At 46.8% G+C, this 57,671-nt stretch carries 54 protein-coding genes (2 of these 54 cut by a window edge); 36 read left to right on the top strand and 18 right to left on the bottom strand.

Annotated elements, in window-relative coordinates; translation table 11 throughout:
- The 3 genes in view from EJV45_RS03690 to EJV45_RS03680 are tightly spaced (at most 21 nt apart) and all read left to right on the top strand, a layout consistent with a single transcriptional unit that may run on beyond the window.
- Positions 1 to 173: the 3' portion of a glycosyltransferase family 2 protein gene (locus EJV45_RS03690; protein ID WP_129714302.1), read on the top strand. The gene continues 589 nt to the left of window position 1, outside the view; only the last 173 of its 762 coding nucleotides appear in the window; its start codon lies beyond the left edge, outside the window; it ends in the stop codon at positions 171 to 173.
- A 21-nt stretch (positions 174 to 194) separates the two neighbouring features.
- Complete coding sequence (locus EJV45_RS03685) at positions 195 to 1,316, top strand: glycosyltransferase (RefSeq protein WP_129714301.1); 1,122 nt, start codon at positions 195 to 197, stop codon at positions 1,314 to 1,316.
- Complete coding sequence (locus EJV45_RS03680; RefSeq protein ID WP_129714300.1) at positions 1,313 to 2,194, top strand: glycosyltransferase; 882 nt, start codon at positions 1,313 to 1,315, stop codon at positions 2,192 to 2,194. Before EJV45_RS03685 ends, EJV45_RS03680 begins: the two co-directional genes overlap by 4 nt.
- Here EJV45_RS03680 and EJV45_RS03675 read toward each other — a convergent pair.
- The 5 genes from EJV45_RS03675 to EJV45_RS03655 all read right to left on the bottom strand — a co-directional run bounded on the left by EJV45_RS03675 (position 2,191) and on the right by EJV45_RS03655 (position 7,852).
- Complete coding sequence (locus EJV45_RS03675; RefSeq protein WP_129714299.1) at positions 2,191 to 3,171, bottom strand: glycosyltransferase family 2 protein; 981 nt, start codon at positions 3,169 to 3,171, stop codon at positions 2,191 to 2,193. The two genes, EJV45_RS03680 and EJV45_RS03675, sit on opposite strands and share 4 nt — an antisense overlap.
- Before the next feature lie 5 nt (positions 3,172 to 3,176).
- Entirely contained in the window at positions 3,177 to 4,076 is a 900-nt protein-coding gene (locus EJV45_RS03670) for a glycosyltransferase family 2 protein (RefSeq protein WP_165304971.1), read from the bottom strand.
- Positions 4,069 to 5,904, bottom strand: coding sequence for an ABC transporter ATP-binding protein (locus EJV45_RS03665; protein ID WP_129714297.1), 1,836 nt, complete (start codon positions 5,902 to 5,904; stop codon positions 4,069 to 4,071). The genes EJV45_RS03670 and EJV45_RS03665 overlap by 8 nt, the downstream gene beginning before the upstream one ends.
- Before the next feature lie 89 nt (positions 5,905 to 5,993).
- Positions 5,994 to 6,974 carry a glycosyltransferase family 2 protein gene (locus EJV45_RS03660; protein ID WP_129714296.1) on the bottom strand — a complete coding sequence of 327 codons (981 nt, stop codon included), beginning with the start codon at positions 6,972 to 6,974 and terminating at the stop codon, positions 5,994 to 5,996.
- Entirely contained in the window at positions 6,971 to 7,852 is an 882-nt protein-coding gene (locus EJV45_RS03655; protein WP_129714295.1) for a glycosyltransferase family 2 protein, read from the bottom strand. The genes EJV45_RS03660 and EJV45_RS03655 overlap by 4 nt, the downstream gene beginning before the upstream one ends.
- A gap of 86 nt (positions 7,853 to 7,938) precedes the next feature.
- Here EJV45_RS03655 and meaB point away from each other — a divergent pair, with 86 nt between their 5' ends.
- Entirely contained in the window at positions 7,939 to 8,823 is an 885-nt protein-coding gene (meaB, locus tag EJV45_RS03650) for a methylmalonyl Co-A mutase-associated GTPase MeaB (RefSeq protein ID WP_129714294.1), read from the top strand.
- 70 nt (positions 8,824 to 8,893) lie between these two features.
- Here meaB and EJV45_RS03645 read toward each other — a convergent pair whose 3' ends face one another.
- Complete coding sequence (locus EJV45_RS03645; RefSeq protein WP_129714293.1) at positions 8,894 to 10,183, bottom strand: aminopeptidase P family protein; 1,290 nt, start codon at positions 10,181 to 10,183, stop codon at positions 8,894 to 8,896.
- Positions 10,184 to 10,354: 171 nt separating this feature from the next.
- Here EJV45_RS03645 and EJV45_RS03640 point away from each other — a divergent pair, with 171 nt between their 5' ends.
- The 5 genes from EJV45_RS03640 (at position 10,355) to recG (ending at position 15,333) form a co-directional block, all read left to right on the top strand.
- A complete protein-coding gene (locus EJV45_RS03640; RefSeq protein ID WP_129714292.1) occupies positions 10,355 to 11,695 on the top strand; it encodes an OmpA family protein in 1,341 nt (446 codons plus the stop codon).
- A gap of 72 nt (positions 11,696 to 11,767) precedes the next feature.
- Entirely contained in the window at positions 11,768 to 11,908 is a 141-nt protein-coding gene (locus tag EJV45_RS19410) for a DUF6728 family protein (RefSeq protein WP_165304970.1), read from the top strand.
- 27 nt (positions 11,909 to 11,935) lie between these two features.
- Positions 11,936 to 12,316, top strand: coding sequence for a RidA family protein (locus tag EJV45_RS03635; RefSeq protein WP_129714291.1), 381 nt, complete (start codon positions 11,936 to 11,938; stop codon positions 12,314 to 12,316).
- 2 nt (positions 12,317 to 12,318) lie between these two features.
- Entirely contained in the window at positions 12,319 to 13,224 is a 906-nt protein-coding gene (locus EJV45_RS03630) for an EamA family transporter (protein WP_129714290.1), read from the top strand.
- A 3-nt stretch (positions 13,225 to 13,227) separates the two neighbouring features.
- The gene (recG, locus tag EJV45_RS03625; protein WP_129714289.1) at positions 13,228 to 15,333 is read left to right on the top strand and encodes an ATP-dependent DNA helicase RecG; all 2,106 of its coding nucleotides are present in this window, start codon (positions 13,228 to 13,230) and stop codon (positions 15,331 to 15,333) included.
- A 1-nt stretch (position 15,334) separates the two neighbouring features.
- Here the strand turns inward: recG and cphA are convergent, their stop codons facing one another.
- On the bottom strand, positions 15,335 to 17,950 hold the full coding sequence (gene cphA / locus EJV45_RS03620) for a cyanophycin synthetase (RefSeq protein WP_129714288.1): 2,616 nt from the start codon (positions 17,948 to 17,950) through the stop codon (positions 15,335 to 15,337).
- A 324-nt stretch (positions 17,951 to 18,274) separates the two neighbouring features.
- Between cphA and EJV45_RS03615 the strand changes: the two genes are divergently transcribed.
- The 4 genes from EJV45_RS03615 (at position 18,275) to EJV45_RS03600 (ending at position 23,074) form a co-directional block, all read left to right on the top strand.
- Positions 18,275 to 19,150, top strand: coding sequence for a cyanophycinase (locus tag EJV45_RS03615; RefSeq protein ID WP_129714287.1), 876 nt, complete (start codon positions 18,275 to 18,277; stop codon positions 19,148 to 19,150).
- Positions 19,151 to 19,158: 8 nt separating this feature from the next.
- A complete protein-coding gene (locus tag EJV45_RS03610; protein ID WP_129714286.1) occupies positions 19,159 to 20,001 on the top strand; it encodes an isoaspartyl peptidase/L-asparaginase in 843 nt (280 codons plus the stop codon).
- Between the two features lie 28 nt (positions 20,002 to 20,029).
- Positions 20,030 to 20,707 (top strand): hypothetical protein, encoded by a 678-nt coding sequence (locus EJV45_RS03605; protein ID WP_129714285.1) that lies wholly within the window; start codon positions 20,030 to 20,032, stop codon positions 20,705 to 20,707.
- 219 nt (positions 20,708 to 20,926) lie between these two features.
- Positions 20,927 to 23,074, top strand: coding sequence for a carboxy terminal-processing peptidase (locus EJV45_RS03600; protein ID WP_240755184.1), 2,148 nt, complete (start codon positions 20,927 to 20,929; stop codon positions 23,072 to 23,074).
- A 51-nt stretch (positions 23,075 to 23,125) separates the two neighbouring features.
- Here the strand turns inward: EJV45_RS03600 and EJV45_RS03595 are convergent, their stop codons facing one another.
- Positions 23,126 to 24,061, bottom strand: a complete 936-nt coding sequence (locus EJV45_RS03595; RefSeq protein ID WP_129714283.1) for an SPFH domain-containing protein — start codon at positions 24,059 to 24,061, stop codon at positions 23,126 to 23,128.
- A gap of 134 nt (positions 24,062 to 24,195) precedes the next feature.
- On the opposite strand from EJV45_RS03595, the gene EJV45_RS03590 reads away from it, so the two are divergent.
- The gene (locus EJV45_RS03590; RefSeq protein WP_129714282.1) at positions 24,196 to 26,244 is read left to right on the top strand and encodes a M13 family metallopeptidase; all 2,049 of its coding nucleotides are present in this window, start codon (positions 24,196 to 24,198) and stop codon (positions 26,242 to 26,244) included.
- Between the two features lie 95 nt (positions 26,245 to 26,339).
- Positions 26,340 to 26,525 (top strand): hypothetical protein, encoded by a 186-nt coding sequence (locus EJV45_RS03585; RefSeq protein ID WP_129714281.1) that lies wholly within the window; start codon positions 26,340 to 26,342, stop codon positions 26,523 to 26,525.
- 1 nt (position 26,526) lies between these two features.
- Here EJV45_RS03585 and EJV45_RS03580 read toward each other — a convergent pair whose 3' ends face one another.
- Positions 26,527 to 27,633: a CapA family protein gene (locus EJV45_RS03580; RefSeq protein ID WP_129714280.1), complete on the bottom strand. Its 1,107-nt coding sequence runs from the start codon at positions 27,631 to 27,633 to the stop codon at positions 26,527 to 26,529.
- Positions 27,634 to 27,696: 63 nt separating this feature from the next.
- The gene (locus tag EJV45_RS03575; RefSeq protein ID WP_129714279.1) at positions 27,697 to 28,251 is read right to left on the bottom strand and encodes a C40 family peptidase; all 555 of its coding nucleotides are present in this window, start codon (positions 28,249 to 28,251) and stop codon (positions 27,697 to 27,699) included.
- A gap of 231 nt (positions 28,252 to 28,482) precedes the next feature.
- Between EJV45_RS03575 and pdhA the strand changes: the two genes are divergently transcribed.
- The 5 genes from pdhA to hisS all read left to right on the top strand — a co-directional run bounded on the left by pdhA (position 28,483) and on the right by hisS (position 34,224).
- Positions 28,483 to 29,478 (top strand): pyruvate dehydrogenase (acetyl-transferring) E1 component subunit alpha, encoded by a 996-nt coding sequence (pdhA, locus tag EJV45_RS03570; RefSeq protein WP_129714278.1) that lies wholly within the window; start codon positions 28,483 to 28,485, stop codon positions 29,476 to 29,478.
- 30 nt (positions 29,479 to 29,508) lie between these two features.
- Positions 29,509 to 31,185, top strand: coding sequence for a pyruvate dehydrogenase complex dihydrolipoamide acetyltransferase (locus EJV45_RS03565; RefSeq protein WP_129714277.1), 1,677 nt, complete (start codon positions 29,509 to 29,511; stop codon positions 31,183 to 31,185).
- 53 nt (positions 31,186 to 31,238) lie between these two features.
- Positions 31,239 to 32,171 carry a DUF6263 family protein gene (locus tag EJV45_RS03560; RefSeq protein ID WP_129714276.1) on the top strand — a complete coding sequence of 311 codons (933 nt, stop codon included), beginning with the start codon at positions 31,239 to 31,241 and terminating at the stop codon, positions 32,169 to 32,171.
- Between the two features lie 59 nt (positions 32,172 to 32,230).
- A complete protein-coding gene (locus tag EJV45_RS03555) occupies positions 32,231 to 32,764 on the top strand; it encodes a hypothetical protein (protein ID WP_129714275.1) in 534 nt (177 codons plus the stop codon).
- A gap of 68 nt (positions 32,765 to 32,832) precedes the next feature.
- Complete coding sequence (gene hisS / locus EJV45_RS03550; protein WP_129714274.1) at positions 32,833 to 34,224, top strand: histidine--tRNA ligase; 1,392 nt, start codon at positions 32,833 to 32,835, stop codon at positions 34,222 to 34,224.
- Between the two features lie 92 nt (positions 34,225 to 34,316).
- Here the strand turns inward: hisS and EJV45_RS03545 are convergent, their stop codons facing one another.
- Genes EJV45_RS03545 through EJV45_RS03535 form a run of 3 tightly spaced genes read right to left on the bottom strand, consistent with a single transcriptional unit; the run spans position 34,317 to position 36,558 of the window.
- Complete coding sequence (locus EJV45_RS03545) at positions 34,317 to 35,087, bottom strand: dienelactone hydrolase family protein (protein ID WP_129714273.1); 771 nt, start codon at positions 35,085 to 35,087, stop codon at positions 34,317 to 34,319.
- An 11-nt stretch (positions 35,088 to 35,098) separates the two neighbouring features.
- Positions 35,099 to 35,566 carry a nuclear transport factor 2 family protein gene (locus EJV45_RS03540; RefSeq protein ID WP_129714272.1) on the bottom strand — a complete coding sequence of 156 codons (468 nt, stop codon included), beginning with the start codon at positions 35,564 to 35,566 and terminating at the stop codon, positions 35,099 to 35,101.
- Between the two features lie 2 nt (positions 35,567 to 35,568).
- Positions 35,569 to 36,558 (bottom strand): alpha/beta fold hydrolase, encoded by a 990-nt coding sequence (locus EJV45_RS03535; protein WP_129714271.1) that lies wholly within the window; start codon positions 36,556 to 36,558, stop codon positions 35,569 to 35,571.
- 235 nt (positions 36,559 to 36,793) lie between these two features.
- On the opposite strand from EJV45_RS03535, the gene EJV45_RS03530 reads away from it, so the two are divergent.
- Genes EJV45_RS03530 through namA form a run of 3 tightly spaced genes read left to right on the top strand, consistent with a single transcriptional unit; the run spans position 36,794 to position 39,253 of the window.
- The gene (locus EJV45_RS03530) at positions 36,794 to 37,189 is read left to right on the top strand and encodes a DoxX family protein (RefSeq protein ID WP_129714270.1); all 396 of its coding nucleotides are present in this window, start codon (positions 36,794 to 36,796) and stop codon (positions 37,187 to 37,189) included.
- Complete coding sequence (locus EJV45_RS03525) at positions 37,186 to 38,181, top strand: aldo/keto reductase (RefSeq protein WP_129714269.1); 996 nt, start codon at positions 37,186 to 37,188, stop codon at positions 38,179 to 38,181. Before EJV45_RS03530 ends, EJV45_RS03525 begins: the two co-directional genes overlap by 4 nt.
- Positions 38,168 to 39,253 carry an NADPH dehydrogenase NamA gene (gene namA, locus EJV45_RS03520; RefSeq protein ID WP_129714268.1) on the top strand — a complete coding sequence of 362 codons (1,086 nt, stop codon included), beginning with the start codon at positions 38,168 to 38,170 and terminating at the stop codon, positions 39,251 to 39,253. Before EJV45_RS03525 ends, namA begins: the two co-directional genes overlap by 14 nt.
- Here namA and EJV45_RS03515 read toward each other — a convergent pair.
- A complete protein-coding gene (locus EJV45_RS03515; RefSeq protein ID WP_129714267.1) occupies positions 39,243 to 39,851 on the bottom strand; it encodes a thioredoxin family protein in 609 nt (202 codons plus the stop codon). The two genes, namA and EJV45_RS03515, sit on opposite strands and share 11 nt — an antisense overlap.
- Positions 39,852 to 40,101: 250 nt before the next feature.
- On the opposite strand from EJV45_RS03515, the gene EJV45_RS03510 reads away from it, so the two are divergent.
- Genes EJV45_RS03510 through EJV45_RS03490 form a run of 5 tightly spaced genes read left to right on the top strand, consistent with a single transcriptional unit; the run spans position 40,102 to position 47,238 of the window.
- Positions 40,102 to 42,534, top strand: coding sequence for a TonB-dependent receptor domain-containing protein (locus EJV45_RS03510; protein ID WP_240755183.1), 2,433 nt, complete (start codon positions 40,102 to 40,104; stop codon positions 42,532 to 42,534).
- Positions 42,518 to 44,998, top strand: a complete 2,481-nt coding sequence (locus tag EJV45_RS03505) for an outer membrane beta-barrel protein (protein WP_129714265.1) — start codon at positions 42,518 to 42,520, stop codon at positions 44,996 to 44,998. Before EJV45_RS03510 ends, EJV45_RS03505 begins: the two co-directional genes overlap by 17 nt.
- A gap of 23 nt (positions 44,999 to 45,021) precedes the next feature.
- Positions 45,022 to 45,576 (top strand): NUDIX hydrolase, encoded by a 555-nt coding sequence (locus EJV45_RS03500; protein ID WP_129714264.1) that lies wholly within the window; start codon positions 45,022 to 45,024, stop codon positions 45,574 to 45,576.
- A gap of 52 nt (positions 45,577 to 45,628) precedes the next feature.
- Complete coding sequence (locus EJV45_RS03495; RefSeq protein ID WP_129714263.1) at positions 45,629 to 46,369, top strand: 1-acyl-sn-glycerol-3-phosphate acyltransferase; 741 nt, start codon at positions 45,629 to 45,631, stop codon at positions 46,367 to 46,369.
- Positions 46,366 to 47,238 (top strand): TraB/GumN family protein, encoded by an 873-nt coding sequence (locus EJV45_RS03490; protein ID WP_129714262.1) that lies wholly within the window; start codon positions 46,366 to 46,368, stop codon positions 47,236 to 47,238. Before EJV45_RS03495 ends, EJV45_RS03490 begins: the two co-directional genes overlap by 4 nt.
- Position 47,239: 1 nt before the next feature.
- Here the strand turns inward: EJV45_RS03490 and EJV45_RS03485 are convergent, their stop codons facing one another.
- A complete protein-coding gene (locus EJV45_RS03485) occupies positions 47,240 to 47,998 on the bottom strand; it encodes a LytTR family DNA-binding domain-containing protein (RefSeq protein ID WP_129714261.1) in 759 nt (252 codons plus the stop codon).
- A complete protein-coding gene (locus EJV45_RS03480; RefSeq protein ID WP_129714260.1) occupies positions 47,995 to 49,056 on the bottom strand; it encodes a sensor histidine kinase in 1,062 nt (353 codons plus the stop codon). The genes EJV45_RS03485 and EJV45_RS03480 overlap by 4 nt, the downstream gene beginning before the upstream one ends.
- A 54-nt stretch (positions 49,057 to 49,110) precedes the next feature.
- Here EJV45_RS03480 and EJV45_RS03475 point away from each other — a divergent pair, with 54 nt between their 5' ends.
- The 8 genes from EJV45_RS03475 to EJV45_RS03440 all read left to right on the top strand — a co-directional run bounded on the left by EJV45_RS03475 (position 49,111) and on the right by EJV45_RS03440 (position 56,271).
- Positions 49,111 to 49,500 (top strand): hypothetical protein, encoded by a 390-nt coding sequence (locus EJV45_RS03475; protein ID WP_129714259.1) that lies wholly within the window; start codon positions 49,111 to 49,113, stop codon positions 49,498 to 49,500.
- Position 49,501: 1 nt separating this feature from the next.
- Complete coding sequence (locus EJV45_RS03470) at positions 49,502 to 50,404, top strand: ATP-binding cassette domain-containing protein (RefSeq protein WP_129714258.1); 903 nt, start codon at positions 49,502 to 49,504, stop codon at positions 50,402 to 50,404.
- A gap of 1 nt (position 50,405) precedes the next feature.
- Positions 50,406 to 51,200, top strand: a complete 795-nt coding sequence (locus EJV45_RS03465; protein ID WP_129714257.1) for an ABC transporter permease — start codon at positions 50,406 to 50,408, stop codon at positions 51,198 to 51,200.
- Positions 51,201 to 51,361: 161 nt separating this feature from the next.
- Positions 51,362 to 52,915 (top strand): M20/M25/M40 family metallo-hydrolase, encoded by a 1,554-nt coding sequence (locus EJV45_RS03460; protein WP_129714256.1) that lies wholly within the window; start codon positions 51,362 to 51,364, stop codon positions 52,913 to 52,915.
- Between the two features lie 106 nt (positions 52,916 to 53,021).
- A complete protein-coding gene (locus tag EJV45_RS03455) occupies positions 53,022 to 53,459 on the top strand; it encodes an energy transducer TonB (protein ID WP_165304969.1) in 438 nt (145 codons plus the stop codon).
- Positions 53,460 to 53,520: 61 nt separating this feature from the next.
- Positions 53,521 to 53,898 (top strand): BlaI/MecI/CopY family transcriptional regulator, encoded by a 378-nt coding sequence (locus EJV45_RS03450; protein ID WP_129714254.1) that lies wholly within the window; start codon positions 53,521 to 53,523, stop codon positions 53,896 to 53,898.
- A complete protein-coding gene (locus EJV45_RS19405) occupies positions 53,895 to 55,598 on the top strand; it encodes a TonB family protein (protein ID WP_165304968.1) in 1,704 nt (567 codons plus the stop codon). Before EJV45_RS03450 ends, EJV45_RS19405 begins: the two co-directional genes overlap by 4 nt.
- 19 nt (positions 55,599 to 55,617) lie before the next feature.
- Positions 55,618 to 56,271 (top strand): TonB-dependent receptor plug domain-containing protein, encoded by a 654-nt coding sequence (locus tag EJV45_RS03440; RefSeq protein ID WP_129714253.1) that lies wholly within the window; start codon positions 55,618 to 55,620, stop codon positions 56,269 to 56,271.
- A gap of 197 nt (positions 56,272 to 56,468) precedes the next feature.
- Here EJV45_RS03440 and EJV45_RS03435 read toward each other — a convergent pair whose 3' ends face one another.
- Entirely contained in the window at positions 56,469 to 57,098 is a 630-nt protein-coding gene (locus tag EJV45_RS03435) for a response regulator transcription factor (RefSeq protein ID WP_129714252.1), read from the bottom strand.
- 10 nt (positions 57,099 to 57,108) lie between these two features.
- Positions 57,109 to 57,671 carry the final stretch of a sensor histidine kinase gene (locus tag EJV45_RS03430; protein WP_129714251.1) on the bottom strand. It continues 1,369 nt past the right edge of the window, so the window shows 563 of its 1,932 coding nt (coding positions 1,370-1,932); the start codon falls outside the window, past its right edge; its stop codon occupies positions 57,109 to 57,111.

Here is a 57,671-nt window from a genome sequence, read left to right as displayed (position 1 = left end):
GCGTGAGTTCTGATCCTGCGCATGCATCCAGGATTTCATCTGAACGTGATGACGTGATTAAAAAGGAATTTCCTGCTTTCCGCACTGAATACGAGGAATTGCTGCGGTCACGCCTGCAGCTTCGAAAACTGCGGTATACGATCAGGATTAAAAAAATTCTCGGCATCAGATAGTGACCGGGCCTAAAGCAAGACATGAAAAAAATTCTATTCGTTACACAGGATATGGCGCGTACGGGCTCGGAAATGGTTCTCTGGCACCTGATCAGAGGCCTGGATCCTGCGCAGTTTACAAGCTATGTTCTCTGTCTGAGACGCGGGGAGCTTTATGATCTGCTCCCAATAAAAGTTGAAAAAAGTATTGCTTATAAGGATAGCGGTAAGAAATCGCTACGAATAAAACGTAAATTTTTGCAGTTCAGAGGGATCAATCCGCTCGAACATCAGTTGCGGGAGATTATCGAAACATTCAGGCCTGACCTCATGTATGCCAATACAATTGTAATCCCCCGCATAGGGGAGCTCGCAGCCAGGCTGAACATAAAGCTTGTTACACATGTACATGAGCTCAGTTATGCCTTCGGATTCATTAGCAGCAATGCGTTTTCCAGCCTTATCTCAAACAGTGCCGTTTGTATAGGTTGTTCACCAGCTGTTGTAAAAGCGCTCGGTAAACTAAACCACCCAAACATACGATTGCAAAGCAGTTTCATAGACTTGTCAGTGTTGAAACCCGACCACGAAAAAGTCTGGCAGATACGCAAGGGCATGGGAATAGATGATGGCGACTTTATTTGGGCAGTCGCGGGAGCTGCTACTTATATGAAAGGCTTTGACCTTTTGCCGGAACTGCTGGAACAACTGAAAGACCCGCAAGAAAAAATTCTCTGGATAGGAAGGCAACCGGACGATGGACTTTACCATTATGTTAAGCACATAGCCGAGCATCATTATCCGGGAAGATTATTAATGGCGGGGCCGCAGGGGTCGGAGTATGTTAATTATCTTGCGGCGGCTAATGGCTTTCTGGTCCTTTCCAGGGAAGAATCTTTCTCGCTGGTCATGGTTGAAGCTGCGGCACTGGGGCTGCCCGTGGCCGCTTTTCCCGTGGGGATTGCGGAACACTTTTTGACTCCGGCTTTCGGTTGTGTAACAGCGTGTTCTACGCCTGAGGCAATGATCAATGCAATGGGAAAAGTGCGTGGCTTAACTCTTTCAGCCAGGACAGCAGGTCCTGAAGCGGCTTCAGCCTATGATGTTTCTGAACAACTGCCAAAGTTTAAAAAGCTAATGGAAGAAATACTGGAGGATAAATGATTTCGGTAATAGTCTGCTCGGTCGATCCTGACCAGCTCGAAGCCTTGATGAAGAATATCGAGGCAACAATCAGTGTACCTTACGAGCTGATAGCTTATGATAACCGGAATACCGGCAGGGGTATCTGTGCCGTATACAACGAAGGTGTTAAGCGCGCAAAATATGAACTTCTTTGTTTTGTCCATGAAGATGTCCGGTTTCTTAGCGCTGACTGGGGTTCTGTTGTACAAAATATCTTTGCAAATAACTCCAGATGTGGCTTATTGGGAATAGCGGGCAGTCAATATAAGACAGCGGCGCCTTCCGGCTGGCATACCATCGGTCTGGCTTCAGCACGCTATAACCTGGTGCAAGGTTTCAAACGTAACAATCAAGCTGATGAACATCGCCAGCAAAGCGACGAGAACCAGACGGAAAGCGAGGTTGCGGTTATTGATGGCGTTTGGTTCTGTACGACTAAAAAAATCGCTATTCAACTTCCGTTTGATGAACAGCACCTGGTAGGTTTTCATGGATATGATATCGATTTCAGCCTGCAGGTTGGTCAAAGCTATCAGGTTATCGTTACGCAGAACGTATTACTTAAACATTTTTCAGAGGGAAATTTTGATCAGGGCTGGGTTACCGAGATGCTTGCGGTTCACAGAAAGTGGCACGATAAACTTCCGGTCAACCGTGGTTCTTTCAATGCCGCGCAGCTTCGCAGCGCAGAGAAGAAAACGCTGCGGGCTTTTGTAAAAAAAGCTGTGGATACGGGAATAGCCAAAAGGGAGATTCTTGCAGTGCTTAGCAAACAAAAACTGTTGCGTATTCTTGGCTGGCCAACTGTTGTGCTGTTGATGCTGATTTTGCTCGTACGGCCGGTAAAAGGACGTTAGATAAAAAGACGTTTGACCCGGGTCCCGACTGCATTATTGAAAATGCGGAAAAACCTGGAAACAGCTCCTTTCCTGTAGAAAGCGAAAAGCGTTTTTCTGTAGCTGAACAACGTCGTGAACAGCCTGAACGAAAAAAAATTCGAATCGCGTCTGTCGAGCAGTTTAGCGAGTCTGTCATAGAAAGCAGTTTGCTCAGGTGTGTTTTCGGCGTAATGAGACATAGCCTTCAGGCAGGCAATACGCGCGCGGTTGTCCTCCTCGGTCCGCGCAATACGACGAATGCGCTCTGCGCGTGCGGATATCTCTGTCTTATCATTCAACGTATCGGTAATAGACGCCGCATGTTGCCGGTATTGCACAAGCGTTGCTTTGGAATAGCTGATTACACCATTGTTGAGCGCTACAAAGGCCAGCCAGTGATCATGCGGAATCCCCTGAGGCACAGGAAGGGCAAGCTCAAGCAACCGGCGAGGGAAAAACATGGCATGCCCGGCTACGCAATTGTTGTAAGCGACCATTCGTGGGTCAGAACCTTCGATGAAACCCGATATACGTGACATTCTTTTTCCCATCGGGATACCGTCTTCGTCTACCAGTTCGGAGTCGTGATAAAGAAGCAGGGATTCCTGCGTCTTGTGAAGCTGATAAAGCTCTTCGAGTTTTTGAGGCAGCCAGATATCATCCTGATCGCTGGGGGCAATATATTCACCTGTGCAAAGAGATAGTGCTTTCTCAAAATTTCGTACATACCCGATATTACTTTCATTCAGAAATACACGAACATTGGCGTTTTCATCTGCCATCTTCTGAATAATTCTGATCGTACGATCTGTTGAGCAATCGTCTACAATAATAAGTTCAAATACGGGGTAGCGTTGCTCCAGAATACTTTTGATTTGCTCTTCCAGGTACAGCTCGCCATTGTAAGTGCACAGTGCTACAGAGATCAGCGGATATACATTCTGGTTGTTGCACATGCCCTTTAAAGATATTTTAAGCAATAATTTATTTTGCTGACAGTGTGTTTTTTCTTAACGAAGAACAATGTATTCATATTGCCGAGCAGCAGCCCAACTAAGTATAACCGATTAATGACAGACGCAGGCGCACGCAATGCTTCAATCAGGCGATTAACAAGTCCGGGCGACTTATTTCCATTATAGCTACCAAATTGTTGAAGTTTTTCGAGCTGCAACGCCTTATGTCTGGACGTTGCACCCTTTTGCCGTGCATGCTGTCTCAACGGATCAGTACTGTTCTGTTCGTGCCTCCGAAAGAGTACCAGCACTTCGTTCTGTGCCGCCACCGAGCCGTGGTTAGTCGCAACATATGCGAGCCATTGGTCATAGTATATATTTGATGGGAATGATCCTGCAAGGCCGATCAGACTTTTCTTAAATAACATGGCATGCCCCGAAATGCAATTTTCGAGCAGAAAGACATCTGGGTTGTCTCCGGAGTAGAAATGAAAGTAATCGCTCATTTTCTGTCCCGTCAATCTACCGCTTTTGTCTACGAAAGCAGAATCACAATATACAAGAATATGTTGTCCAAGAGCGGCTACCTGTTTAGATAACTTATCGTGCGACCAAATGTCGTCCTGGTCGCAAATAGCAACCAGATCACCCTGGCAGCGCCTAAGCGCCTGTTCAAAGTTCCGTGTATAACCGAGGTTCCTGTCGTTCCTATAGATTTTCAGTTTTTCGCTGCGAAGTGCATAACTTGTCAGGATCGCGAAAGTATCGTCTGTCGAGCAGTCATCTACCGCTATAATTTCAATCAGGGGCCAGTCCTGTGCAAGGAGCGAGTCAAGTTGTTCTTTTAAGAACTGACTTCCGTTATAAGTGCACAATGCAACAGAGACCAGCGGTTTATCATTCATCGAGATCATTGTTGAAGGCCTGCATATCGATAAGCTTTTTGTACAGTCCGCCAGTGGCTATCAGTTCAGCATGCGTACCACTTTCAGATACACAGCCGTGGTCAATCACAACAATTTTATCAGCGTGCTGAATCGTACTGAGGCGGTGTGCGATGACAACTGATGTTCTGTTTTTCATCAGATTGCTTAACGCATCCTGTACGAGTTTTTCTGATTCGGTATCCAGTGCTGAGGTTGCTTCGTCGAGCAGCATGATGGGCGGGTTGGCTACTACTGCACGTGCAATGCATATCCTTTGCCGCTGCCCGCCTGATAACCTGTTGCCTCGGTCGCCAACCGGCGTGTCATAGCCAAGTTCAGACTGTGATATGAACTCGTGGGCATTAGCAATTCGCGCTGCCGCTTCCACCTCTTCACGTGTGGCACCTGGTTTTCCGAAAGCTATGTTGTTATATATTGTATCATTAAAAAGAAAGGAATCCTGGTTTACAATTCCCATGTGGGCGCGAAGACTTTCCATACTGATATCGGTATATGGCTTGCCGTCAATGCTAAGCACGCCCGATCGCGGATCATGAAAACGGGGAATCAGATCCAGGAGTGTGCTTTTTCCGCCACCTGAAGGTCCTACGAGTGCCACGGTTTTTCCCTTTTCAATATCCAGGGTGATGTTGTTGAGGATCGTTTTCTCGCCATACGCAAAACTTACATTTTCCAGTCGAACCCGATCATGGAATCCCTGCAATTGTTTTACTCCCGGCTTATCGGAAAAGGCCGGCTCGGTGTCAATGAGGCCGAGTACCCGCTCGCCTGCTGTTATGCCCGAATGAATACCGCTGAATGAGTCGCTGAGCGCCTTAACGGGCTGCATAACCTGAGAGAAGGTCGCAATATAAACAAGAAATTTAGAGGTAGTCAGATCGCCCTCGCCATTCAGGATCATCGTGCCGCCATAAAGTACGATCAAAGCAACGACAATAACGCCGAGTGTTTGTGAAACCGGCGATGCCAGCTGTTGCCTCCTCACGATCTTCCGGTTCAGGTAAGAGTAAAACTTGTTTTCCTCATGGAATCTATCCTTCACCCGCGTCGTTGCATTAAATGCTTTCACGATCTTAATTCCGCTTAACGACTCATCAAGAAAGCCAATCATTTTTGCAAAAGACTCATGAGACTGGGTAGTCTGCTGTTTCAGGCGTTTCACAATTTTACTGATAATCAATCCCGATACAGGAATAACCAATAACGAGAACAGGGTCAGCTTAACCGAAATAGACAGCAATACAAATACATAAAACAGTAATTGTAATGGCTCTTTGAAGACCACCTGTAAGGTATTTGTAACCGTGAACTGTACAACCTGGACGTCTGATGCAACTTTTGAGATGATGTCTCCTTTACGCTCATTATTAAAAAATCCAACCTGAAGTTCCATAACCCTGTCAAAGACCTTTTTGCGCAGATTAAGCAGGGTATGAACCCGTAAATCTTCCATATAACGCTGGGAAAGGTACCGGAACAGGTTTGACAGCACTACAACGACGATAATCACAGCACAAACAATGCGTAAAGTGGGAATCTTTCCGTCTTCTGCGACCAACTGGGCCATATAGTCGTTCATGTGCCCAATAAAATCTACCGAAGAATCTGTCGGATCAGTTACTTTATCAATTTTAGATGAGCCCGTAAAAAGTGTTTCAAGCAGTGGCCCGATAAGCGTAAAAAGTGCCGTGTTGAAAACAATAGCCAGCAAGGTGGCCAGTATATATGGGATGGCAAATTTCTCAATTGGCCTGGCAAAGGAAAGTAAACGAAAATATGTTTTCATTCAATAAGTACAATAAAAAGACACAACACGTCGGTGCCAATTACAAAGGTACGATATTTCGAAAAGCTAAACCTTATATACTCAGGAACTCAGATCTCGCGTACACCGGGAGCCGATGCGGAAGCACTTATTTGGCCGGCTACCTCTGCAAGGCTTACATGTTTGAGCCTGCGCTGCAGGTTTTCAAGCCGGTTACGGCTTTCCCGGATGCGGGCTGATTCCTGAAGGTAACAGCGGTAGCTTTCCGAAATCCACTTTTTCCCAAGCAGTATCTTCGGGATGACCTCTGTAAGTAAAAGCTGCGCAGGAAGAAAAAATCCACGGAGGCCGCGAAGATGTATCTTTTGCAGAATAAAACGGTTGCGGTAGTAAACCTTTTTTATGAAGTCTGATTTGAGTTGGGTTCGGGTGCTTCCGCTTACCTGGTGGAAACAAACCGATTGGTGTTCATAATAACACTTCCATCCCAGCTGCCAGGCACGAAGACTCAAATCAAAATCTTCTGATGAGAAAGGCGAATATATTTCATCAAATCCGCCGATCAGTTTGAGTTTTTCGGCGTCAATCAGCGCATTCGCACCAGACAGATAAGCGGTCAGCAGGCCTGACGAGGGGTCTTCACTATAGAAAAAGCGGCTGGCTTTGATTCTGCAACCCGAAAATTCCAGGAGGCGGGCGGCATCCTCTATTTTGCTGCCATCGGCAGTCATGATCCGACCCATGACGCCAAAAGTATCCTTCAGATCAAAATAATGCCATTGCGCTTTGAAATAATCAGGGCTTAATTTAACATCTGAGTTTAGTAACAGGATGTGTGAAAATAATGCAGCCTGAATGCCTCTGTTACACGTGTATGAAAACCCCTGATTAATTGGATTTTCCAGCAAGGAAATCTGCGGGTATGCCTTCCTGACGAAATCTTTACTCCCATCGGCAGAAGCATCGTCTACAATGATGATTTCATATGGCAGGCCGGTTTCTTCTGCAGCGACAATCACCGAAGGCAGATAGGCTTCCAAAAGGTGTTTTCCGTTGTAGTTTGGGATGACAATGGAAAGGGATCTTTTCATCGGCAGACAATCTTGTAATTCCGGTATTCAAACGGTCGATAGCCGGTAAGTGCTTCAATCTTTTCAAGCAACTTACGCCTGATGTTCATTTTCTTTTTAAAACCGGATGGGTCCCCGGCAAGTTTCCAGTTTGATGCCTGAATACGCGCGCGCATAACCGCCGGATGAGCGCCCTTAAAAGGCACAAGGCGATCAGCGTTTCTCATGTCAAATTCTTCACCGGCAGGATAATTCACCTCGATCCACGCCTCTTCCTGATAATAACGGTTAAAATTGCGCACTTTTCCCTGCAGGTTTTTCGGGGGCTTTACCCAGCCATAATGATATATGCTGGCTGCGATTTCTTTAACCTTTATTTTTTCTCCGTTTCTCCTGAACCCCTGCGCATCCCGGTAGGAGTGCATACCAGGCAGGTTTTTTAAAATCCGTATTTCACGCCTGTACCAGCGCCTGGATTCTGCGATATAGTCATATGAGCCATAAAAGTGTTTGTACTGAAAAAGCAGGCCTTCAATCCGGCTGTTTGTAAGGGCACTTTGCATAGCGTCTTTAATCAACGGAAGGTCTTTCTCATGCATCACCTCATCAGCCTGGATATAAACAAGCCAGTCAGCATCCTTAGCTGTTTCGGCCAGTGCTTTATTGGTTTCTTCTGCAAAAACGGCCCCGCCCGCTCTTAACGTTTCATCCCATACAGTATGAACAACACGAATTTTGTCTGAATCAATAGACCGGATCAGCGCTTCTGTATTGTCGGTCGAGTTGCCCAGTGCCACGATAAACTCGTCGCACAGCGGAAGGGCAGAAAGAATTGCCTCTTTTACCGGATAGTCGTTTGCTACCGCATTTCGTATAAATGTAAACCCTGAAACCTTCATTCCCTGTCTGATGCAGATTGCCGTATCATCACGTGTGAAATTGACGGCAAATTATACGTTAATTTGTAACAAATATATAGTTATTGATGAAAACACCGCGGCTCCAGACTGATGAAATCGCCGCAGGCGATTACCGGTCGCTTGCCAGAGCGCTCAGTTTCGTCGAAAACAATGCTCATGCGGCACATCTTTTTTTGCAAACGCTCCAGCCGCTCGATGTGCCTGTAATAGGCATTACCGGCCCGCCAGGCGCCGGTAAAAGTACCCTCGTCCATGCGCTGGTGTCAGCATACAGCAGCCAGGGAAAAAAGGTGGCCGTACTGGCTGTCGATCCGACTTCACCATTTAACCTTGGAGCATTGCTCGGCGACAGAATCCGGATGTCTTCGCTTTTCAATGATCCAAACGTCTACATCCGCTCTTTGGCTACACGGGGATCACTCGGCGGCCTTTCAGCAAAGACGCTCGAAATGACAGATGTTCTGCGTGCGTCGGGCTTTGATATTATTCTGGTCGAAACCGTGGGCGTCGGTCAGTCTGAAATTGAGATTGCCGGGCTTGCCGACCGGACTGTTCTTGTACTGGTACCCGAGTCGGGCGATGAAGTGCAAAATATCAAATCGGGGATCATGGAGATTGCCCAGGCGTTTGTGGTCAATAAGGCTGACCGCGATGGGGCTGACCTCTTTTTCAACAATCTGAAAAAGCTGGTACAGCATGGCTCAACGGTTATTCCTGTTTTTAAGACTGTTGCCTCATTGAATCAGGGAATTGACCCCTTAGCCGAATGGCTGTTGAAGCCAATTGACATAAAGGTTCAGCATAAGACGTTATTATTAGCCGAACGCGCCTGGAAGATGATTGCCGAAAAACGCATGCATGACCTGAACAAGCCTGATCTGATACAAAAACTCCGCGAAGCACTTGCGACGGGTAACTTTAACCTGTATAGATTTGTGCAGGAACTATAAACCCGAAAAAACGAGGTGACGGACCAGGATTTTTCGGGTTATCTATGCTTCTATATATATATAATAGGTATTAGCTATTCATAATCTCCTCAATCTCGTCAGCCTCTACCGGAATATCAGCCATCAGATCTGTAACTCCGTTGTCGGTGATGAGCACGTTGTTTTCTATACGGATACCCAGGCCCTCTTCGGGGATATAAATACCGGGTTCGATCGTAAGAATGTTTCCGGCAGCAAATGGCGTATAGCGGCCCGCAAAATCATGAACATCTATACCCAGATGGTGAGAGTTGCCATGCATAAAGTATTTTTTATAGGCAGGCCAGGCAGGATTCTGGTTCTTTACATCGTCTGCAGACAGTAAGCCGAGGCCAATCAGCTGCTCGGTCATGAGTTCTCCTACCTGCTCATGGTAGGTATTCCATAATACGCCCGGTCTGAGCAGTTCTTTCGATTTTTTCAGTACGGTCAGCACGGCATTGTAAACGGCTCTCTGTCTTTCAGTAAAACGACCGTTAACCGGAATGCTGCGGCTAAGGTCGGCGTTGTAGTTGGCGTATTCCGCACCGAAGTCGAACAGAATGACATCACCATCCTTACAAACCTGGTTATTGTCATTGTAATGAAGAATGTTTGCGTTCGGACCCGATGCAATGATCGGCAGATAAGCATGGCCTGTAGCACCCTGCCTGATAAACTCATGAATGATCTCTGCTTCGATCTCGTATTCGGTTACTCCCGGTTTGACAAATTTCAGGACCCTGATAAAGGCATCGCGGGTTATTCCGCAGGCTTTTTGTGTCAGCTGCACCTCGATCTCAGACTTAACCGCGCGCAGATCCCGCATAATGGGCGCTGAACGCTCGTAATGATGGAGGGGAAAACGCTGTCTCAGCTGATCAATGAAACGCAGATCGCGGTAGGGAACGGTATGCGCATACCTGTCATTCTCATTTGTATTAAGATAGATATGGTCGGCGTAATGAACGATGGTCTGTAATATATTGTCGAACTCGTCAAGCCAGTACACAGCCTGGATCCCGGAAGTTTCCCGCGCCTGCTCCTTTGTATACTTATGACCTTCCCAAACTTTTATGAAATCATTGGTTTGTCTTAAAAACAGGACTTGTTTGTATAATGGATTAGGACAGTCAGGGTAAAGGAGGAGTATACTTTGTTCCTGATCGATGCCTGAAAGGTAAAACAAGTCAGGGTTTTGACGGAACATAAATGACTGATCGCCACTGCGTGGAAACTCGTCATTTGATTGAAAGATTGCTATCGAGTTGGATTTCAGGCGTTTTTCAAATTTCACTCTGTTTTCAGAAAATAGCTTCGCGTCGATTGGCTGGTACTTCATGTTTTTTTATGTTTTATACTTTGCGATTGCACCAAATGTAAGAAATATATGCTTGCCCCGAGTTTGGAACAGAGTTTGTACAGGACTTTGGGATTTTAAAAATTTGTTTAATTTTGCTATCACAAAAAATTAATCAATTAATATTTGTTTAACCTTAAAAAAGAAAGAATTATGAATTATTCTACTCTAAAGAAGAGTCTTGCTGTTTCTTTGGTAGCGTTAACAGGAGTAACAACTCTTGCTTCTGCCCAGGATTCAACAATGGTATCTTCTTCTTCAGCCAAAACCTTTGGCGGAAGATCACAGTTTAGAACCTGGTCTATCGGTGTTCACGGTGGTGTTCTTGCACCAGTTGTGGTTATCGGCGGTTCTAATGACTACACAAACTGGGATGTAAATCTTGGTTATGGTATCAACATCCGTAAACAATTTGCTCCTTCATTCGCGTTAGAATTGAACGGTGTGCGTGGTAAAGTATCAGGTTCTAACGAAGCTGGTGTTGCCGGTGCAGGTTCTTCGAACAGAAGCTTCGAAACTGAACTTCAGTACGCTGCTGACTTAAGAGGTGTTGTTAACGTTGGTACAATCGACTTCCTGCGTCGCGAGAATTCAGTTGGTTTCTTCGTTACAGCTGGTTACGGTTTGATGGCTTATGCTCCAAAAGTGGTTAACGCTGCTGGTACTACTATCGACTGGAAAGGCCGTGCTCAGGGTGGTGAAAAAGACTACGTTAAAGAAGCTTATATCCCTGTAGGTGCAGGTATCAAATTCAAAGTTTCTGAGCGTGTAAACTTCAACCTTGGTTACACCATGAACTTCATTGACGGTGATAACTTTGACGGTGTTTACGCTAAAGGAACTACTAAAGACAAAGTATCTTACGGTTATGCAGGTCTTGAGTTCTCACTCGGTTCTTCTTCAAAACCAAGTTTAGAGTGGGCTAACCCAGTTGCAATGATGTACGATGAGTTGAAAGATCCTACCCTGCGTCAGGAAGTTGAAGCTCTTAAAAACCGTGTATCTAACGTAGAAAGAGCTGTTGAAGACCTGAAAAAAGATTCTGACGGTGACGGTGTTGCTGATCAGTTCGACAAATGCCCAGGTACTCCTGCTGGTACTGCTGTTGACGGTTCTGGTTGCCCGCTTCCTAAGTCAGCTCCTGTTGACTCAGCTTCAAGCGACGTAACTGGTTTCGAAAACATCCAGTTCGACTTCAACTCTTCAGTTCTTAAAACTGAATCTTACCCAACTCTTGACAAATTGTCTTCATCGTTGCGTGAAAACGGTGGTAAAGTAACTGTTAAAGGTTACGCTTCTAGCGAAGGTACTGCTGCATACAACATGAAATTGTCTAAAGACAGAGCAAATTCAGTTAAAACTTACCTGGTTAATTCAGGTGTTAACGGTAGCCAGGTTGTTACCAGAGGTTTAGGTGAAGCTAACCCAGTTGCTTCTAACGACACAGAAGAAGGTCGTATCCAAAACCGTCGTGTTGAAACTTCAAGAAACTAAGATTTCTAAGTAAAATACAGAAGAGGGCTTCAAATTTTGAAGCCCTCTTTTTTTATTTCGTAAATTTACGGCATGTATTTCTTCAGAAAGAAAGATCCCGGCCGCCCCGATAATATCAACCTGCGCATCATGCATTTTATTAATGCGCTGGCCATAATCATTTTTTTAGCCGGTCTAATCTGGAAGCTGATAGACTGGCTTGTGCTTAAGTAACGTTGCATAACCCCGCCTCAATTTAATATGAAAAAAATTATTCAGACAAAAAATGCTCCTGCGCCTATTGGCCCTTACAGCCAGGCTGTACAAACCGGAAACCTGCTTTTCGTATCAGGTCAGATTGCAATTAATCCGGAAACCGAACAACTCAACATCACATCAATAGAAGAAGAAACGCATCAGGTTATGCGTAACATCAAGGCCATTCTCCTCGAAGCCGGTTTAGATTTCAGTCATGTGATCAAAGCCTCCATTTTTTTAACAGATATGGGCAATTTTCCCAGAGTTAACGAGACATATGCATCTTATTTTTCAAGCGATTTCCCTGCCCGCGAAACGGTAGAGGTATCTGTTTTACCTAAGAATGTGAATGTTGAAATTTCTGTAATCGCAGCAACAGCATAACCGTGGCAGCTACCGGAAAAGCAAAATATCTTTTCGCAGCCCTCGCATCGACCGTGATCTGGGGGTTTTTTGCTTTGCCGCTCCGGAATCTTCGTGCCTGGCCTTCTGAGCAGATTCTTTGCTACCGGATCTTAACAAGCCTGGTCATCATCTGGGCTGTCATCCTGTTTTTCAGAAGACGGCAGCTTAAGGCCGATGTGCATACCATTCGTCAAATGCAGTCGGGGCAAAGAAGGCAGCTGTTGTTGTTTACCATCGTCTCGGCCTTACTTATTACCGGGAACTGGTTTACATTTATTTATGCTGTCAATAATGTCAGTCTCAAATCTGCGGCTTTTGCCTATATGGTTTGTCCGCTGATAACCGCCCTTGGTGGCTATTTTATTCTCCGGGAAGCAATGAGCCGGGTAAAATTTATTTCGCTGGGGGTGGCCTTTACAAGCATTGTCCTGTTGGCAACGGGTTCACTTATTGAGGTAACCTGGTCCGTGGTCATCGCGACCTTGTATGCTTTTTATCTTATCCTTCAGCGAAAGATAAACCAGGTCGATAAATTTAATTTCCTTGGTGTTCAGATGCTGTTGTCAGTATTGCTGATGATACCCTTGTTTCTCAGTCACCAGGGAGGCATACCGGTCTCACCCGTTTTCTGGGGCAACATTGTAGCCATTGCAGTAGTATTTACGATTATTCCGCTTTTTTTAAGTCTTTACGCACTGTTGGGAATACAATCCTCTACCCTGGGTATCATTATTTACCTCAATCCAATCATTGCATTCGCAGTAGCGATCGTATATTTTGATGAGCATATAACCACGCAGCAGCTGTTCGCTTATAGCCTTTTGTTGCTCGCGGTAATTTTATTCAACCTGGAGCTCATCAAGACTATAGCGGCAAAAAGGAAATAGACTATGGCGGGGCTCGATTTAATTACGCCTGTTGAATACCTGAAGGGTGTTGGACCGCAGAAGGCGGAGCTTCTGAAAAAAGAACTCTCAATTTTTACCTGCGGCGATCTTCTCTTTTATTTCCCGTTTCGCCATATAGACCGGACCCGCTTTTATAAGATCAGTGAGATTAATGCTGAGCTGCCTTTTATCCAGGTAACCGGCAGACTCGTGAGCAAAGAGCTGGTCGGACAAAAACAGGCAAAACGAATTGTTGCACAATTCAAAGACGAAACCGGTACACTTGAATTGGTATGGTTTCAAAGTCTTAAATGGGTAAACGACAATTTGATTACCGGCCAGGCCTATGTTGCATTTGGTAAGCCTAATCACTTTAATGGAACGTTCAGCATCGTGCATCCTGAGATGGAGTTGTTACAGCAGGCACAGCAAAAGAGGGGTAATCAGAGTCTGCAGCCGGTCTACAGCTCGACCGAGAAATTAAAGAAGTTCGGACTTGATACCAAAGGCATCCAGAAATTACAAGCGGTATTGCTTGATTCAATTGCACCCGCTCTGAATGAAAACCTGCCCGCGTTTATATTGGAAAAATACAAACTGACAGACCGGCGTGCAGCACTTCTGAATATTCATTTTCCCGGATCGCCTCAGCAGCTCAGTGCTGCAGAGCGACGGATTAAATTCGAAGAGCTGTTCTTCATACAACTGGAACTGCTTAATATGAAGCAGGCTCGTTCATTAAAATTCAGAGGAAACATATTTGATAAGGCCGGCGAGCAATTAAACACATTTTATAAGGAGCGGCTGCCATTTGATCTAACCGGGGCACAGAAACGGGTACTGCGAGAGATCCGGACCGACACACAGCGTGGCGTGCAGATGAACCGTCTTATTCAGGGTGATGTTGGAAGCGGTAAAACGGTTGTTGCCCTCATGAGCATGTTGCTGGCCAATGGCAATGGGTTCCAGGCTTGTATGATGGCTCCTACCGAAATCCTGGCCCGCCAGCACTATGAATCGCTGAAGGCAATGGCAGGAGCAGACCTTGTGCAGATAGAAATATTGACTGGTATTACCAAAAAGAAAGAGCGTACGCTGCTGCACGAGCGCCTCGAAAACGGCGAAATCGATATCCTTATCGGCACACATGCATTGATAGAGGATAAGGTAAAGTTCAGGAACCTCGGTATGGTTGTGATAGACGAACAACACCGTTTTGGTGTTGAGCAGCGGGCTAAACTGTGGCGTAAAAATGTTATTCCGCCGCATATTCTGGTTATGACAGCAACACCGATTCCGCGCACACTGGCCATGACGTTATACGGTGACCTTGATGTTTCTGTGATCGATGAACTGCCCCCGGGGCGAAAACCAATTACAACCGTTCACCTTTACGAAAGCCAGCGCCTGCGGATGTTCGGGTTGATGAAAACAGAAATTGCCAAAGGAAGACAGGTCTACCTGGTGTATCCGCTGATTAAGGAAAGTGAAAAGTTAGATTTGCTTTTTCTTGAAGCGGGTATCGAACAGCTGCGGTATCATTTCCCGCTGCCTGATTACCAGATGAGCATTGTTCACGGGAAGATGGCTAATGCAGACAAGGATTACGAAATGGAGCGCTTCGTTTCCGGTAAAACGCAAATTATGGTTGCCACTACTGTCATAGAAGTTGGTGTGAATGTGCCAAATGCATCTGTAATGATTATTGAAAATGCGGAGCGCTTTGGTCTTTCACAGCTGCACCAGCTTCGCGGACGGGTTGGCAGGGGCGCGGAGCAATCATTCTGCGTACTGATGAGCGGCAACAAGCTTAGTAAGGAAGCGAAACTGCGTCTCGAGACGATGGTAAGAACCAATAACGGTTTCGAGATCTCTGAAATTGACCTGGAATTGCGTGGTCCGGGAAACTTATCAGGCACGCAGCAAAGCGGAACCCTCAACCTGAAATTAGCGGATCTTACAAAAGATCAGGTTATCTTACAGGAAGCCCGCAATACCGTTATTGCAATTTTTGAAGAAGACCGCCTGCTTCAGAAGCCCGAACACCGTTTGCTCCAAGACTATCTGGACAGCAGGCGGTCCGGAATATCATTCGATAAGATTTCCTGAGCTACATACCCAGTTCCCTGTCCAGATATTCTGTTACCCGCTGAATGGAATTGTCTATCGTATTACTCAGTATGGTCAGGTACGAGCCGGTCTTAGCGGTTTGCATAGCCACTTTCAGGCAGTCTTCGCCGCTGTTGTTTACTACGATCGGAATGCCGGGTTTTACTTCCTGAAGACCCTGCTTTAAGAGCTGCACGAGTTCATCGCGCTGGCGGCCGCGCAAATATTTTTCCTGGCAGATATACACACGGTCAAACATGCTGGCTGCAATACGTGCAATTTCTATGATATCTTCATCGCGGCGGTCGCCGGTGCCGGATATGATACCCACGTGTTCAGTAGCCTCTACGGTTTGCAGGAAACTGCGAACCCCGTTAAACCCGTCAGGATTGTGCGCAAAGTCTACGAGCACCTTAAATTCCTTGAATTTGAAAACGTTCATACGTCCCGGTGTCTGCGCCGCCGAAGGGATAAATGTTTGTAAAGAAAGCCTGATGTCTTCAATTTTGTAGCCCCATAAAAAAGTGGCAAGGGTTGCCGCCAGCACATTCTGGATCATGAAATCTACGCTTCCGCCAAACGTCAGTGGAATATGTGATACCTTGTCTACACGTATTTTCCAGTCACCTTTTTTTACGGTGATGTAGCCGTTCTCGAATACGGCAGCTGTACCACCCCGCTTAAAATGGTCTTTCAGGACCGGATTGTGTTCGTCCATACTGAAGTAAGCGACCTTACAGCGGGCATCGCGGGCAATTTTGACGCAGTAAGGATTGTCAGCATTAAGAACAGCCCAACCTTTCCTGCGCACAGCCCCGATTACAACAGATTTCACCCGCGCCAGGTCCTGCAGGGTATGAATGTCAGATATGCCCAGGTGATCTTCCTGTATGTTGGTTACTACGCCAATATCACATTTATTAAAGCCAAGACCCGACCTCAGTATACCGCCACGGGCTGTCTCAAGCACAGCAAACTCTACCGTCGGATCTTTCAAAATAAATTCTGCGCTTTGAGGGCCGGTTGTATCCCCTTTCATGAGCATGTTGTTCTGAACATAAATGCCGTCTGATGTGGTGAAGCCGACGCGTGTGCCGTTACTTTTTATAATGTGCGAGATCAGCCGCGTTGTGGTGGTTTTGCCATTGGTACCGGTAACGGCGATAATGGGAATCTGCGAAAGTTTGCCTGGGGGGTAAAGCATATCCAGTACGGGAGCAGCCACGTTGCGGGGCAGGCCCTCGCTTGGTGCAAGGTGCATCCTGAAGCCCGGAGCAGCATTTACCTCCAGCACAACGCCGCCATTTTCGGTAAGCGGCTGAGTCAGGTTTTTAGCCATAATATCTATTCCGCAGATATCAAGGCCGATGATGCGGGATATACGTTCGCAAATAAACAGGTTCTGAGGGTGAACCTGATCTGTCACATCGACAGATGTACCGCCTGTACTCAGGTTAGCCGTAGATTTCAGGTAGACCTTTTCTCCCTTGCCGGGGATGGAATCCAGGCTGTAATCTTTTTTTGCCAGGAGATCGAGTGTGTCCCGGTCGACCGTGATTTCGGTCAGCACATTCTCATGGCCGTAGCCCCGGCGCGGATCTTCGTTTTCCCTTTGGATAAGTTCGGCAATGTTGCTGGTGCCATCGCCGGTTATGTGAGCCGGATCACGGAAAGCCGCCGCCACTACGCGGTTGTCGATAACCAGCACCCGGAAGTCATACCCTTCGATAAACCGCTCCACGATAACCCTGCGCGAATGCTGACGGGCATGCTCGAAGGCTGCCATAGCCGCGGCCTCGTCTTTGACATTGATCGTAGCGCCCCGGCCATGATTCCCATCAAGTGGCTTGAACACCAGCGGGAAACCCAGCCTGCTGATTGCCGCTTCAAGTTCTTCGGCTCTTGAAATGGTTACACCTTTTGCAACGGGAATGGCGGCATCTTCCAGCAAACGTTTTGTTTCGTCTTTGTTTCCGGCCAGATCTACGGCGATACTGCTTGTACGTTCGGTCATGGTTGCCCTGAAACGCACCTGGTTTTTCCCATAACCGAGTTGTACGAGCGAGCCTTTGTTCAGCCTGATCCAGGGGATATCGCGTGCAATAGCTTCGTCCACGATTGAGCCTGTACTTGGTCCAAGCCGTTCCTGTTCGCGCAGTTCGCGCAAGCGTCTGATATCTGCATCAAGATCATAAGGTGTCCGCGCAATCAATGCCTCAGCAATGCGTACTGCGGCCTCGGCAGCAAAGGCGCCTGCTTTCTCTTCAACGTAACTGAATACAACGTTATAAACGCCTTCTGTCTTGGTCTGCCGTGTACGGCCAAAGCCGGTGTCCATACCAGCCAGGGTCTGGATTTCCAGGGCAATATGTTCGATAACGTGACCCATCCAGGTCCCTTCATCCACGCGCATAAAAAAGCCGTTCTCGCAACCCTTAGAGCAGCGGTGGCTGTACATGCCTGGCAGCAGCTGCCTGATGCCTTCTGCAAAACCCTCGATCAGATTGGTAGGACGCTGCTCCAACTCTTCCAGATCAAGGCGCATTTGAATAAGTTTCTTTCGGTTAATGGACCAGATATTCGGACCTTTCAGGACCTGTATGCCCAATATTTTCATGCTGATGTTTTTTTAATAAATAATTTTTTGCGGTCCGGGCTGGAAAAGTGCCGGTTTAGAGAGATGGTCCTAAATATAGCAATTGTAATTGCATATGCGCCGCTTTGTGAAGCGAAATATAGCATGGCCAATCAGCATTTCCAATCAATTACAATTTGATAATACAGTATTCATCTACAAAAGCAATTACGGCAATAAATTGTTTAAATAATTTTATCGGTTTCTTAATATTCGCCGGTACATTTTGCCCGAATCGGAAAAAAATTCGTCATTCTTTGTTTCAGGGGCTATCTTTGGGCTTCCTGATAACAAAAGACAAGGCCCATGACACCGAAAGGTAAGCTGATCATAATAGGAGGAGCCATTAATACCGGCAGTTTTGCCGAAACCCAATTCGGATTGCCGGAGAACATGAATTTCTTTGAACGCGGCATCCTGAAAAGAATTACCACTGAATCTGCTAAGAATACGGAATCCCGTTTCGAAATTATCACGACGGCATCCCTGATGCCTGAAAGGGTTGGAGAAGAATATGTCAAAGCTTTTGCTCAGCTGGAAGTATTGAACCTGGGTATACTCAACATAACGAACAGGGAAGATGCAAACGATGCTGAATATGCAGCCCGTATCCGTGCCGCAGACGTGATCATGTTCACCGGTGGAGACCAGCTTCGCCTGTCGTCTATTTTCGGTGGCACTGAAATTCATCGCATCCTTCTCGAAAAATACATGCACGAGCCGGTCGTTATTGCAGGAACATCAGCCGGGGCGGCGGCAAGTTCAAAAAATATGATCTACCAGGGCAGCAGTAAGGATGCTTTGCTTAAAGGCGAAGTAAAGATTACAGGGGGCCTTGGTTTTATTGACGGTGTAATTGTAGATACGCATTTTGTACAACGCGGCCGTATTGGCAGGCTGCTTTATGCTGCGGCCAGTAACCCGGGTATTATGGGGATTGGTCTTGGCGAGGACACCGGTCTGTATATCTCTGAAGGAAACCGGATGGAGGCTATCGGTTCGGGCATGGTGATCCTGGTGGATGGCCGGCACATGGCAGATACAAACCTGACCGATGTGGAAATGGGACAGCCGGTTTCGATAAAAAATATGGTTGTACATGTGATGTGTGACGGTGATGTGTATGATCTTTCAAAACATCAGCTATCCATTTTGCATCCAAAAGTGTTATCACTTGAATAACGATACATATGAAAGTGATCATACACGGTGGATTCTTCAGCGAATCAAATACCAACCAGGAAACAAAACGGGCTAAGCAGGATGCTATGGCACAAATCTGTGAGGCAGCTCACAAGTACCTCCAAACGCATACAGCGACAGAAACAGCCATGTTTGCCGTTGCTTTACTTGAAGACCATGAATTATTTAACGCGGGTTATGGCTCACAGCTACAGAGTGACGGCAAAGTCAGGCTCAGCGCTGCTGTTATGGAAGGCCATACCCAGCGGTTTGCCGGGGTCATTAACCTTGAAGAGGTAAAAAATCCCATTCATGTTGCCGGAAAACTGCTTGCTGTGGATGACCGGGTATTGAGCGGGGAAGGCGCACAGAAGTTTGCCCGAGACCATGGCTTCGATTCTTATAACCCCGTTTCTGAACAACGTTTAAAAGAATACCAGGAAAAACGTAACCAGGCAAACCGCCTTGGTACGGTAGGCTGTGTAGCGCTTGACAGGGATGGCAACCTTGCAGCTGCAACCTCTACCGGAGGTAAGGGCTTCGAGATACCCTGCCGCGTGAGTGATTCTGCAACCGTTGCAGGAAATTATGCAGACCGCCTGTCGGCTGTATCGTGCACCGGTGTTGGCGAAGATATTGTGAGTGCTGCACTGGCATCGCGAATTGTAACCCGTGTTGCCGACGGCCAAACATTGAAGCAGGCGATGGAGCGGTCATTTAGTGAAATGAAGGCCTATGACGGGTTTGCCGGTGCAATCGGTATCACTGCAGCAGGCGAAATTTTTCATATGGATTCGCACCCATATATGGTTTGGGCTTCTTTCGATATTAATTTGCAGGTATTCAGTTAATTTGTAATATTTGTATTACTGTTTATACATGCGTACAAGCCTCTTTTTATCTGTATTAACGCTAAGTTGTTTTGCTGCCATTGCTCAAAACAATACGGTTGCGCCCTACGACATGCCGGGCCATGGCACTGCGATTAATATAGCTGTATCAAAATTGGATGAAGCCGATGGGAACACGTATTTTGAAGAGGGCCTGGATTATGAAAAGCAGGGTGAATATGCAGAAGCCCTGACCTTCTTTGGCAAAGCTGCGTTTGAATATAATGCAATAAAAAAGTTTCAACGCTACGGCGACGCGCTCATGAAGATGAGCAACATGCATTACAACCTTGCCCATTATCTCGAAGCCGAGCAGGTTATGCTGAATGTGGCCATAAAAAATTATTCTAAAATTGGCAGCCGCTCGGGTTTGATGAATGCCTACCAACAGCTTGGAAAAATCTACCTGGCAGGAAACCGGATTACCGAAAGCCTGTGGTTCTATACCCAGCAGGGCATTCTGGCCCAGCAGATGGGTAATAACCATTCTTATATCGAGTCGGTTCTTGGTATAGCGATGGCCAACATCAAACGCAAGGATTATAAGCTGGCCGAACGTGACCTTAAGCGCGCGGAATGGCTTGCAAATTCCATCCGCAGCAAACAATACAGCAACCGCATCCGCGATGCGCGCAGCCAGCTCCCTTCGTTAAAAAAGCGTAGCTAACTCCTTTCACTACACCTGCTTCAGGCGGCAGGAGAAAACAATTGTATGGTTTTTGCGTTGACCTAGTAGAGTCGGCATCCTATTGTTTACACCACATTTTAGTGTTTTTGTCAGATTGCTAAAGGGACGGTAATATTGGTGTCTCTTTTTTGTTTATTTGGTAAATTGATGCCATATTGGCTCATTGTTAAGAAAATGGATTTTAAATTATTTAAGGAGATGTTAGGAAGAACTTTATTTGTAACACTCACGGCCGCAGTCCTTGCCTGTCATGCAGCACCAAGGCAACAGCAGCTGGTAGACGGGGTTACAAACATAAAACCCGAGGAGCAGCAAATGCTGGTGGCCAAGGAGGTGGTGAACCTCATCGAAAATTATAACTACAAGAAGATCCAACTGAACGATTCGATATCATCTGTCATCTTTGATAAATATCTTAAAACGCTCGACGGCTCGAAAAACTACTTTCTGGCTTCGGATGTAAAGGACTTTGAAAGATTTCGCTACTCGCTTGATGATGATTTCAGAAACGGGGATCTGAGTGCACCGTTCTATATGTACAACGTATATATGAAACGGTTCGATCAGTGGTTAAAGTTTTCAATGAGCCAGATCAATACAAAATTTGATTTTACAAGCAACGAAACTTTTAATTATGACCGTGAAAAGCTGCCTTATCTGAATTCGCAGGAGGAATTGAATAAACTCTGGAAACAGCGCTTCAAATATGAGCTGCTTAATCTACGGATTGCAGGTGGTACAGATGCGAAAAACGCGCAGACCTTAACCACGCGTTACAAAAATCTGCAAACACAGTCTGCCAAAACAAACAGCCAGGATGTGTTTCAGGTGCTGATGAATTCGTTTACCGAATCCATCGACCCGCACACCAATTATTTTACGCCGCCGAATGCTACCGCATTTAACGAGGATATGGCCCGCTCTTTTGAAGGGATTGGCGCCAGGCTGCAAATGGAAAACGACGTGATTAAAATTGCTGAGATCATTCCCGGCGGACCGGCGTTCAAAAGTAAGCAGCTTTTCCAGGGCGACCGGATTACGGGTGTAGCTCAGGGACCGGCAGAATTTCTTGACCTTACGGGCTGGAGACTTGATGATGCGGTGTCAAAGATTAAAGGACCAAAAGGAACAAAAGTTCGCCTTAGAATCATTCCTGTAGGAATGGAGCTTTCGGCAAAACCTAGAATTATCGAGCTTACCCGGGACCGCGTAGTTCTTGAAGATCAGTCTGCCAAGAAAAAAGTAAAAACGATAACCGAGAACGGCAAACAGTATAAAATTGGTATCATAGAAGTACCAGCTTTTTACGCAGACTTCAAGGCAGCGAACGCCGGCGATCCGAATTATAAAAGCACAACCAGAGACGTTCGTCTGTTGCTGGATACCCTTAAGAACAAAGATAAGGTAGATGCAATCCTGATGGACCTGCGCAGCAATGGCGGGGGTTCCCTGCTGGAGGCAATCGAACTGACCGGCCTGTTTATTGATAGAGGACCTGTGGTACAGGTAAAAGACCTTCGCGGAAAGATTGACATTCAGAGCGATGAGAAACCGGGCGTGGCATGGGATGGCCCAATGGGTGTGATGATCGACCGGCTCAGTGCATCAGCCTCTGAGATCTTTTCGGGCGCTATTCAGGACTATGGACGCGGAATTATTATGGGAACCCAAACTTATGGTAAAGGAACTGTGCAGTCTGCTATTGACCTGAACCGGGTACTGAATGCTTCAATCCTGCAACGTTTTGCTGCATTGGTGAATAAAAAGAACGTTAAAGGAGCAAATGAAAACCCGCAGCTTGGTCAGATTAACCTCACCATGGCTAAGTTCTATCGTGTAAATGGAAGCAGTACCCAACACAAAGGTGTCATGCCAGATATCAACTTTCCATCTATCTATCCATTAGATAAAATTGGCGAGGATACAGAGCCCTCGGCATTGCCATGGGATGAAGTTTCTCCGTCAGGATTTAAGCCGGTGGCAGATCTTCGTAATGTTAAATCTACGTTGGTGGCGCTGCACAACGAACGCATGGCTAAATCACTCGACTACAAATTCCTGAAGGCTGATATTGCCGAAATGCAAAAGCGTGATGCCGAGCAGTCAATAACGCTGAATCAGGCAGCCCTGAAAAAAGAGCGCGACGAGGCTGAAGCCAAAAACCTGAACCGGTTAAATGAGCTGCGTGCTTCGCGCGGATTGCCGCCGGTTAAGAAGGGTGAGCGTCCAAAAAAAGACGATGATTATGATTTCATCCAGGAAGAGTCGCTTAGGGTAATGGCCGACTTCATGCGTCAGAACGGAAGCTATGTAATGAACCTTCCCGGCGCACGAAAAGACTTTTAAGCAGATGTAAAGGCATAAAAAAAGGCAGGTTCGTTTCGAACCTGCCTTTTTTTATGCCTTGCCCCCGTTCTTAAGCTTGTCAATCTGCATAGCCATCATTTCACGCATGGTTTTGTTCATGCCTTCAGTGCTTCCGTCCAGGAAGATCACATTACCCTCGCTGTTTTCAGCAAACTGTTTGATAGATTCTGTCCACATGGTAAATAGAATAACAGAGATATCAAGTTTGGCGCTTTCCATTTCAAGCGCAGCCTGAGTCATACCTTTTGCCACCTCTTCACGGAAGAGGGCGATGCCCTGACCGCGAAGCTGTGCAGCTTCACGTTCGGCTGTCGCAGCAATTTTGATGGCATTACCATCGGCTTCAGCAGCCTTAGTTTTGGTAATCAGCAACGCTTGTCCTTCATTCTCCGCGGCAGCTTTCAGGTTGTGTGATGCCACCACTTTACTCATTGAACGCATGATTTCTTCATCAAATGTGATATCGTTCAACTGGAGGTCCTGCAGGTGGTAACCCCAGCTTTCGAGAACAGGATCAATCTGGTGTTTTACATGCTCGACGATTTCGTGCCGCTGAGAAAGCACGTTAGCCTGGCGCTGTGTGGCAACATACGCGCGGATTGAACCTTCGATTGTTCGGATCAAAGCCTGCATCAGGTTGGTAGCATCGACAAACTTGAAGGCTACGTTTTTAATCGTTTCTTCCTGCTGGTCCAGCACAGAATACAGCAGCATGGCTTTGAAATACACGTTTGCCTGGTCCTGGGTAACGGCCTGGAAAGACAGTTCGACTGAGCGGTTCTGTATGGAGATACGGGAATGAATAGACTCGATGAGGGGTATTTTCAGACTTAACCCCGGGCGGAGCAGTCGTCTGTATTTACCGAAAATAGTAATGACTGCAATGGTTCCCTGCCGAACCGTTACAAATGAGCTGATCAGAATGACCAGCGCAACAAAAATGCCGATATATAATCCGTAATTCATATTTTTATTTTGAAAGGCAGGCGTCTTCCGCTTAATGACTTGTTCAGAATTCAGAGCGCCTATCCTCAAATATATAGAAATTGCCGGTAATCCTTTCACGGCCGCCGGCATTCCTTCCACACTAACTAAATAACATGAAAAGAAAACTAAAACTTATTGTTCCTGTATTGCTGGCAGCAGCAGCCTGTCAGAACAAAAGCGGTAGCACGTCAGATTCAGATGTACCTGCCAGGACTACCTTTCTCGATGTAGCAGGCATGGACACCACGGTGGCTCCGGGCGACAACTTCTTCCTGTATGCAAGCGGCAAATGGCTCGAGAAAACTGTTATTCCAAAAACAGAAACCGGGTGGGGGTCTTTTTATACACTCTATAATGATAACCTGAAAAATCTTGAAACTATACTGAAAGACGCGGCAGCCGAAAAGGCCAGCCCCGGTTCGGTAAGCCAGAAAGTCGGAGACTTTTATGCGAGTGGTATGGACACGGTTACTATAGAAAAACTTGGATATGACCCTATCAAACTGTTATTGGCTAAGATTGATGGTATCAGGAACCCGCAGGATATCATCAATTTTGTTTCGTCAGGTTACCCTGAGGGCCATACAGGTCTTTTGTCTTTTTATGTTGGACCCGACGATAAGATCAGTACAAAAAATGCGGCTCACTTTGGCCAGGCAGGGCTGGTTTTGCCAGACCGCAGTTATTACCTCGATAATGATGACAAGGCAAAAAAGATCAGGGAAGCTTATAAAAAATACATAACAACCTTATTTACGCTGACGGGCAGTACAGCAGCTGAAGCCGGTACGTATACCAAAAATATCCTTGAGCTTGAGACCAGTCTTGCCAAATCACATTCAACGCCGGTTGAATTACGTGACCCGCAGAAGAATTACAATAAGTTCGCCGTTGACGATCTTCAGAAACGTACCCCGGGTATGAACTGGCGCGATGTGTTGAACAAGCTGCTGATAAAAACAGATACAGTTCTAGTGGGCCAGCCAAAGTATTATGAAACGCTCAATGCGCTGATCAGATCGCAGCCTGTTGAAGTGTGGAAACAAAAACTGCGTTTTGATGCCATCAATTCATCGGCAAACGCCCTGAGCAAAGGCTTCCGCACCGCCAGGTTTGAGTTTTTCGGTCGCACGCTTAGCGGGCAGCAGGCGCAGACGGAGCGGTGGAAAACCATTGTAAACAGCACCGATAATAACCTGGGTGAGCTGCTTGGTCAGCTGTATGCTGAAAAACACTTCAAGCCTGAAGCGAAAAAGCGTATGCTTGAGTTGGTTAACAATCTGCAGAAGGTTTATAAAAGCCGTATTGAAAGGCTGGACTGGATGAGTCCTGAGACAAAGAAACGTGCAATTGACAAGCTTGAGGCTTTTCTCAAAAAAATTGGCTATCCGGATAAATGGAAAAAATATGACGACGTGAAAGTTGCGCGGGATACTTATTATGCAAATCTGCAGTCTGCCAGGAAACATGGTTACAAGGAGATGGCAGATAAAATGGGCAAACCAATTGACCGGACCGAATGGGGTATGACACCGCCAACCGTTAATGCCTATTACAATCCGTCTTATAATGAGATTGTTTTTCCTGCCGGCATCCTGCAGTTCCCGTTTTTCGACTTTAACGCTGACGACGCCATTAATTATGGCGCCATCGGAGCAGTTATCGGGCACGAGATGACGCACGGGTTTGATGACCAGGGCCGGCAGTATGATAAAGACGGAAACCTGAAAGACTGGTGGACAACGGCAGATGCGGCCAAGTTTAAAGAAAAGGCAGACAAGGTTGTAAAACTTTATGACTCGTTCAAGCTTTACGACCAGCATGTAAACGGATCGCTTACACTTGGAGAAAACCTGGCTGATATAGGCGGACTTAATATCGCCTACGAAGCATTCAAGCTGACCAAACAAGGAAAAGAGAACGATAAAAAAATCGATGGTTTCACACCAGACCAGCGCTTCTTTCTGGGCTTTGCACAGGTCTGGAGAATTAAAACCCGCGAAGAGACGATGCGTGTCAGGCTGAAGACTGATCCGCACTCGCCGGAAATGTTCCGGGTAAACGGGCCGGTGTACAATATGGAGGCTTTTTATAAGGCTTTCAATGTTCCGCCAACGGCAAAGATGTATGTTAAGCCTGCCGACCGGGTGGGCGTCTGGTAATCGCAGAAGGGGAACGAAACCGTTCCCCTTTTTTTGTGTTTATGTTCAGGCACAGATGTTGTATCTGATGCTCATACTACTAATTAAGCTTACACATGAACGTAAAACGCACCTTCGGAACTATTTTAACTATTTTAGGTATCATCGGCCTGATCTATGCAGGCTATGGCTTCGTCAATCAGTCAGGACAAACACGGGCCCTGGTTGTATACGGTATCATCGGCCTGATCTTTTTTGTGTCGGGCATCGGCCTGGTTAAAAATACAAAAGACGAATCCTAGACTACCGAACAGTCTTGCGGCGAATCTCACCGGCGACGGAAAAGTCAAGTTCATGTCCAGGAAAATCCAAGTTTGTAAGCGTCTTCAGTTTGCTGAAAGCAGCCTGCTGAGGATCAGTCTGTAGCCTGTTGACCTTGTCCTGCTGTACAGACACGACCTTCGCAGAAAGGAATTCGCCCTTCGAATTGATCTTCAATTGCAATAGGGGCGCAATGCCATTCGGACCTTTCAGGCTGAACATTCCATACGTACAGAAGTTGCCCAGGCTGTAGGCAATAAACCTGTTTTTGTATAGTTCGACGGCGCGTGTTACATGCGGACCGTGGCCAAGCACAACGTCAGCGCCTGCATCGATAACCGCATGGGCAAAGGCGTAAACATTGCCGCGATTCTCATTGTAAAAAATTTCGTTGCGCTTCGGCACCCTTTCGAACCGCGCACCTTCCGCACCGCCATGGAAAGATACAATAACAATATCGGCACGTTTTTTCAGATCGGCCACCAGGTTTTTTGCTGCCTGGATTTTATTGATGGATACGCAATTTTCATTGGGCGCAAAAGCACAGAAGGCATACCGTACGCTATCGATCTCAAAAAGTGAATACGGGTGATTGATCTGACCTGCATAATTGATCTTTAATGAATCCAGAATTTCGGCAGTGCGCCTGCGCCCTTTGGTATCGAAATCGCCTACATGGTTATTGGCAATACTCAATACATTAAAGCCCGAATTCTGAATGATTTCTGCGTAGCGTTCAGGCATACGGAACGCAAAACAGCTGTTGCTGTTAGGGTCTTTACATTTTGAAGATTTCCCTTCATCAAGAAGACATCCTTCTAGATTTCCGAAGACAACGTCGCCTTTCAAAAAACTGTCAACGGCTGAAAAACTTGTTCGGGCATCATCCGGCGGCAAGCCGGATTTTCCCGGATATGCAGAACCGAGCATGATATCGCCAACGGCCGTAATGCGGATGGTATCTTTAAGTATACGTGGAAGGGAATCGGCCTTTGCGCCTTCTGCAACAGCGGGGACCTGCGCCTGGTTTCCGCCGCAGGCGAAAAGAAAAAAGGTAGCGCTTAGAAGGCAAAAAAATGACTTTTTCATATTATATGGACAAAAAAAATCCTCCGGGAGTTACCGGAGGATCGTATATTTTTTCAGCTGTGCTTATTCTATTTCAAACTCTTTTCTGAAAGACTCCATAATTCTTCCGCCTTTATAAAATCCGCGTGAATAATATGGCTCATTCAGATTGCTGATCACAACACCTCGTGATGAAGATGCATGTGCAAACCGGTTGTCTCCGAGGTAAATCCCAACGTGTGAGATACTTCTGCTTTTAAATTTGAAGAAAACAAGATCGCCCTGTTTCAACTCTTCCTTAGAAAGCGGATCGACCATGCTGAAAATATCTCTTGAATTTCTAAGTATCGTCGTGTTGAAAACTTTGTCGTAAATCGCCTTGGTAAAGGCAGAACAATCGATGCCTTTTTTTGTATTGCCGCCGAACCGGTATGGTGTGCCGATCCATTCGTAAATAAATTTATAAAGCTTAACGTTTGATGTTGCATCTGCCGCAACACCCATTACCTGGGAAAAATACTGGCTTGCGAGGTTGTCAGGATCTTCTAGTTGAGTTGTTTCTTTCGATTTTGATTGCGAAAAAACCGTGGTGGCGGTCAATATGGCAACCATTGAACAGAACAAAAACTTTTTAATCATGTTATACAGTTAAGTTTGGGTAAAACACTTACACTTGAACGTACACCACCTGGGCTTATTGTTTGGTGTACAAAACTAGCTATATTTCAAATGTCATCCAAATAAGGAGTGTTAAAAAACCAAAGTTATCCACATTTTGCCTTCTCTTCGTGTTCATTTTACACTAAATCATTCCTCAAATTACAAGAAAAGGTTTAGATTTGCTGTCGCAAAAAAAACAAATCCAAGTAAATGAGTGCAGTAGAAATAACTAAAGATACCTATCTACAATGGTTCGAGTCGATGCTCCTGATGCGTAAGTTTGAAGAGAAGACAGGACAATTGTACGGACAGCAGAAAATCCGTGGTTTTTGCCACCTATACATCGGTCAGGAAGCCGTTGTGGCCGGAGCAATTTCGGCACTCAGGCCAGAAGATTCAATGATTACTGCTTACCGTGACCACGCGCACGCTCTTGCGAAGGGTGTCAGTGCAAATGAGATCATGGCAGAAATGTATGGTAAAGCCACAGGCTGTTCAAAAGGCAAGGGCGGATCTATGCACATGTTTAGTAAAGAACATAACTTCTACGGAGGTCATGGTATTGTAGGCGGGCAGATCCCACTTGGTGCAGGTATTGCATTTGCAGAAAAATATAAAGGCACACAAAACCTGAATGTTTGTTACATGGGCGACGGTGCTGTCAGACAGGGTGCGCTGAATGAGGCCTTCAATATGGCTATGTTGTGGAAGCTTCCTGTCATTTTTGTTTGTGAGAACAATGGTTATGCAATGGGTACATCAGTAGAACGTACCACAAACATGACCGATATCTATAAAATCGGACTCGGATTTGACATGCCTTGTGCACCGGTAGACGGAATGGACCCGGTTGCGGTTCATAATGCTATGGATGAGGCTGCTCAGCGTGCCCGTGCCGGTGAAGGACCAACCTTCCTGGAGATGCGTACGTATCGCTACCGCGGACACTCGATGTCTGACCCGGCAAAGTACCGTACTAAAGAGGAACTTGAAGATTACAAAGCAAAAGATCCTATTGAGCAGGTACGGGAAGTCATTTTGAAAGAAAAATACGCAGATCAGGCCTGGATCGAAGAGATCGAAGCCAAGGTTAAAAAGATTGTTGAAGACTCGGTAAAGTTTGCTGAAGAATCTCCATGGCCTGAGGCAGAAGAGCTTTATCTGGATGTGTATGCCCAGCAGGATTACCCATATATAAAGGATTAATTTTAAGAACCGTTTCAATTAAATAGCAGAATGGCTGAAGTAGTTAGAATGCCGAAAATGAGCGATACCATGACTGAAGGGGTATTAGCGAAATGGCATGCAAAAGTTGGTGATAAAATTAAAAGTGGTGATGTACTGGCAGAGGTAGAGACTGATAAAGCCACAATGGACCTCGAGTCTTACGAAGAAGGTACCCTCCTTTATATTGGCGTTGAAGAAGGCAAAGGCGTTCCGATCGATGCAGTGATTGCTGTAATCGGTAAGGAAGGCGAAGACTATAAGTCTGCGCTTGAGGCTGCAGGCGGCGACCAGGCATCCGCGTCAGCGCCAAAAGAAGAGAAAACTGAGGCTGCAGAAGATAAAAAAGAAGAATCTAAAGCTGAAGGCGGATCGGGGCTGAGCGAAGAAGAGCTTGCTAAACAAGGCGTTACCGTAGTTCGTATGCCATTGCTTAGTGATACCATGACCGAAGGCGTTATTGCCGAGTGGCATAAAAAAGTTGGTGACAAGGTAAAGGACGATGATGTGCTTGCTGATGTCGAGACTGATAAAGCGACCATGGAAGTGATGGGATACGCTGAAGGCACGCTGTTGCATATCGGTGTTGAGAAAGGCCAGGCTGCAAAAGTGAACGGTATCATTGCAATTGTTGGGCCTGAAGGTACAGACATCAGCGGGATCCTGAATGCAGGCGATGCTCCGGCCAAACCGGCAGCTGAGAAAAAAGAAGCTGCACCGGCTGAGGCGGCACCTTCAAAAGAAGAGAACAAAGAAAATGCTGCACCTGCATCAGATACAAAGTCGTCAGACGGCGGTCGCGTAAAAGCGTCTCCTCTTGCACGGAAGATTGCAGAAGACAAAGGCATCGATCTGAGCCAGGTAGCAGGAAGTGCTGAGGGCGGCCGGATCATTAAAAAAGATATCGAAAATTACAAGCCGGCGGCCCAACCGGCTAAAGAAGCGGCTCCTGCGGCAGCATCAGCTCCGGCTGAAAAGGCGGCGCAGATTCCGCAGTATATCGGCGAAGTGAAATTTACCGAGAAACCGGTTACACAGATGCGTAAGGTAATCGCGAAACGGTTGTCAGAAAGCCTGTTCACAGCGCCACACTTCTATCTGACCATGAGCATTGACATGGACAAAGCAATGGAAGCTCGTGCACGTATCAATGAGTATGCTCCGTCAAAAGTTTCGTTCAATGACCTGGTGCTGAAAGCCACTGCGATTGCCCTGAAACAACACCCTGCTGTTAACTCATCGTGGTTGGGTGATAAGATCCGCTACAATGAACATGTCAATATTGGCGTAGCTGTCGCTGTGGAAGATGGCCTGTTGGTTCCGGTTGTCCGTTTTGCAGATGGTAAGTCGCTCACGCATATTTCTGCAGAGGTAAAAGACTTCGCACAGCGTGCAAAAGCAAAAAAACTGCAGCCTGCTGATTGGGAAGGTTCTACATTCACTATTTCCAATCTGGGTATGTTTGGTATAGACGAATTCACAGCTATTATTAATCCGCCGGATGCTTGTATTCTTGCAGTAGGTGGTATCTCGCAGGTTCCGGTCGTAAAGAACGGCGCAGTGGTACCTGGCAACATCATGAAAGTTACGCTGAGCTGTGATCACCGTGTGGTAGATGGCGCTACGGGTGCCGCTTTCCTTCAGACTTTGAAAGCCCTGCTTGAGGAACCGGTCCGGTTACTTGCATAACAATACTATGTTGAAGCCGCCTGAAAAGGCGGCTTTTTTTATACCTTTCTTTCATGAAATTAACGTCACTCTTTTTTGCAGTCGCCCTGGCTGCATCGGGCGCTTTGGCGCAGTCAAAAAAAGTCATCACGCTGAGACTGGACCAGAACAAAACCTATTATCAGGAGAGCAAGGCCTCTGTTCTCATCACGCAGACGATACAGGGGCAGGATATCGTTGTCAGCATGGAGGTTGACGGGAGAGTCGCTATGCGTGTTCGCTCAAAAACTGACACCAGCTTCCTGATGTCTGGTAAGTATGAGAATTTAAAAATGAAGATCTCTGCTATGGGTCAGGAACAGTCTTTTTCATCTGCAGAAAAAAGCGGCCTTTCGGCAGTCTTTGCAGGTTTAACAGACAAAGAGTTCGATTTTACAATGAGTTCTTCAGGAAGGGTGTATAATGTGCAGCGCCTGAGTGAAATTTTCCAGACTGCGTTACAGATAATACCTGATGCGAAGGTTCGTGAGCAGGCCGCTGCGCAACTAAAACAGCAGTTTGGAGATAAGGTATTTGCCAGTTCCATGAATGTAATTTCGGCCCTGCTGCCGCCGCGGCCGGTGGCTGTAGGTGAGAACTGGAAAGTAAAGCAACAGGTCCAGTCTGTTGCTGAAAGCATGCTGGAGTCTGACTGCGTGTTAACTGCTGAAGATGCTAATGGTTACGATCTTTCGGTAAAATCCGTCTTGTCATCAACATCGGGCAAGACCGCCAAACTGAACGGAATGGATGTCGAGTATAACTTATCGGGAACTACGAAAGGGACGCTTCGTATTGATAAAAAAAGTGGATGGGTTAATCATGGTATTATGGAAGGCTCAGTTGGCGGTACGTTTGTCATAAAGCCCAACCAACAGTTGCCCGAAGGCATGACCGTTCCAATGACTGTAAAAACAGTAACCACCCTATATGACGGTGTAAGCGGCCCACCGGCGGTTGGACCGTAAATTACAATCTTTCTTAAGCAAAATCGTGAACCTGTTGTTTATGAGAAAACACCCATGCAATGGAAAAAGAAAAACTGGTTCACGAGGCATACCTCGTTTCGCATATAGTTCAGGAGAACGGTAACTTTCCCAACAATCCGAAACTGCCGCTGCTGATATATAAAGGCGCATTTTTATTAAAACCGGACGATACGACCGAAGCAATAAAAAAGACGTTTGCTGTAAACGGATATAACAATGGCTGGGAAAATGGCATTTATGATTATCACCATTATCATGCAACCACTCATGAAGTGATGGGGGTTTTCTGCGGAAAGGCAGAGGTGCAGTTTGGCGGAGAACACGGCGTTTGCATTGAACTGATACGCGGAGATGCGGTCGTAATTCCGGCAGGTGTTGCACATAAATGTCTGAAAAGCAGCGAGGATTTTCTTTGTGTTGGTGCATATCCCAATGGAAGGGATTTTGATATGCAGTATGGACGTGCTGAAGAACGCCCGGAAAATGATCAACTGATTGCCGCCGTGCCCCTTCCAGACAATGATCCGGTTTATGGCAGCAAGGGACATCTGCATGAATGCTGGTACAAATAGATGGCGGTCGTAGTGCATGATTGCTTCGGTAAGCTGAAAGCTCAAAGCTGTTTTGTACTTTTGCGGCTATGTCAAATATCAAACCCTCATTGGCCAAAGGAACCCGCGATTTTTCGCCTGCGGAGATGGTCAGACGCAACTATATTTTTGATACGATAAAAACGGTTTTCAGGAAATATGGCTATGCGGAGATTCAGACTCCGGCTATGGAGAACCTGCAAACGCTGACCGGTAAATATGGCGATGAAGGTGACAAGTTAATCTTCAAAATTCTAAATAGCGGTGACTTTTTGAAGGATCCCAAAAAGAGGGGCTTTGATTTTGCCGCTGAAGAAAACAGCAATAAATTAACGCCACTGATTTCTGAAAAGGCATTGAGGTATGACCTGACTGTGCCTTTTGCCCGGTATGTAGTCATGCACCAGAATGAAATCAGTCTTCCATTCAAGCGTTTCCAGGTACAGCCCGTTTGGCGGGCCGACCGGCCACAGCGCGGTCGTTACCGTGAATTTTATCAATGTGATGCCGACGTGGTTGGTTCTGACAGCCTATTAAACGAGGCAGAATTTGCTTGTATCTATGATGAGGCATTACGTACACTCGGCCTGAGGGATTATACGATCAAATTGAATAATCGTAAAATCCTTTCCGGAATCGCTGAAATGATTGGCAAACCTGAACTGATCATCGATATGACGGTTGCCATAGACAAGCTTGACAAGATCGGTTTGGATGGTGTGAGCAAGGAACTGCTTGAACGAGGCTTTAGTCCGTCTGATCTTGATATGCTTAAACCGGTTATTTTGCTTCAGGGCGACAACACAACCAAGTTGGATAGCCTGAAATCAGTTCTATCCTCGTCTGAAACCGGGCAGAAGGGCATTGAGGAACTGCAAACGGTACTGCAATATATAGAGCGTCTTCAGCCGGCTCTGACAAATGAAATCGTGGAGCTGGATATCACGCTGGCGCGGGGACTGAATTACTATACCGGCTGTATTTTTGAAGTTAAAACAAATGAGGTGGCTATGGGCAGCATTGGCGGCGGCGGTCGTTATGACGATCTCACCGGCATGTTTGGGCTCAAAGGACTGACGGGGGTTGGTATTTCTTTCGGTGCCGACCGGATTTATGATGTACTTGAGGAACTCAATCTTTTCCCTGATGCCGCCAGTTTGGGTACACGTGTACTGATTACAAATTTTGATGTCGCTTCTGAAGACTTTGCACTCCCGTTGCTGTCTCGCCTGCGCCAGGCCGGCATCTCAGCTGAGCTTTATCCTGCGGCAGCGAAGCTGAAGAAGCAGTTTGCATACGCTGATGCGAAAGGCATACCTTATGTCCTCATCGTTGGGAGTGAAGAAATACAAAGCGGCAAACCGGCGGTGAAAAACATGGTAACCGGTGAACAGGAACATAGGTCGATAGTGGAATTAATCGAGATGCTGAAAGGAGATTAATTTTTCTTTTTAGTTTAATTTTTAACTTAAAGTTGGTAACTTTACGAAAGTTACCAACTTTGCAGGAGTCGTGGTCTGTCCGGTTGAAAACACTATTTTGCAGGGCAAACTTCGCCTAGAAACTGCAGCATATGTGCCCATGAACGTTTATCCGCCAGCTCATTGTAGGCAGCGCCTTTGCTGTTGTCATTACCGGCAGCCTTCTCCGTAAAAGAATGTACGGCATTTGCATAGTAGATCATCTGCCAATCCGCTTTCGCCTTTCTCATTTCATCCTGAAATGCCAGCACTTCTTCCTGCGATTCATATGGGTCATCTGCTCCATGGCAGATTAACAGTGTTGGTTTAATGGGGGCGATTTCCTTTTCTTTGTTGCGGGCCAATCCGCCGTGAAATGACACAATTCCCCTTACCGGAAAGTTGTTTCGTGCCGCTTCAATCGCACCAAGCCCGCCGAAACAGTAGCCGATCACCACAATTCTGTCGGCTGCGGCCCCGCCCCGTACCAATTGATCCAGCGCCAGCCGGATACGCCGGTGATAAGCCTCCAGATTTTTCTTGTACTGGCCCGAGCGTTCCCCGGCTTCCCTGGCATTTTTGGGATAATTTCCTTCGCCATAGATATCGGCCACAAAAGTGTGATAACCTGACTTATTTAGTCGCGTCGCGGTTTCTTTGCAATGTGCATCAATTCCAAACCATGCAGGCAGGATCAGGATGCCCGACTTGCCAGCGCCTGTAAGTGGTTTTCCCGCCCAGCCATTTAGCTGCTGCGTGCCATCCTTGTAACTGACCGGCTTTTGCTGGGCAATTGCAGCAAGTGCGCAAAACATGATTGAGACAGTGAATGCAATTTTGTTCATCGGTATTTCTGTTAACGTTTTCTCATATAGCCCTCCAGCCTGTTCCTGGCTTCGGTGCGAATTTTATTCTTTAAAAATGTAGTGCCTCCCAGTAACCAGCCGGTTAACCCAAGGCTTTGCCTGGCCCAACGGGCAAAACTGAAGCTATCGGTATGGGTTGCGATCTTTCCATCTTTGAAGGTGAAACGTGCGTATATGTCGTTTCGCACGTGTTTCCCGGTCTTTGAAAATGTGTAATCAGCAATCCAGCGTGCACTTCCGGCGGCCCCATCGGCCTTTACGTTTTCAAACCTCAGCTTGAGATCGGCACTGCTTTCAAGCAGCATTTGCCACATAGCACGCACTTCGGCAGCGTTCAGGTCCTGAAACACCGGATCATTAAAGATCGCTGTATCCCCGTAGCAAGCCTGCATCGTTGCAAAATCGCGCCGTTGAAATGCGGAATAAAAAGTCGTGATCAGTTGCTCGTTATGGTTCATGATTATAAAGCGCCCGTTAGCGATATCAAAAATTCTGTTGGTATCTCGATATGCGGAATATGGCCGCATGCGTCGAATTCCACAAGCTTGGCCCCCGGAATACGCGCAGCGATCTGTTTACCCAAAAACCGGTATTGGCCGTGTACCGCCTGCTGGTCTGCCGACAGGAGACCTTTCCCTACAATGGTCTTATCCTCTTTGCCGATAAATAAAACCGTCGGCACCTTGATATTCTGAAACTCATAAAATACAGGCTGCTCATAGATCATTGTGAAGGTCATCGCTGCCACCTTTGCCCACCGCGGGTAATCGGCACTGTTGGTTACACCTGCAGCAATGCGCACAAGTTCTTCATATTCCGGTTTCCAGATGGTGAAATATGAGCTTTGATAGTACTTTTTTATGCTTGCCGCATTCGACTTCAGCTCAGTCTGGTATTGCTGGGCGGTGGTTACGTATGGTACAAATGTCCGGTAGTCTTCAAGTCCGATCGGGTTTTCAAGCAGCAGCTTTTCAGTTTTGTCGGGATATAAAAGTGCAAACCTTGTGGCCAGCATACCGCCCATTGAATGACCAAGTACCGAGGCTTTTTGAATGCCGAGCGTATCCAGTAACTTTTTGTTCCAGCTTGCCAGCTGATGAAAACTATACTGAATGAATGGTTTTGACGACTTTCCAAAACCGATCTGATCGGGAACAAGGACGCGGAAGCCTTTCTCCCGAAGTGCTTTTATTGTCGCGGTCCAATAATAGCCACCAAAATTTTTTCCGTGGAAGAGCATTACAGTTCGGCCGTTTGCCCGGCCCGCCGCCGGTACATCCATGTACGCCATGCGAAGGTCCTGCCCTTCAGCATGGACCGGAAGAAATTTAACAGGATACGGGTATGCTACGTTTTCCAGGGTAATAGATAACGTGTCGCTTTTCTGCGATAATGCCGGCAGACAGCCGATAAGCAGTAAACACAGGATGCCAAGGAGATGTTTTTTCATAAAAATAAATTCATAAGACGCTTAAGCGGTGATTTCGAAGCTGGTCCGTGCCAGTTCCGGTGATTTTTACGATCAAAGATCAGGCCGCTTGACGGGCATATTTACCTGGCCGGCTTTTAGGCAACCTTTGTAATCATTTTTTCACATTAGGCGCTTTAAAAAACATCCGGTTGATTTGATCTGTATGTTTGTTGAACAGCATTGTGGGCAACTGCCACAGCTTTTAAATGTACCTATGAATAAACAGCTGTCTTACCTTTTTGCGCGCCTTGCCTTCGGAACGAGTTTCTTTGGCCATGGCCTCGTACGGGTGCCGAAGCTGGAAGCATTCAGCAACGGGATGCTTCGGCAATTCGAGCCAAGCTGGCTGCCTGAACTGGTCGTTCGTCCGTTCAGCCTTGCATTGCCCTGGCTGGAGTTGTTATCGGGAGCGCTTATCATTGTTGGTCTTTTGACCAGGCCCGCACTTGTGCTTGCCGGGGCGGTATTGGTCATCCTTATTTTCGGATCTTCCACAATTGAAAACTGGAACGCTGTCTCCGCTCAGTTAGGGCATATGGTTTTCGTCGTTTTCCTGCTTTACGCTTTACACTTAAATAACTACGCATTAGATTCAATTATAAAAAAATGAAATTCAGAAAAATTGGAAATACACCACTTGAATTGTCGGTGATTACCTTCGGAGCCTGGGCTGCCGGGGGCTGGATGTGGGGAAGCACGGACCGTAATGATGCCATCAGGGCAATCCAGTCAGGTTTCGATCACGGTGTGACATCAATAGATACTGCGCCGATCTACGGACAGGGAACGAGTGAGGAAATTGTAGGTGAGGCTATCAAAGGGCAATCGCGTGACCAGGTTCAGATTGTAACGAAGTACGGTATGCGTTGGGATCTTGCGAAAGGCGATTTTGGGTTTAAGAGCAAGGACAACTCGGGAAAAGACATCGACATTTATAAATATGCTGGCAGGGAAAGTGTGATCTTTGAGTGCGAGCAATCACTCAAACGGCTCGGAACTGACTATATAGACCTCTACCAGATACACTGGCCCGAATCTGTAACACCGATCCATGAAACCATGGAGGCCGTTGCCAGCCTGATCAAAGACGGCAAGGTCCGGTATGCCGGTGTTTGCAATTACAGTGCTGCGCAGGTAAAAGAAGCAGACGAAGTATTGCATATTGCATCAAACCAGATTCCTTTTAGCATGGTTAAACGCGATGCTGAAGACGAGACAATTCCTTACTGCATCAAACATGGAAAATCGGTACTTGCCTACAGTCCGATGGAAAGAGGTCTCTTAACAGGCAAGATCAAAGAAAATCATCAGTTTGCTGAAGGGGATCACAGGGCTACACACCGCTTTTTCTCTCCGGAATGGATCAGGAAAACCAATGCTTTTCTTGAGAAAATCCGCCCACTGGCCGATGATAAAAATATCACGCTTTCACAGCTTGTATTAAGCTGGACCATTCACCACCCCGGTATTACAATCGCGCTCGCCGGGGCGCGTAATGAGGAACAATCTGTTTCAAATGCGCTGGCGGCCGAAGTTATCCTGACAGATGAAGAAATTCAAATGATTAATTCAGAACTGGAGGTATTGCATGGGGCAGGATAATGAAAGGGGCGCGAAGCTTTTTTCTCCTTATACGCTTCGCGATGTTACCCTGAAAAACCGTATTACGGTTTCACCAATGTGTCAATACAGCGCCGAAGATGGCTTTGCCAATAACTGGCACCTGGTCCATCTGGGTTCGCGGGCTGTAGGCGGTGCCGGTCTGGTTATTCAGGAAGCTACGGCGGTAAACCCCGAAGGCCGGATCAGCGCAGGCGATCTTGGCATCTGGAAAGATGAACATATTGTCAGGCTGAAAGAAATTGTAGAATTTATTCATAGCCAGGGTTCGGTTGCTGGTATTCAACTTGCTCATGCGGGGCGTAAAGCCAGCTTTCTGCCACCATGGCAAGGCGATCAGCAGGTTATGGATGGACCGGGAAGCTGGCCTACTGTAGCGCCTTCTGCCCTGCCTTTTAAGCCAGAGAATAAAGTTCCTGCTGCGCTTACAAAAGCCGAGATCCAGGCCATAAAAGGAGATTTTGTATCAGCAGCGCGGCGGGCGCTGGAGGCGGGCTTTCAAGTCGTCGAAATTCATGCCGCCCACGGTTACCTGATCCATCAGTTCCTGTCGCCGCTTAGCAATAAACGCCATGATGAATATGGCGGAAGTTTTGAAAACCGCACAAGGTTTTTGATGGAGGTTCTTGCAGCGGTTCGCGACGTATGGCCCACTACCTTACCTGTGTTCGTCAGGATATCTGCCACAGACTGGGTAGAGGGCGGCTGGGACCTTGAACAATCCGTTCAGCTCTCATCCCTTCTGCACAAAGCGGGTGCAGACCTGATCGATGTCTCATCTGGCGGCAACGTCCCGGATGCAGTTATCCCGGCAGGGCCCGGCTATCAAGCAGGCTTCGCGGCTGCAATCAGGGAGCAAACAGGCGTGCCAACGGGTGCTGTCGGTATTATCACCAACGCCACACAGGCAGAAGAAATACTGCGGTCAGGCCAGGCAGACCTGGTGCTGATGGCGCGCGAATTGCTCCGCGATCCGTATTTTCCGCTGCATGCTGCGAAAGAACTCGGCGCTGAAATCAGCTGGCCCGACCAGTACGCCCGCGCTAAGCGCTAACTTTGGCAATAATTTTTTGAAAAAGCCCGGACAGCTCCTGTTGCGTTGTCCGGGTTTTATCTTTTGCATACCAGCCGTGCACCTGCTCCGCCACTACCATAAAATCGGTAGTTTCTTTTTTCCATCCTGCCATCAGTTCCTGTAGTACCTGAGGGCGCGGCCCCCAGCTTCCTAATAGCCGGCCTTCTGCGTCAATGACCAGCAAAACTGGAATAGCACGACCGCCATTTGTCAGGTGGGCATCGATTAGTTCGAGGTGCTGATCGCGCAGTACAAGCTTGAGCGGTACATGACCCAGGCGCGCCGCTTGTTCAATAACGGGAACAATCTGAGCTGCATCGCCACACCAGCCTTCGCTGATGACAAGCAAACGTGTGCCGGCAGGCAACGCCGATGTCGCTTCCTGCAGTTCCTCGCTTACTGTAACCGTCTTGTCCAGACGGTTCATGCGCTGAACGTTCATGCGGCTGTATAGAACCATGCCTTCAGAATGATCCGGACCGGTCGTCTTGCCTTCTGCAAGCAAACGGTCTATCAACTGGCGGTACTCGGGGTAGGTGATCCCCTCACTAACGAAAATATTACTGTAATCGAGCATTTTTTAGCTGTAATAAAATAGTTACTGCGTGTTTTTTAAACCTGGGTGCCGTTATTTTGTCCCACTTTTAACTAACACACATAAAAAAACGGGAGAACTTGATGTTAAGCGGTGGTTAAGCAAAGATTTTTTTATAAAAAAATCGGCTCAACCCGCAAGACATTCCTCTCGCTGAAACAATAACCTGATGAGATTAAGATTGAACAAAGTACTGGTTTTAGGTTTATTATTTTGTTTTGCGACTGTAAAAATGTTTGCACAACAGACCGGCACAGGGAAACTGACTGGTAAAGCCATAGATGCGCAGACAAATGAGCCTATTCCTTACGCTACGGCGCAGGTAATTAACAAAGCTACAAAGGCCAATGTCAGGCTGGCACAAACCGACCTTGAAGGAAATTTCGTGCTCGACAAGTTACCTGCCGGTGAATTTACGTTTAAACTGAGCTATGTCGGTTATCAAACCATGGTTCGCGAGACGGTAAGTCTTCCGGCAGGAGCGCAGGCTGTAAATCTCGGTACGATCAAGATGAAAATGTCGCAGGGAAACGCTCTGAAAGACGTGACCATTACAGCTACGCGGCCCCAGATGCAGCTGGGAATTGATAAGAAGGTGTTCTCGGTAGACCAGAGCTTAGTCAGTGAAGGTGGCTCGGCTACAGACCTGCTGCAGAACGTACCATCGGTTCAAACAGATATGGATGGCAACGTGAGCCTGCGCGGCTCGAGCGGTGTGCGTGTACTGATTGATGGCAAGCCCTCGTTGATTGCCGGCGGTAACGTGGCGCAGATTCTTCAATCAATCCCTGCAAGCTCGATCGAGAGTGTAGAGCTGATTACAAACCCATCAGCAAAATATGATGCAGAAGGGCAATCGGGCATCATCAATATCGTATTGAAGAAAAACAAAAAACTGGGTCTGAACGGATCAGCGGCGCTCACTGCCGGCAACAGGGACAACTACAATGCCTCAACTAACCTGAGCTTCCAGAACAACAAAGTGAACCTTTATGGCAACTACAGCTACAGGTACGGCAATCGCCTGGGTGGTGGCTATAACAATATCCAGTATCTGAATTCAGTTAGTTCTACATCATTTGCCAACCAAAACACCGATTCGCGTTCGCTGGATAAGGGACATAATGCAAAAGCAGGCATCGATTACAATTTTACGCCGAAAACAGTGCTGAGCTTTTCTGCCGGCTTCAACGTTCGTGATAATGACCGGAATGAACTGATTAACATTAATCAATTGGGTGCGCAGTTTAATCCTGTCGAGTTTAGCAACCGTGTTAACAGCAACCTGGGCACCGGCAGCAGCTATGACCTGAACATGGACTTCAGTCAGAAGTTCAAAAATCCGAAAGAAGAGCTGACAGTTAACCTTGGCTTCTCTGAGGGTACGAATGATAACGACCAGACCTACAATAGCCTCATTTATAACCTGAATGGGACCGCCTTCGATGGCCCGGCTGAAATTCAACGCAATTTTCAGGGAAGTTATAACAAAAACTTTACTGCTCAGGCAGACTATACGCTGCCAGTAGGAAAAGCAGGAAAAGTTGAAGCTGGATACAGAAGTCAGATCCGGTTTAACGATAACAACACCTTTGCATATGATTTCAACAATGCAGCCAAAGAGTATTTTACAAACTATACCCTTTCTAACTTTTTCAACAACAAGGATCAGGTTCATGCAGTGTACGTAAACTATCAGAACCAGATCAAGAACTTTGGTTACCAGGTGGGGCTGCGTGCTGAAGATGCGAAGCTTAACACTTACCTTGATGCTTATAACAGCAATTACCAGCTGTTTAATACGCCGGGTGTTGTTGCGTACACCCGACTTTACCCTAGCGTGTTCCTGACGCAGAAATTGAAAGGCGATCAGCAGGTGCAGTTGAGTTATTCCCGACGGGTAAACCGTCCGCGCGGCTGGGATACCAATCCTTTTCTTGATGTGTCTGAACCACTTAATTACCGCCAGGGAAATCCCAACCTGCGGCCCGAAGACGTACATGCTTTTGAATTAAGTTATAGCAAATACTGGAAAAAAATAACGCTGACTTCTTCTGCCTACTTTAGACAAACGAACGATGTAATTCAGCGTATCAGGACCGAACCGGATATCAACGGTATTACCATCTCTACGCCGCAGAACTTAACCAGAAGCCTTAACAGCGGTCTTGAGCTGATTTCGCGGGTAGATGTTTCGAAACTCTGGAACTTCACAGCAAATGCCAATCTCTACCGGAGCGATATCCAGGGGGTTCCCGCCTTTGGCATTGTAGATAACAGTGGGTTTAGCTGGAACGCAAACATTACGAACAATTTTTCGCTGCCTTACAGCATATCGTTACAGGTACGGGCTGAATACCGTGCTCCGGAAATTATGGCGCAAGGCCGCAGAAATGCGATGTACGGCATCGATGCCGGTGCTAAATATGATTTCAAGGATAAGAAAACCTCACTCAGCCTGAATGTTCGTGATGTTTTCAATACAAGGAGATTCGCCATGACGACGGAGGGCAACTTTTCGATCATTGACTTTCAGCGATACATGCAGGGAACGATGGCCAACCTTACTCTTTCATACCGTTTCGGTAAAACCGATTTCAGCATGAAGCGAAGCCCTAAAAAGAACCAAACAGAGGATTCACGTCCGAATGAAGAACAATTCTAACGCCTTTAAGGCCCTTTGCACATCAGGCAAAGGGCCCTTTTTATTAACCATTGTCGATTGCGGCCGCATCCTTGCGGTCTTTGTTGTGTTAGGCAGTCTGATTCTGGCCGCCGGCCAGGCGCATGCACAGAAAGTTTTTAGCGTGTCAGGGAAGGTTGCTGACGCGACTGATGGCAACTCTGTACCGGGAGCTACGGTGCTGATCTACGCCAAACAATCTGAACAGTCGCTCGCTTCGGCACTGTCTGATGAGAACGGTATGTTCAGATTAAATGGTCTCGAAGCAGGACTTTACCGGATCAGAATTTCTTACGTCGGTTATGCGGCCTTTGTTGTAAATGACATATCTCTCAGCAAGAACGATCCTGAGCGGAACCTGGGGACCGTTAAAATAGCGCCCGATCAGAATAACCTTGCCGAAGTAACGGTTACGGCCGAAAAGCCAACGCTGGAGTTTGCGGCAGATATGATCACCTACAATGTCGGCAACTCGGTGCTGGCAGAGGGCAGTACCGCAACAGATATTCTCAAAAATGTACCGATGGTTGAAGTCGATATCGACGGAAATGCGAGCATCAGCGGCAAACGAAGTACCCGGATCTTTATCGATGGGAAGCCTTCAGATTATATGAGTTCAAATATCGCCGACCTGCTGAACGTTCTTCCATCCGATGCAATCGAAAAGATAGAAGTAATGACCAATCCGCCGGTCAAATACTCAGGCGATGGAGAAGGTGTGATCAATATTGTCTTAAAAAAAGGTTTCAAAATCGGTTTTACCGGGAACGTTGGAATTACCGCAGGTCTGCAGGGCAACATGAACACAAACGCGAACGCATCTTATAAGGCTAAGACCTGGTCTGTGAACGGCGGATTGGCCTACCGCGAAAATCTGGGCCGCCGCAGCGGAAGCGTTTTCCGTGAGAACTTCTTTCCCGATACCACCTTTTATTATGATCAGCACAATAGCAGCCGCAGCTGGTCTAACGGAGGCAACGCGCGCATCGGTTTAGACTGGGATATCACACCAGCACAAAATCTAAGGGTTTCATCAAATTATAACATGGGTGCCGGGGATACACGTTCTCAAAATGACTTTGGCTACCTGAACGAAGAACGTATTCAGACACGGCTGCGCAACCAGGCAAATACTTCAGCGTCTGACAACAATAACTTTGTCATCACGGCAGATTATAGTGTTGATGACAAAACAAGCGGCGAGAAATTCAGCGCTGGAATAAATATTAATACCAACAGCAGCGAGGCTGACCGGACGTTTGACCGGCGGTTCGCGTTCCCTGCAAACCTAAGTCCATCACTGCAGCAAAACAGCAGCGCAACGGCCAATAACGGGATTAACGCTACAGCAGATTATGACAGGCCCATGCGCGACAAGAAAGACAGGCTGGAACTTGGTGCGCAATACAATTTTCGTAAGAACGATAATGACCTCCGCGTAGAGAACTTTGACTTTGCCGGCAACCGGTTCCTGATCAACCCCAGGCTGACAAATCAGTTTCTGTACCGCGAAAATATCCTGGCGGCCTATGCATCGTACAATTTCCGGGAGAACGGCTGGAGCGTAAAGGGCGGATTGAGGTCAGAACTCACAAATGTAAAATTCGATCTCTCAGGCGGCGATCGTTACGACCTCCGGCCTTATCTAAGTGTCTTTCCGAATATATCGTTCAACCGCTTTTTCAGAAAGCGGTATAACATCGGCGCTACCTATAGTGTGCGGATAAACAGGCCCCGAGAAAATACACTGAATCCTCAGATTGATAACAGCGACAGTCTGAATATCACCTATGGAAACCCATTGCTCGTACCTGCTTATACCCATCAGGCCGATATCAGTTTTGGCGTGTTCGGACAGAAATGGTCTTTCACGCCCCGAATAGCCTATTCGACCGCAAGGGGAGTGATTGAGCGTTACCGGATTGTACGAACGAATGGCATTTCAGAATCGACCTACCAGAATATTGGAACGAACAATAATTTTTCATTAATTCTTGTCGGAAACTACCGGCCAACAAAAACAATCAGCACAAACGGCCATTTCAGTCTCATCAGCAGCGACTATGCATCGGCATTAAATCAAAGTTTAAACCGCAGCGGCCTCAGCATAAGGGGGTCAATGGGCTTTTCCATGCAGCTGCCATTCAAGACCGCATTTGAAGGAAATCTTAACTATGCAAATAACGTGAATGCACAAGGCCGCGCACGCGGTTCGGTAACGTCAAGTTTTGCCGCAAGAAAGGTTTTTCTCAGGAACCGGCTGCATGCACGCATCTGGCTGAGCGATCCGTTTGGTCAGCGAAGTAATGAATTTCTCAATGAAGGGCTGAATTTCAGATCGCAGAGCTTTTCGCAAAGCAATACAAATAACATCACATTTAGTCTGGGGTACCGCTTTACACAAGTGGCAAAACAACCATCAATACCGCCCCCGCCGGTCAAATAGCCCGTAAAATCGTATCTTGCGCAATGCACGAAGAAAATCCATGGCAGACGCTGGGCAGCAGATTAATCTATGAAAATCCATGGATCAGTCTTACTGAACATGTTGTGATTAATCCGAACGGCGGTTCGGGCATTTATGGGGAGGTACATTTTAAAAATTATGCAATAGGCGTCATTCCGGTTGACCACGAGGGCAATACCTGGCTGGTGGGGCAGTACCGGTATCCGCTGAAGGCGTACAGCTGGGAAATACCAGAGGGCGGTGGCAAACTTGACCAGTCGCCGCTTGAAGGGGCGAAACGTGAATTACTTGAAGAAACCGGATTCACCGCTTCCGACTGGCAGGAACTGCAGCGCATGCACCTGAGTAATTCTGTGAGTGACGAACTGGGTGTCATCTTTATAGCCCGCGGTCTCACCGCCGGCGATGCCCAGCCTGAAGAAACCGAAGCACTTACTCTCCGCAAATTGCCGCTCGCTGAGGCTATTGAGATGGTTCTGCGGGGCGAGATAACAGATTCAATGAGTGTGGCCGGCCTCTTGCGGGTAAAGCTCCTCCTGGATGCGGGAAACTTATAGGCGGGCTCTCAGGGCTTCGACATCTATGTAAAATATCAGAATAAATTGTTTAATGAATAAAGTTTTTGGATACATTTTCAGTCCTGTTTTCTATCTGTTTTTCGGATTGATGCTGGGCATCTTTCAACCAGTTCAATGGTTGTGTTACAACCTGGGGGGCTATAGTGCACACAAAAAATCTGTAGATCTGCTTAATTTTTTTCTTACTTATTCACTTCTCTTACTCGGTACGTCGATCAGATTCAGGAATTCCTATCAGCTGCCCTCAGACCGGCCGATAATCTTCGTAGTTAACCATCAAAGCATGTACGACATACCTGCGCTGATCTGGTTCCTTCGAAAACATCATGCGAAATTTATTTCCAAGATCGAGCTGACGCGCGGCATCCCGTCTATCAGTTATAACCTCAAACACGGCGGCGGCGCCAATATAGACCGCAAAGACAACAAGCAGGCCATTACCGAGATCCTGAAACTGGGGCGGCGAATGAAAGAAAACAATTGGTCTACCGTAATTTTTCCCGAAGGTACACGATCAAAAGATGGCAGGCTGAAACAATTTCAGTTTGGCGGTATCGCTACACTCCTTAAATCGGTGCCGAATGCGCTGGTTGTGCCAATTGTAATCCAGAATTCCTGGAAACTTGTGCAGTATGGATCGTTTCCGCTGAGCTTTGGGGAGAAACTGTCGTGGACGGTGCTGGAACCAATTGAGCCCGGGCAGCTTACGCCAAATGATATTACGCAGTTGGCTGAAAATGAAGTAAGACAAAAACTAAATCAAACAACATGAAAAAATTACTGCTGATCATTTTCCTCGCTGCGGGTCTGGCTGGACTCCGTGCACAGAAACCCGCTCAAAATCAGACTTTACTATGGGAAGTTTCGGGCAAAGGGCTGGAAAAACCATCCTACCTGTTCGGAACCTATCACCTTATTGGCAAACAATTCATAGACACCATGCCTGCCTTGCAAAAAAAACTTGCGCTAAGCAGGGTAATTGTTGGCGAGCTTCTGTTCGACAGCCTGAACATGCAGAAGATGATGCCCATGATGATGATGCAGGATACCACGCTTAACCAGCTGTTAAGCAAAGAACAGTACGAAGAGCTGGGAACATACCTTCATGATATTTCAGGTATGCCCATTGCTGCCCTTAACAAAATGAAGCCCGGAGCCTTACAGCTGTTAATTGCCGCATTTTCTTCTCCTGTAAAGGTAAAGGAGGGCGAGACTATAGACCAGCAGATCCAGCAGCAGGGTAAAGCAGCAGGAAAAGAAGTGATTGGTCTTGAACAGCCCGGGTTCCAGATGAACCTTTTGCTGGGCGCGCCCCTGGCAAAACAAAAGGCGGCTTTGTTAAAAATGCTTGATAAGAAAGAACAGCTGAAGCAGCAGGGCCTGCAGTTATATGAATATTATACCCGTCAGCAAACCGATAAGATGGTGCGCTTATTCAATGATCCTGAATTTATAGACAAAGAAGAGACCGAAAACATTTTATATAAACGGAACAGAAACTGGTTAAGCCAACTGCCGGCAATCATGAAGAAAAATCCCGCATTTGTTGCTGTAGGCGCCGGTCACCTTTTTGGTAGCCAGGGACTCATTGAGCTGCTCAGAAACGCCGGATACACAGTCAGGCCATTGTCTACAAAATAAATCAGATATTCTTCTTTTCGATGCGCCTGAAAAACTCGTCCCGGTAGGTATCGCCTATCGGGATAATCTTTCCACAGATGGTTATGCGGCTGCGTTCTATACTTTCAATTTTGTCGAGGGCGACAATGTAAGATTTGTGAACACGAATGAATTGGGTAGAGGGCAGCGCTTCTTCCATCTTTTTCATGCTTTGCAGCGTAATTACACGCTCATCTTTTGTAAAGATTGAAATGTAGTCCTTTAGTCCCTCAATATATCTGATGTCGTGCAGGTAGATCTTTTGAATTTTATGCTCGGTCTTTACAAAGATAAAATCCTGTACGGGGTTTGCGGTACCGGCAAAGGGCGCGGGCGTAGCTACCGGCTGGGGGCTAGGTGAGGCCGGTGCAATGTCGGCAGGTTTGAACTGTGCGTGTACTTTCTCTGCGGCTTTGTAAAACCGGTCGAATGCAATGGGTTTCAGCAAATAATCTGAAACGTTCAGGTCATAACTTTCAAGGGCATATTCCGGGTATGCGGTGGTTAAAATGTATTTGCTTTTGTTGCCTGCGATCTTCAAAAACTGTATCCCGGTAAGATCCGGCATCTGAACATCGAGGAACACGAGATCGACGGCACCTTCCTGTACAAGCTGCAGGGCTTCAATAGCATTTTCAGTACGCTTCACCAATTCCAGGAAAGGAACTTTAGATATATAATCTTCAAGAATATCGAGGGCCAGCGGTTCATCATCTACCGCAATACATTTTAGTCGTGTCATATATCAAGCATCAATTCGCTGGTATAATGGGTTTCCGAATTTACGATATTTAATTTATATCTCTCCGGATACAGGAGCTGCAGCCTGCGCTCAACGTTGTTCAGTCCCACTCCGCCCATACGGTCCTTATTGGCCGCGCTTTTTCTGTTTGTAATACTGAAATGCAGAATTCTCTGGTTTGCAATCAGGTTAATCCTGATAGGGTCTGAGGGGTCATTCGCAACACCATGCTTAAACGCATTCTCAACAAAAGAGATCAGGATCAGCGGAACGATTTTTTGTCCGTCAATCTCGCCATTCAGATTTAATTCAACAAAAGCTTTGTCCTTAAAACGCAGCTTCTGCAGCTCTATATAACTTTTCAGGTAATCTACTTCCTTACTCAGGGCCACACTGCTGTCATTGCTTTCATAAATCATGTATCGCATAATTTCCGAAAGTTTCATGATCGCATCGGCTGTTCTGTCAGATTTTTGATAGGCCAGCGAATAGATATTGTTAAGGGAATTGAAAAGAAAATGAGGATTAAGCTGCGATTTAAGGAATTGCAGTTCCATTTCTTTTTTTTCTGTTTCCAGGTTTCGCTGAATGCGCTCATTCGCAAACCAGTCTATGGTAAACTTAATCAGGCAGCTTGATACGATAAAAAAGCCTGAACTGAAGATCGTGCCTACCGCGTAATTGGTAATGCTGTGGTAACCGTATTTTATAATTCGCTTTTTTGTCTGGGAGTCGATCTGTACGCTCTCCCTGAACCGCAGGATCTCATCCGGGTTCAGCACCGCTATGACCGATTTCAGCAGGCCCATGATCAGGATGACAAACAAAATAGAAGCGATATACCACCAGTATTTGCGCCTGAGTTTGATAAGCTGCGGAATAAGAAGCGTGTAGTTCAGATAAAAGATAGAGACGTTGATTACAGTAAAGTAAACGTATGTTACCATAATCTCGTTAAAGCTCGATCTGCCGGGCTTGTAAATAAATGCAAGCGTAAATACAAAAGCTATAATGCCCCAGTATATGGAATGAACAATGATCTGCGCCTTATTTTTCATTTGTCTGTCTCGGTGTTGCCTGATGGCAGCAGCCTGTTACCAAAGGTATTATTTATGGCAGAAAAACAGCTAAAGATATTTCTGCAGCCTATACCGCTCGACGAACGGGCAGTTTGTTTCGACGAACAGCCCGAAAGACCATTTTTGTCGACAAACGCACGCATTGCCGCATTTATGCCGGTTTGTCTGGAATTTTTTGCCCTTGGTATAATACATTTCAGCAGGAGAGAATTCGTCCGTTTCTTTGAATCAATAAACGCAACGATTATGAAAACGCTTAAGAACTCTTCTCCATTTTTACTCATGCTGTTTCCGGTATTTATGTTACTGGCTGTTACAGCTACTGTTAACTTCGATAAAGAAGGACAGGATGAGGTGGTCGTGAAGTCAAACAAATCGGCTTCCGGTTCAATCGTTAAAGCTGCCGTTCATATCTTTAGATAAGATGAATCTGGCCATTGAGACCCGCGGTCTGAATCATTATTTCGGACAACAGCATGTGGTGAATGACCTGTCTCTCCAGGTGCCGCCGGGAAGCATTTATGGTTTTCTTGGTCCGAACGGAGCCGGGAAAACAACTACTATAAAAATTTTGCTCAACCTGCTTCAGGTGCCGCGCGATAAAGTCTTCATTTTTGGTAAAGACCTTACAACCCATCGCATCGAGTCGCTTGCCAGGCTCGGCTCGCTGGTAGAGCAACCGGCCATTTACAGCCACCTCACCGGAAGGGAAAATATGTATAACAGGTGCCTGTTGCTTGGTATTCGCCGGGAACGCGCAGAAGACATGTTGCAACTTGTAGGTCTGAGCGATGCAGCAAGAAAAAAAGCGGGCAAATACTCGCTTGGAATGAAACAGCGGCTTGGCATCGGACTGGCACTGCTGTCAGACCCGGAACTGCTGCTGCTGGACGAACCGACAAATGGCCTGGATCCGAACGGAATCATAGAAATCCGTAACCTGCTTATCAAACTGGCTACAGAACATGGCAAAACCATTCTGGTTTCGAGTCACCTGCTCGCAGAAATTGAACGCACTGCTACACATGTAGGTATTATTAACAAAGGCCGGCTGCTGTTCCAGGGAACCATCGGCGACCTGCAGCAACTCAGCAAACCGGTTGTGGAGATCGATACTAACCCGCCGTCCAGGGCTTTAGAAATTTTGCAGGAAGCAGGTTTTGCACCGCAGTTAACGGAACAAAAACTTACTATACCCTACCGCTCTCCGGAAGACCACGCAGAAGCAAACCGCCTGCTGGTTGCCGCCGGCCTGGCTGTGTATGCCATACATCCAATGCGGAAAGACCTGGAGCACCTGTTCCTTGATATCACGAAAAACAACTAACATGCGTTCTCTCTATATATCTCTTACATCAGAATTCTATAAATCCCGGAAAAGTCTTGCCTTCTGGGCGGCAATTGTGCTGCCTTTGCTTATCTGTGGTCTCATAGCCTTTGGTTACTTTAATGCCTCTGAACGTATTCTGAAAGCAAAACTGCCGCCGATGGCACTGTGGGGGCAATACAGCAGCCAGGCGCTGGCAGTAATGGGCATGCTGATTCTGCCGTTCTATGTGATATTTATGGCGTTTTCCGTCAACAACATTGAACACAAAAACGACACCTGGAAAACGCTCTTTTCCCTGCCTCTTCATAAACTTTCGGTATACAGTGCAAAGCTCGTGTATGCCATGCTGCTCGTGTTTATTTGTCTGGGGTTATTTCTGATACTCACGTTCGCGTTCGGACATCTTCTGCATCTACTGATCCCAGCATATCGTTTCGATCTCTATGATCCATTGATGCTTCTTAGCCAGTACTACCTGAAACTGTTTCTCGCATCAATGGGAATTCTGTCGTTCCAGTTTGTATTAAGCCTGATCTGGGGAGATTTCCTTAAACCTATGGGAATCGGTTTTGTAGGCACCATAGCCGGCATTATATGCGCAAATGTACATTGGAAATACGCGTACCTTATCCCCTTTAGTCATCCTACATTGGCAATGCGTCTCGGTTCCATGAGAAAATCGCCTGATGAGGGCATTGATATCATGACCCGCGAAATCTGGGTCAGCCTGGCGTATATGGCCGTATTTTTTATAGCAGGTTATTTTGTTCTGTCGAAACGGAATATCAAGTAATATTCAGAGCGAAAACTGTTGAATCATTGACAATGGTAAACCAGCGGGCGGTTTTCCGGGATTAAAAACTTATTTTGCTGGCCTTCATGTAAAATTGTTGCGGGAAAAACCAGAAACATGCTTTTTGAAGTATTTTTAGGTTTTCGCTAACTAAACCATACATGAAAAAACACCTACTATTTTATTTGCTTTTACCCTTTTCTTTCAGTGCTGCTGCGCAGGAAAAAGTGGATCAGGCCATGGTTCAAAAGATCAGAAAAGAAGGTCTTGAGAACTCAAAAGCCATGGAAATTGCGTTTAACCTGACAGATGTCTCAGGTCCGCGTCTTTCTAATTCGCCCGGGCTCAAGCGCGCACAGGATTGGGCAATGGCAACTTTCGGGCAATGGGGACTTAAAAACATTCAGCGCGAAGCCTGGGGCACCTTTGGCAAAGGCTGGCAGGTAGACAAATATTACGCAGCAACGACCCTGCCGTACTACCATGCCATCATTGCATCGCCAAAAGCATGGACCCCCGGTACAAACGGGCCTATCAAATCAGAAGTAATTTTATTAAAGGCAGATAGTCTTCCGGAGTTGCAGAAACTGCAGGGCTCACTTGCCGGCAAAATCGTCATGTTCGACCAGGGTACAGCGCTTGAGAACAGCTACAAACCTGATGCAGTCCGTCATGCAGACAGCACGCTTGCGAAAATGGAAGCGGCAACTGCCCAGGGCGGACAGGCCCGCGCCCGTACAAACAATACCAGCAACATGATGGCCCAGTACATGCGCATGCGTACCCAGCGTGCTAACATGGTCAAATGGCTGAAAGAACAAAACGTGGGACTTATCCTTACCTATGCACGGGGTGGCCATGGCACATTTTTTACAAGCAATGGCGCATCATATGCGCTCAACGCCGAAGCGGTATCGCCTGAGCTGGAGGTTTCCCCGGAAGATTTCCTGCACATGCTGCGTTTGCTGCGCGCCGGCAAAAAGGTAGAAATGGAAGCTGATATCAAAACGAGCTTCTATGACCAGGATCCACAGGGCTATAACGTGCTTGCTGAAATACCCGGAACAGATAAAAAGCTGAAAGACGAAGTGATCATTATCGGCGGGCACTTTGATTCCTGGCATTCTGCAACCGGCGCGACAGACAACGCTGCGGGCGCTACTGTCATGATGGAGGCCATGCGCATATTAAAGGCGGTTGGCTTCAAACCGAAGCGTACCATTCGTGTGGCGCTCTGGAGCTCTGAAGAGCAAGGCCTGTTCGGCTCGAGAAATTATGTGCTGAAACATTATGGCGATCCAAAAACTCAAAAATTCACGCCTGACCAGAAAAAGGTTTCCGCCTATTATAACCTGGATAATGGAACCGGTAAAATCAGAGGTGTATACCTGCAGGGCAACGCGGCTGTTTCACCGATCTTTAAAAGCTGGCTGGAGCCATTTGCCGATCTAGGAGCCAAAACTGTAACCATTGGCAACACCGGCGGTACCGACCACCTGTCTTTCGATGCAGTGGGTATTCCGGGTTTCCAGTTTATTCAGGACCCCATGGATTATAACACGCGGACACACCATACCAACCAGGACACCTATGATCGCCTGGTCGAAGATGACCTGAAACAAGCAGCGACGATTGTTGCGGCATTTGTGTACCATACTTCAGAGCGTCCGGCGATGTTGCCGAGGAAGGATCTGCCTGCACCTGCGCAACAATAACCTCCAACTCAATTAAAGCAACTATAAACCCCGCATGCCGGGGTTTTTTTGTGAAAATATTTTGAAAACTAATAAATTAGTTTTATGTTTAACTAAACAATTAGTTATGAAAATAAAACAAACGATTTTAAATTTATTCAGTGTCTGCCGGTTGGCTGGCGTACTGATGATTGTTCTAAGTTTCTCCATGCTGAGCACCAAAGCGCAGCAGAAGAAACAGGCAGCTATCCCTTATGAACAGGTGGATCAGAAGCCCGCCTTCCCGGGCGGTTACCAGGCCCTCTACCAGTACCTCGCCAAAGAATTGAAATATCCTGAAGCAGACCGGAAAGCCAGGACCAGCGGTAAGGTAGTTCTATCTTTTGTTGTAGATGAGGCCGGCAAAGTACGGGATGTTGAAGTTGTCAAGTCTGTAAGTAAGGCGCTTGATGCCGAAGCCGTCCGTGTCCTTGCAGCCAGTCCGCAGTGGAATCCTGGCAAACTCAACAATGAGCCGATATCTGTAAGTTATCAGCTACCTGTTACATTTAACGCCGGCAGCTAACGGCAGGTTGTTTGTGAAACTAACGGATTAGTTGTAGATTTAATCCACTTAGTAAAGACATATGGAAATTAAAGACCTTACAAGGGCTGAAGAGCAGATTATGCAGGTGTTGTGGCAGTTGGAGAAAGCGTTTGTAAAAGAAGTCATCGACCTCCTGCCCGAGCCAAAGCCGGCTTACAATACCGTTTCAACGATTATCAGAATCCTGGAAGTAAAGGGCTTCATCGGCCACGAAGCGTTCGGAAAAGCGCACCAGTACTTCCCGTTAATCAGCAGGGAAGATTACAAAAGGCATGCAACAGAAAAGCTGCTGGGCAATTACTTTGAAAATTCGGTTGAAAGTATGTTTTCGTTTTTTGTCAGGGAGGAAAAACTTGACCTGAGCGATGTTGACGAAATCATGAAAATGATCAATAAAGTAAAAAACAAACCAAAATGAATTGGGCCCATTACATCCTGCAGGTTAACCTGTACCTGATCGTCTTTTACGCATTTTATAAGCTTCTGCTTGAGAAAGAAACCTGGTTTACGCTGAACCGCCTTTATCTGCTGGCTGCAGGCTTCTTCTCGCTATGCCTGCCGTTTCTGCGTTTTGAATGGCTGAGCAGTCAGCCGGTCAGTCAGCGGGTATATGCCGGCGTGGATAATCTGAACGCAATCGTGATGCAGGTAAGCCAACCGGCAGACAAGAGCGTGAATTGGGGAATGATTCTGGTCAGCATATATTTTATTGGCGTCTTTGCCGCAACATTGTTTTTCATCATGCGGCTGCTTCGCATCCGGCGTATGTTTGAAAGTGCGGCTGTGTCGGGGGCATTTTCCTTTTTTTCCAAAAAGGTTGTCGGCTCAGGCTTGCCGGAGCGGGATACGATTGATCTGCACGAAAGCATCCATGTGCGGCAGTTTCACAGCGGAGACATCATATTTTTCGAACTGATCCGGATTTTCAGCTGGTTTAATCCCGTTAGTTATCTTTTTATCGGTGCAGTGAAGGATACGCATGAGTTCCTGGCAGATGAAGCTGCTGCAACCTTCAAAGGAGATAAACATGCGTACTCGATGCTGCTGTTAAGCCGGGCTTTCGGTCTGGAGCAAAGCGATCTTACCAGTCCTTTTTTCAGCGGCCCGATGATCAGAAAACGAATTTTCATGCTGACGCGCGAACGATCTAAACGCACCGCTATTCTTAAATATGGTTTAATGGTACCGGTACTTATGCTGTTGCTCATTCTTTCTTCGGCTACAATCAGGAAAAATGATCACATCTTAAGGCTTACTGAAACAATTCCAATGAGCGAGCCGATTGAAGCCGCCAGGACGCTCGTTGATGATCTTGTGATTGTAGACGATGAGCCAGCTCTTGCTGAAGTACCGGTTCCGGAAGCGCAGGTCGTGCGTTTCCCGCCGCCCGTTATTGAAGGAGCGGTGACAACAGCGTCCGTTAAATTTCCTCCTCCTGTTATCCGGTATGATGCTGATTCTCCTGTTGCCCACAGCTCAGTAGAAAAACAACCAGAGTACCCGGGCGGGCTTCAGGCCTTTTACAAGTACCTGGGTGAGAATATCCGTTATCCTGAGCAGGCGGCAAGAGAAAACATCAGTGGCCGCGTGCATTTGTCTTTCACGATTGGCCGCGACGGTTCGATAAGTAGTATCAGGGTGCTAAACGGCATCGGTTATGGGTGTGATGAGGAGGCTGTCCGTGTAGTAAGCAACTCTAAAGCCTGGATGCCGGCTGTTCAAAACGGGCGTCCGGTGGCCGTCACCTACAATATGGCGCTTAGTTTTAAACTCCAGGAAGGCGGTCAGGACAGTCGGGAGAAAGCCGATGTCGTTGAACGGGTTTCCGGTCAGCCCCTGGCAGGCGGACAGGTAACTGGCGGAAATAAGCCGGTCATAGCCATGCGCGGTATGCAGAACCTTTTAACCGACGAGAATGCCCCCCTGGTTGTGCTTGATGGTAAAGTGCTTGACCCTTCGGGGCCAAACGCCCTCGCCGCACTTGATTCGCGGGAGATCGAGTCGGTAAGCGTACTGAAAGATGATGCCGCAATTGTTAGTTATGGCACCCGCGCCGTAAACGGCGTGCTGATCGTGACCACGAAAAATCATTTAAAAAAGTCAGCGCTGGCGCGATAGCCGGGCCAAATTAAAAACAATGAAAAACAAAACGATAAAACTTATTACGCTCCTGCTTTTACTAATCGTTGGGTCCGCACTGCAGGCGCAGAAAAAAATGGGGCTTGTTATTTCTGAAAGAGCCGGAATAAAGACAGATAGCGTACTCATTGTGGTCAACGGCACTATTTTAACTGCCCAGGAAAAGAAGGACTGGATCGCAGCAGAATCGGGCAAAAATCTGGCTGATGTTACAATTTTGCATGGTCATGCTGCGGTCGCTCTTTTTGGCAGCGGCGGTGCAAAAGGAGCAATCATTGTTCGAACTGCCGGCCAGCAGGATCTGGCGAAATCTAAAGAACTGCAGATAAGAATTGATGCGTTGAATGCCCTTCAAAAACAGAATGGCTTATCAAGGGCCGATTCCGCGCGGGTAGCATTTCGCTTTGATGAGCGGCCATTTAAAGCTGACCCCAATAAGAGACCGCTGGTTATTATAGATGGAAAGGAATTTGCCCCGGTTGACGGTGTTGATCCGCTTAAGTCGCTGGATCCCAATGCGATCAATTCTATTGATGTGCTGAAAAACGATGCATCACTTGCAGCCTACGGCGCGGCAGGCGCGAACGGGGTCATTCTTGTAACCACAAAAAAAGCGGCAGCTAAGAAAACTGCTGGTAGGCCAAAGAAATAAACCGGTATTGAATGCGGGCCGGTGACCACCGGCCATTTTGACGGTGGAAAACATCTTAAACACAAAACCCCAACTTGTGGGCCGGGGTCTTCTGATTTTTGTGCCTCTCCTGTCTCGGACGATTAAATATAAGGCTTTTTTTTGATTGTAACAAGTTTTTGAGACAAATTCTGTCGAGAACCTTTTGGGCCAAAAAGTTAGATGATCTTTTGTTCGTAAGCGTATTTAAGAAGACCGATGATGCCTTGGGTGTTTGTTTTTCTGAATATATTCTTCCTGTGCGTTTCAACTGTGCGCTCGCTTATAAAGAGTTCTGTAGCTATTTTTTTATTGCTGTATTCCTTTTCAATCAGCCTGATAATTTCAATCTCGCGGTTGGTTAACCGCGACTGCGTCTGGTCAGCGAACTGATTTTTTCTGAATTCTAGCATCACCTCGTCGGCAAAATATGTTCCATTGGCAGCTATGCAGTTCAACGCATCAAGGAGTTCCTGCTTGCCGGTGTTTTTAAGGATATAGCCGCTTATGCCCGAATCGATCATTTGTTTGATGATCTCGGTATCGCTGAACATAGATAAGGCCAGCACCTTAATCTTCGGAAATCTCTTTTTGACCATCCTGGTCAGTTCAATGCCGCTGCTTCCGGGCATGTTTACATCGGTGATCAGGATGTCTACGGCAAGTCCAGCGATGGCTTCATCAACTTTTTCAGAAGAATTCGACGAACCTACGAGCTCGTAGTCTGGCTCATTAGCAAGCAGTGAACAAAGACCATCTATAACCAGCTGGTGGTCATCAACGATATACAGTTTTTTTGAGCGTGTCATTTAAAATTTATTAAACCGGGAGATAAATTGCAATCAGCGTCCCGCGTCCATCAAGCGATGAAAAGTCGACACTGCCTTTTAAATATTCAATTCTGGAACGGATATTTTTTAGTCCCATCCCTTCTATAAGCTCGAGGCTGTTTACATCAAATCCCTTTCCGTTGTCTTCAATCATTACGGTTGTCTGGCCTGATTCACGGATCAGCTGGATATCAAGCAAGCTTGCACCCGCATGTTTAATTACATTATTGACCGCTTCCTGGATCACCCGGAACAAAACAGATTCGACGTTTGCCGGCAGCCGGCCGGTATCAAACCCCACAACATCTATGGTGGCTTTTAGCTGGCGCGAATCAATCTTGTTTACAAGATCTGCCACGGCTGCAGGCAGGCCGGAGCTGATCAGGATATGCGGAGCCATCTGGTGGGCAATCAGCCGAATTTCACGGCAGCTTTCATCTACAAGGTCCATTGCCTTGGCAAAAGTCCGCTCACTGCCGGGACTCTTGAAACTGATGTCTTGGGCTATGCCGGACAGATTTAGCTTAACAACCGAAAAAAGCTGACCCAGAC

The organism is Pedobacter sp. SYP-B3415, assembly GCF_004138205.1.
Taxonomy (GTDB): Bacteria; Bacteroidota; Bacteroidia; order Sphingobacteriales; family Sphingobacteriaceae; genus Pedobacter.
The sequence above is the reverse complement of the archived record's forward strand: the minus strand, read 5'-3'. Positions and strand labels throughout refer to the sequence as shown.

Excerpts from the sequence above, each read along its gene's own strand:
- EJV45_RS03610 (WP_129714286.1), top strand. The coding sequence starts at position 19,159 with ATGAAAGTGATCATACACGGTGGATTCTTCAGCGAATCAAATACCAAC.
- EJV45_RS03435 (WP_129714252.1), bottom strand. The coding sequence starts at position 57,098 with ATGACACGCTCAAAAAAACTGTATATCGTTGATGACCACCAGCTGGTT.
- EJV45_RS03595 (WP_129714283.1), bottom strand. The coding sequence starts at position 24,061 with ATGAATTACGGATTATATATCGGCATTTTTGTTGCGCTGGTCATTCTG.
- EJV45_RS03485 (WP_129714261.1), bottom strand. The coding sequence starts at position 47,998 with ATGACACGACTAAAATGTATTGCGGTAGATGATGAACCGCTGGCCCTC.
- EJV45_RS03585 (WP_129714281.1), top strand. The coding sequence starts at position 26,340 with ATGAACGTAAAACGCACCTTCGGAACTATTTTAACTATTTTAGGTATC.
- cphA (WP_129714288.1), bottom strand. The coding sequence starts at position 17,950 with ATGAAAATATTGGGCATACAGGTCCTGAAAGGTCCGAATATCTGGTCC.
- EJV45_RS03470 (WP_129714258.1), top strand. The coding sequence starts at position 49,502 with ATGAATCTGGCCATTGAGACCCGCGGTCTGAATCATTATTTCGGACAA.
- EJV45_RS03685 (WP_129714301.1), top strand. The coding sequence starts at position 195 with ATGAAAAAAATTCTATTCGTTACACAGGATATGGCGCGTACGGGCTCG.
- EJV45_RS03475 (WP_129714259.1), top strand. The coding sequence starts at position 49,111 with ATGGCAGAAAAACAGCTAAAGATATTTCTGCAGCCTATACCGCTCGAC.
- EJV45_RS03545 (WP_129714273.1), bottom strand. The coding sequence starts at position 35,087 with ATGAACAAAATTGCATTCACTGTCTCAATCATGTTTTGCGCACTTGCT.
- EJV45_RS03680 (WP_129714300.1), top strand. The coding sequence starts at position 1,313 with ATGATTTCGGTAATAGTCTGCTCGGTCGATCCTGACCAGCTCGAAGCC.
- EJV45_RS03575 (WP_129714279.1), bottom strand. The coding sequence starts at position 28,251 with ATGATTAAAAAGTTTTTGTTCTGTTCAATGGTTGCCATATTGACCGCC.
- EJV45_RS03540 (WP_129714272.1), bottom strand. The coding sequence starts at position 35,566 with ATGAACCATAACGAGCAACTGATCACGACTTTTTATTCCGCATTTCAA.
- EJV45_RS03525 (WP_129714269.1), top strand. The coding sequence starts at position 37,186 with ATGAAATTCAGAAAAATTGGAAATACACCACTTGAATTGTCGGTGATT.
- EJV45_RS03675 (WP_129714299.1), bottom strand. The coding sequence starts at position 3,171 with ATGTGCAACAACCAGAATGTATATCCGCTGATCTCTGTAGCACTGTGC.
- EJV45_RS03495 (WP_129714263.1), top strand. The coding sequence starts at position 45,629 with ATGAATAAAGTTTTTGGATACATTTTCAGTCCTGTTTTCTATCTGTTT.
- EJV45_RS03660 (WP_129714296.1), bottom strand. The coding sequence starts at position 6,974 with ATGAAAAGATCCCTTTCCATTGTCATCCCAAACTACAACGGAAAACAC.
- EJV45_RS19410 (WP_165304970.1), top strand. The coding sequence starts at position 11,768 with ATGTATTTCTTCAGAAAGAAAGATCCCGGCCGCCCCGATAATATCAAC.
- EJV45_RS03515 (WP_129714267.1), bottom strand. The coding sequence starts at position 39,851 with ATGCTCGATTACAGTAATATTTTCGTTAGTGAGGGGATCACCTACCCC.
- EJV45_RS03500 (WP_129714264.1), top strand. The coding sequence starts at position 45,022 with ATGCACGAAGAAAATCCATGGCAGACGCTGGGCAGCAGATTAATCTAT.
- EJV45_RS03590 (WP_129714282.1), top strand. The coding sequence starts at position 24,196 with ATGAAAAGAAAACTAAAACTTATTGTTCCTGTATTGCTGGCAGCAGCA.
- EJV45_RS03615 (WP_129714287.1), top strand. The coding sequence starts at position 18,275 with ATGACACCGAAAGGTAAGCTGATCATAATAGGAGGAGCCATTAATACC.
- meaB (WP_129714294.1), top strand. The coding sequence starts at position 7,939 with ATGAAAACACCGCGGCTCCAGACTGATGAAATCGCCGCAGGCGATTAC.
- pdhA (WP_129714278.1), top strand. The coding sequence starts at position 28,483 with ATGAGTGCAGTAGAAATAACTAAAGATACCTATCTACAATGGTTCGAG.
- EJV45_RS03655 (WP_129714295.1), bottom strand. The coding sequence starts at position 7,852 with ATGAAGGTTTCAGGGTTTACATTTATACGAAATGCGGTAGCAAACGAC.
- EJV45_RS19405 (WP_165304968.1), top strand. The coding sequence starts at position 53,895 with ATGAATTGGGCCCATTACATCCTGCAGGTTAACCTGTACCTGATCGTC.
- EJV45_RS03600 (WP_240755184.1), top strand. The coding sequence starts at position 20,927 with ATGTTAGGAAGAACTTTATTTGTAACACTCACGGCCGCAGTCCTTGCC.
- EJV45_RS03605 (WP_129714285.1), top strand. The coding sequence starts at position 20,030 with ATGCGTACAAGCCTCTTTTTATCTGTATTAACGCTAAGTTGTTTTGCT.
- EJV45_RS03560 (WP_129714276.1), top strand. The coding sequence starts at position 31,239 with ATGAAATTAACGTCACTCTTTTTTGCAGTCGCCCTGGCTGCATCGGGC.
- namA (WP_129714268.1), top strand. The coding sequence starts at position 38,168 with ATGGGGCAGGATAATGAAAGGGGCGCGAAGCTTTTTTCTCCTTATACG.
- EJV45_RS03505 (WP_129714265.1), top strand. The coding sequence starts at position 42,518 with ATGAAGAACAATTCTAACGCCTTTAAGGCCCTTTGCACATCAGGCAAA.
- EJV45_RS03635 (WP_129714291.1), top strand. The coding sequence starts at position 11,936 with ATGAAAAAAATTATTCAGACAAAAAATGCTCCTGCGCCTATTGGCCCT.
- EJV45_RS03450 (WP_129714254.1), top strand. The coding sequence starts at position 53,521 with ATGGAAATTAAAGACCTTACAAGGGCTGAAGAGCAGATTATGCAGGTG.
- EJV45_RS03580 (WP_129714280.1), bottom strand. The coding sequence starts at position 27,633 with ATGAAAAAGTCATTTTTTTGCCTTCTAAGCGCTACCTTTTTTCTTTTC.
- EJV45_RS03565 (WP_129714277.1), top strand. The coding sequence starts at position 29,509 with ATGGCTGAAGTAGTTAGAATGCCGAAAATGAGCGATACCATGACTGAA.
- EJV45_RS03645 (WP_129714293.1), bottom strand. The coding sequence starts at position 10,183 with ATGAAGTACCAGCCAATCGACGCGAAGCTATTTTCTGAAAACAGAGTG.
- EJV45_RS03480 (WP_129714260.1), bottom strand. The coding sequence starts at position 49,056 with ATGAAAAATAAGGCGCAGATCATTGTTCATTCCATATACTGGGGCATT.
- EJV45_RS03535 (WP_129714271.1), bottom strand. The coding sequence starts at position 36,558 with ATGAAAAAACATCTCCTTGGCATCCTGTGTTTACTGCTTATCGGCTGT.
- EJV45_RS03640 (WP_129714292.1), top strand. The coding sequence starts at position 10,355 with ATGAATTATTCTACTCTAAAGAAGAGTCTTGCTGTTTCTTTGGTAGCG.
- EJV45_RS03465 (WP_129714257.1), top strand. The coding sequence starts at position 50,406 with ATGCGTTCTCTCTATATATCTCTTACATCAGAATTCTATAAATCCCGG.
- EJV45_RS03670 (WP_165304971.1), bottom strand. The coding sequence starts at position 4,076 with ATGAATGATAAACCGCTGGTCTCTGTTGCATTGTGCACTTATAACGGA.
- recG (WP_129714289.1), top strand. The coding sequence starts at position 13,228 with ATGGCGGGGCTCGATTTAATTACGCCTGTTGAATACCTGAAGGGTGTT.
- EJV45_RS03665 (WP_129714297.1), bottom strand. The coding sequence starts at position 5,904 with ATGAAAACATATTTTCGTTTACTTTCCTTTGCCAGGCCAATTGAGAAA.
- hisS (WP_129714274.1), top strand. The coding sequence starts at position 32,833 with ATGTCAAATATCAAACCCTCATTGGCCAAAGGAACCCGCGATTTTTCG.
- EJV45_RS03530 (WP_129714270.1), top strand. The coding sequence starts at position 36,794 with ATGAATAAACAGCTGTCTTACCTTTTTGCGCGCCTTGCCTTCGGAACG.
- EJV45_RS03555 (WP_129714275.1), top strand. The coding sequence starts at position 32,231 with ATGGAAAAAGAAAAACTGGTTCACGAGGCATACCTCGTTTCGCATATA.
- EJV45_RS03455 (WP_165304969.1), top strand. The coding sequence starts at position 53,022 with ATGAAAATAAAACAAACGATTTTAAATTTATTCAGTGTCTGCCGGTTG.
- EJV45_RS03440 (WP_129714253.1), top strand. The coding sequence starts at position 55,618 with ATGAAAAACAAAACGATAAAACTTATTACGCTCCTGCTTTTACTAATC.
- EJV45_RS03490 (WP_129714262.1), top strand. The coding sequence starts at position 46,366 with ATGAAAAAATTACTGCTGATCATTTTCCTCGCTGCGGGTCTGGCTGGA.
- EJV45_RS03460 (WP_129714256.1), top strand. The coding sequence starts at position 51,362 with ATGAAAAAACACCTACTATTTTATTTGCTTTTACCCTTTTCTTTCAGT.
- EJV45_RS03510 (WP_240755183.1), top strand. The coding sequence starts at position 40,102 with ATGTTTGCACAACAGACCGGCACAGGGAAACTGACTGGTAAAGCCATA.